Here is a 57,671-nt window from a genome sequence, read left to right on the forward strand (position 1 = left end):
CTTGGAGTGAAAATGTGTCCGCAGGTCTTACAAAGCCACCGCTGCTTGCCCTGTTTAAGACCCTTCTTGATGACCTTGTTTGACCCACAAAAAAAGCAAATTTTTCCCATAAAAGAAAAATTTGCTACAACGCCTTATAAAACAAAGGGTTACGAGAAATTTAGGTACCCAAATGTCATATAGGCCAAAACGCCTGAAAACGGCATAAAATCGGGAAATCCCGAAACAAAAAAGTATCTGAATTTCCTAAAAGTTTTTTCGCTGAAAAAACTGAACACGGGATAACTCAGATGCCAATCAAAAATATAGTCAAAACCATACTCGGTGTCAAGCATACCGCCATCGACAAGCTATCCATGGAAGATGACAACCCCGTCATAGGCGTACAACCGACAAGGTCCTTCCATCACACTATAAATTGTGGAAAAAGTCGAATTTTTCGATATTTTTTATTAGAAAAGGTAAAATTTTTGATTATTTTTAATGGAAAAAGGTAACAAATGCTATACCGTAAGAACGAAATTTTACTAAAAATGGCTAAAAAAATGAAAAAAAAGCTGTTTTGCTGAAATGAATAAATTTGCTTAAAATTCTACTAAGATTCCCCTGTATTTTTGACCAAAAACGGTCGTGGATGCTATGTTGTCTTCGAAATCAAGGCTTACATAGAGTCAGAACTTTATTTTGCTTCTTGTTTGTAATAAAAGACTCGCAATATAACGACTTTTCGCTTGTCATGATCGACATGATAAAACAAGCGGTAATTAGCGATTGGCATAGTGCGTACATTGCGCAAAATCCAAGGCTCGTCTTGGCATAGGGCAAATGCTTCGGGAAAATCAGATAATGTGTTTACCGATTCCTGAAATTTTTTCATTAGATTCTTCGCTGCGATAGGCGAACAAAGCGTTATGCTGATATAGTCAAAGATTTGCTCAATGTCGGCTTGTGCAGCGGAAGAAAAGTAGACTTCAAAATTCATACCTTGTATTTCTTCTTGACATCGGAAAGGACCTTCGCTGCTGGACGGGTTCGACCTTTTAACATGTCATTGTAGCCTTTCTCGAGTTCCGCATCGAGGCGTTCTTTTGACCATTTGGCCGAGTTTTCGGGAGCTTTAGGCAACTTCACGTCGAAGGGGATTCCCTGTTGCAGAATGATCTGTTTATAGAACATATTGATGGCACTGGAAACGGATATGCCGAGGGTTTCCAGGATGTTTTCTGCTTGTTCCTTGACGTCGGGCTCTATGCGAGCGTATAAATTTGCAGTCTTGTTCATGTTATTCAATATACATATTTGTCCGCACAAAAGCAATACATTCGAAAAATGTACAAATGGAAACACTAAAAATTATTACTTTCGCAGCCTCTTGATAAATTCTGGGGTGGAATTTATTTAAACCAATGGTGTGATTTTCGCAAGGTTTATGCGAGTGCGACGTTTTTCCTAAGTTGGGATTTCAGCTTGAGAATGGTGCTTTGTGGGAGCTTTGTAACACGCGAAATCATTTCGACGGAGAGTCCTTCGGCAAGCATAGCTTGGGCGTCATCTATCTTTGCCTGAAGATAAGACCCTTGTTTTTCGTAAAGCATGTCCGTCATTCCGTCAACCTCATTCAGAAGGGTTTCGTCGATTTTCTTTAGATTACAGTTTTCGGATTTCTTCTTCGGAAAGGTGCGTTATTCTAGAGATTTTTTCCACAGAATCGCCTTCAGCGAGCATGTTGCGAGCCATTTCTCGTTCGCGGTCTTGAACGCTCGAAGCCACCTTCGCGTTGATTTCGTCCGCGAATTCTTCGAAAATGCCATCTACCATGGCGTTATGATCATATTCCTTGTGGTACACTTTCTGGTACGCCTCGAATTCTTCTTTTGTCAAATTAGACATTTTGGAACTCTCCGTCAACTGCTCAAATTTGTGTTCGGAGAGTTCGGCAGGAAGCTCCCTGAGCCTATTTAGGTAACGGAAGATGAACAGCCACTTGCTCATGCTGGATGAGTTCGGTTCAATGAACATCGGAACCTTCGAAAGTTCTACTGTCGTGAAATTGTAGGTGTCCACAAACGGCTCTCCCGAATCTAGGTCAAGAACCGCTGCACGATGAACAATGCGGTCGTCGCTAAATACGGAATGACGAGTGAAGGCGACAACGAAAGTTGGCTTCACATCAAAATTCCAACCAATTCCTGTTTCTGCTTGATTCGCGACCATCTCGCTGGCGTAAAAAGCGAGTCGCTTGCGGAAATTTTTCAGCTGACGGATTTGAACTTCTATTTCGATTAGTTCGCCTGCGTCATCTTCGCAGTGAAGGTCAAAAATTGCGGTGCGGGATTCCTTGCTTCCGCTAAGATTCTTTGCGACATTGCGGGTCTTGACATCTACGATAGGTCGCTTGAGTTGCGGCCCCAGCAAGTCATTCAACAAGTTAATGAGGTTTTGGCGGCTGATAGGTTTGTCTGGATCGAATGCCTTCTTGAAGGCCAAATCCACTAGCAAGTTTGCGTATGGGCTTTTTTCGCCCGGTTTTACGAAGCAATCCTTCAATGGTTTGCGTTTAGTCATATAACCTCCATTCGCCTACATGCGTAAAAAGGCGAAAACTTCAAAACTACTCACTTGAGCACTAAAAATATAAATTCCCGAAAGGCGGATGTCAAGAGGTTCTTGAAATTTTTTTGAAGGGGGCTTTTCGCTGGTGTTTACCTAAATCATTTCATTCGATTTCGTTCCATTTCATAAACATTACGCCACGTAATTTTAAGAGATGACTGTTTTGAGTTCAGCTCGTTTCCATCTATCAGTTTAACATTGTTTGCATTTGCGAGTTCTGTTGCTTGTTGCGAAAAAAATGAGTTAGAAACGACTAGTGTTTTGAAACTTTTTAGCTCTATAGACTCGTAATATTTTGCCCCAGCGACGACCTCTTGAACAGCTTCGTTGCCGACATTGTTTTTTCCGTGCTTGCATTGAATTGCATAATTTTCTGTACCATAGGCTAAAATGTCCACGCCTTTATCTCCACTTTTGGGCGTGACTCTACAATTGAATCCCAATTTTGAGAAAAGTGTTGCAACAAAAGATTCAAATAAATATTCATCCATTGTTCTTATCTCTTCTTTAGTGATTGGATTGTTGTTTGTACAACTTGCTTGGCTACTGAAAATTCTACTCTCTAGATCGTCTAACTTTACTTCAATTTGATCTGTTGGATATAGTGAAGCGTTTGCTAAGTTCATTTTTCTTTTTAGAAGTCCATCAAGAACTTTGTCAAAAGAATCGAAGTTTTCTGCAATTGCCATAGGGTAATAGATGAAAACGTCTTTTGTTTGACCTATTCTGTAAACTCTATCTGTTGCTTGGTTTTCCTTAGCTGGGTTCCAATGTCTTGAGTAATGTATTACGTGATTTGCGCCGACTACATTTAAGCCTATTCCGGCAGCAAGCTGAGACATTATGATTATATTGAACCCTTCTTTTTCTTGAAAATTATCAATAGTTTTTTGTCGTGATGGATTGTTTCCTTTTGTTGTCGTGTTGGTTTCTCCATTGATGATACTGATAGCTAAATCATATTTATCAAGAATAATTCTTTGCAACATTCTTTGCATGTCACGACGTTCGGTAAAAATGATGACTTTTTCACCTTTTGATTGAATTTCATCTAAAATTTTAATTGTTGCTATTAATTTTGCGGAAGAATTTATTAGCTCGTTATTCGATAAATCGTCCCAACATTTTTCATCTAAATAGGGGTGATCGCTAATTCGTTTTAACTCTTGAATGCGATGTAAAGCATCACCGGGTTCAGGTTTTCCTCCAATATCTATAGACATTAAATATCGGTTTAATTGTTCCGTTGGCATTAAAATTTCTTTTGAAACCAAATGTTTTGAAGGCAATTCTTTGGCAACATCGCATTTTAACCGTCTTAAAAAATATCCTCCTAATTCTTTGTGTAATTCTTGACCTAGCTTTTCAATATCCGTTGAGGGGTTCCTTAATGGAGCTTGATATTTTTTTGCAAATTCTTTTGCTGTTCCCAAATATCCAGGAACTGCAAAGTCCATAATGCACCATAGATTCATGAATGTATTTTCGACGGGGGTCCCTGTCATAGCGATTTTAAAATCACCTTTTAATGCTTTTACCGCATTTGTCACCATTGTTCCGGGTTCTTTTATTTTTTGTGCTTCATCAATGGCTATAATTGCAAAATCTAGTTTGCCAAAGGCTAGTTGCCCTCTACGCAAACATTCGTAACTCATTAGCATAATGTGTTTGAAAGAATGCTTACTAATGAATTCTTCGTCATTGGGTGCCGGAATTTGACGAATGATATCAAAAGTCATTCCGTTTTCAAAAAATTTTTGATATTCATTCTTCCAATTTTCTAAAAGTGTGACAGGGGCGATTATCAAATATGGCTTATTATCTTTGTTCAAATTTCGGTAATGCCAATCTATAAGATATAGAACTTGTAATGTTTTGCCTAAGCCCATGTCGTCGCCGAGAAGAACTCCTTGTGCATTTTCTAGACAGTACTGTAGCCATGCAATGCCTTCTTCTTGATGTCTTTTGAGCGTTATTCCCTTTTTTAACGCTTCATCTTTTTTCAGTATAGCTGTTTTAGGCAGGGCTATTTGTCCTGTAGATTGGTCGAATCCGATTTTTTCTACATTATCTTCAATAATAAGAACTTGTGTAGTTTCTTTCTTATTTTCGATAGAATTCGGTCCTTTATTTTCTACAGGTTCTTTTTTGGAAAGAACGTCTTTGGCATGGCTTATGATTTTTTCTGCGTTTGGTATTGTTAAATTGATACCGTTGAAATCAAAGTATTCAAGATTGTCTTTTTTGGCGCTATTTAGTGTTTCTTCAAGAGCAGTTAGTTCATTAATAGAATGAATGACGAGGTTCTTTGTTCCGTTAGTCCTGTCTTCAATTTTAAAGGATGGAATCCATTCAGACTTGTATGGAGAAATGAATGGATAAACTTTGGGCTCGTATAGACCAATTCCTATAACACGCTCGCTGTAAAATTCTGATAAATCTGCGCTTTCTGGATCAAAAAATTCTTCTGGATGCTCAATGATTTTCTGTAATTCGGTTGGATTTTTTGTTTTGCGCTGTTTCTTTATTTGTTCCACTACTTTTTTTGTGTTATCATTTAATGTTAAGTAGGAACTTTCGTTATTTCTTCGTGCCGAATATATATTTTTTACAGATAAACCTTCATCAATTTGTTTTTCGAATTCTTCGTTATTTTTTGAGCCAAAATCAGATTGAAGTTCGTTTTGGCTTAGGTGTACTTTTATTTTTTTAGGGTTGACAATTTCTCGGTTTCTTAAAGTTGAATCAAGAATTGCTGTAGCCTCGTTTGCTAAAATTTGAATTTGTGAAAGGCTTTCTAAATTTTTCTGATTGCTTTTTTTATTAACGGAAAGATTGTTAAAATCGTTAATAGATGAAATAAGTTTGTATTGTTCTTTTGTTAAAAGATAATCTATTTCGTCGTCGTCAATTTTGAATTTTACTATGGGTCCATTATACTGTAATTTAGGAAGAATTTTTCCGTTTTGAAATGTCCGGAATGATATTTTATAACAAAAGTTGGGCGTTGTGAGAATACCCTTTCCTTCTATAAGGATTGTGTAGGGGTATATTTCTGGTAATTCTAATAGTGATTGCTCAAAAGAATCAAGTTCATAGATGTTTAAAATGGGAACTATGCACTTGCTGTTTTCTTCTGTTGCAAGATCGTTGTCTAAAAGACGTTTAAGAACCAAGTTTTTAGGGGTGTTCTCGAGATTGTTATATTGAAAAATGATTTTATTGTCAATTATATCAAACATAAATACCTCTATAACTACGGAACCACCAATCTAATTGAGTTTCCCAACCATCGAAGTGACCGAAACGACAATCTCCATTTGCATTGGGGCATTTTGATAATGTTAAGCTTGTGTTCTTTAAATCGATAACGGATGTATAGCGTTTCAATTTGACCAATCGTTCTAGGTCTTGAATTTTTGAATCGTCATGATAAATATATAGGGCATTGTTAATGTCTGAAAATTCCACGAGGCAAAATCCCTTTATTTGCATTACGAATGCGCAAAGATTTTCATTCTTTCTTGTTTGAATATAGTTGTATTCTATTGATTCTCTTAAAGAGTCGATAGAGGCTAACTTAGCTCCGATTGAACGGCATCCTACAACCTTTACGTCCTCAATTACTTCGGCTTTTGCGTATCTTAACCAAAAGTTTCGACGTTTTGGGTCGTTAATGAAGTGTGTGAATATTTCGTCAACAAATGTCTCAATAAGCCATTGATTGATAATCTTTTTTGCGGCTTTGATTTTTTCATCGATTTTGGAATCTTTTCCTGCTGAAACCCACAAACCTGGATTTGATGGATGACCAATAAGATTTAATGCTAAATATTGTAAGGATTTTTTCTGACTTAATAATTGACTACTGCTTTTGGCTTTTATTATTAAATCTGATAGAATTATTTTTTTTGTTTCAAGATCTCCGTGACGAGTTAGTACAGCTTCTAAATCTTTTGGTATTTCCGTTATACCGTAGTAGAATGTTCTGATGACATCGTGGAAATAAGGGGCTGAAAAATATGAATCTGGCAATTTAAGTATTTCTAGCGCTTTTAATGGCGAATCATACTTTTGGCTTCTTAAATATTCGCCTGTTCTCGATGCCCCTTTTTCATCTACAAAAAATTGCTTGTTGTTCTTCCAAAAAATGATTCTATAGTTGTTTCCTTCATAATTATTAAGTTTTTGAGTGAATAACTTGTGCAGATGTCTTGCTTCGTTGCTTTTTGAAGTAACTTTATCCCAGTGGTTTATGACGGATATAAAAAGTCTTCGTAAAAAACTATCTTGCCAATTCTTTTCAAGAATTGTTCGGATCTTAGAATAATAATCTAAATTGCTGCCAACAATTTCTTCTGGATAGAGAGCCATGAAACGGCATTCTTTGAAACTATAATCATTAGAATTTGTAGACAACTTATTTTGAATTACTTTGATTAAGTCGTTATCTATTTGTGGATCTTTTCCGTTCCATAATTGTTTTGAAATGTTTTTTAAGACATCTGCTTTGTTTTGTATGTGTTTTTTTAGGGATAATGATACCGATAACTTTGCCATCTTGACAAAGGTGGATTTTTCATATTTATTTAGAATATCCATCATTGACATAATGGCTAATCCTTGGATTGAAGACTGTCTAAAATTTCTTCCATTTTAGATTCTGCGTTCGTTCTAATTCGGAATTCAACTCTGCGAGATAATTCGAAGTTTTCTGTTGAATCAGAATTTCTTATTAAATGGCTGTATGATAAACCATTTGCTGTTATTCTAAATTTAGCCCATTCTGCAAGAGTTGTTGCCGAATCTAAAGTCGTGTCTGGCATATTGTTGTTTAAACAGTAATTTAAAATAGATCTGGTTCTTCCTTGTGATAGTTCCATATTCGATTCGTAAGAGCCTCTGCTGTCGGTATGTCCTTCTATTCTGATTTCTTCGATATTGTTGCGATATTCTTCTTTGGTAATGAGCTTCATATAACGAGGAAAAAAATCGTCCAAGATTTCTTTAAAATCATTTTTTAATTCAATTTTGCCATAATCAAATAATGCAGATTGCTTTTGAAAGCGTATGCTAAGTTTTGCTGAATCTATTTTAGCATTCCATTTTAAAGTGTCCTTTCCAAATTCTTTTTTTAAATCCACATATATTTCTTGTTTTATTCGATTGTAATCTTTGATTTGATTCTGAGTTTTGTCGTTTTGTCGCTGAATTTGTAACATTAGTGCAGCTAAAAGCAACACGAATATGAACATCAGCCCTGACATTAGGTCGCCCGTAGAGAGTGCGAACGGATTCTGGTCTGATTCTATGGATTCTGGCTTTTTTCTTCTAGACATTTTACGTATTACTTCTTGTTGGGTATTTGTTCAACAACGGAATCCAAATCATCGATTGCAGTTTTTAGGCTTCCAATGGCGTCTGTCATAGGTGTTGTGAAGGAACTCATTATTTGTGCGGTGTTGTCGGAAACAGCCTTCGAATAATCTTGTAGCCCGTTATTCATTTCCTCGAATATGTTTCCTAAATTTTGCTGGACCATTTCAAAATCTTTTTTGAGATTGACGGATTCGTTGACTGTAGCCTTGATATTGTCAAATGTTTTTTGTGTGTCTTCTATGGCTTTGTCAAGCATTCTCTTTATTGCTTCAAATACATTGTTATTCGTTGTTACAAATTTGCTTTGTGCATCGTTAATATTCTTGCTTGCTGATTCAACGCTTGTTGCTGCATTGCGGATCTTCTCAATGGTTGCTGCTGCCTGCTGATGTAATTTTTCAAATTCGGCGAGAGATTTTTTTACTTCCTTTAATATTTCAGTTGTGTCGCTCATCCCATTTTGGAACTTATCCAAAATATCTGCGGATTGTTGGTTTAAGGAAGCTTGTTTGTCTGCGAGATTAGCTCCGACTTGCGCTGTTTCTGTATTTATGTTAGATACCTGTTTTCCCAGTAATTCCATATTATTTTGCATTTTTTCAGAAAGTAGCGCCATTGTTTGTGGGAATGTCTCTAACGATTGAATGGCGTTCCCTAATTGATCGCTAACCTTATCTAGATTTCCTTTTGTTATGGAATTAACGGTTGCTTCCACGGAATTCGCCATTTGGCTTATTGCCGTCTTCAGTTCCTCTACAATGCCGTTTGCCATGTTTGCGGCAGGATTTTGTATTGCGTCTGCCAGTTCTTTAAATTTTTCCCCTAGACCATTGCATATGTTTTCTGCCATAGCATTCAAAACGTCAATTTGGTATTCGTTTGATTGCTTTATATCTCTTAGCATATTTCCAATGGTAAGCTCGTTTGCGTCGTCATCGACTGATTTTATGTCATGAACTATAATAGCGACTTGCTCCAGAAAAAGCTTGTTTTGACGGTTCGTTAGAATTTGTTGTTTTTCTAATTCCGATATAAAATAGAGTTCGTCTAGCTTTTCGCACAATTTAACGCATGTTCTTGTTAAGCGGTTAAGAGCGTCTTTCTCGAGAAATGTGTAAAAAGATGAAAGAATCATACCTACTACAGAAGTGAGAAACGCTGTTTGCATACCTCCAAGTAATGTTCTTATTCCTGGCTTTAGATTTTCCAAATCTATTCCAGCAATGCCTATTGTTAAACCAATAAATGTTCCAAGAACGCCAATGCCAACAAGTATTCCTGCCGCTGCGGACATGGCTTGGCGGTTGATATGCCTTATAGAAAGAATGTTTGCTAAATTGAAATAATCTTCTGCAAATTCGGTTGTTTTTTGTTCGCCTGAATCCAGAGTCAAACTCTTACTGATTTCATAGTTTTTTGCTAAAAATTTTTCTGTCGGTAGATTTGTTTGTATAAAAGATAAAGGATCATTGGTATTGAGTGCTTTTCTTAATTCTTTATTGCATTTGCTAATTTGCCTAACTTTCTGAATGTAATAACCGAATAAAACGAAAAGTAGGATGATTATTGCGGGGGTTGCCGCTTTTCCTAGTATTGAGATGATTATTTTTGCTAGTATTGACAGATCCATTCTTAGGCCTCAGATTAAAAAAGAAATTTTCTTATAAATATACTATTTAAGATGCGATAATTGTCATCTTTTATGAGTTATATGGTTTTTGTTTGGTGTATTAAAAACAGAAAATTGCCCCGGATTTCTCCGAGGCAATTTTAGGTGGTTTTTGAATGAAAATTTAGTTAACTTCCTGGAGTTTGAGCATTTTGCCGAAGAGGCCGCCTTTTGCCTTAAGTTCTGCGGGGGCGCCGGTTTCGACAACTTGACCGTTTTGCAGGACCACAACCTTGTCGGCGTTTGCGATGGTTCGCATGCGGTGGGCGATGATGATGACGGTCTTGTTCTGTACGAGTTTCGAGATGCTCTGTTGAATCTTGGATTCGTTTTCAACGTCGAGACTTGCGGTGGCTTCATCGAGGAGGACGATGGGAGCGTCCTTGAGGATGGCGCGGGCGATGGAGATGCGTTGGCGTTCGCCGCCGGAAAGCGTGTCGCCGTTTTCGCCGATGACGGTGTCGTAGCCTTGTGGGAGCTTTTGGACAAACTCGTCGCAGTTGGCGAGTTTGGCGGCTCGCAAGATTTCTTCGTCGGTGGCGTCGCGTTTGCCGATGCGGATGTTATCGCGGATGGATGTGTTGAACAGCACGACATCCTGGAAGACGATGGAGAAATTCTTGAGGAGTGTTTCGGGGTCGATTCTCGAAATGTCTTGGCCGCCGAGCGTGATTGTGCCGCCTTGGATGTCCCAGAAACGGGCGGCAAGCTTCGCTGCGGTTGTCTTTCCGCTGCCAGATGGCCCGACGAGTGCGGTGATTTCGCCTTGCTTTGCGGTGAATGAGGCTTTTTTCAGGACTTGCTTTTCTTCGTTGTAGTAGAAATCGACGTTCTTAAATTCGATGTCGTAATTGCTCGGATCGAATTTTGTAGAGCCGTGTTGAATTTCCATGTCGTCCATTTCCTTGAAGCGCTTGAGGCGGACATCCAAGAAGAAAAGTTCCGTTATGTTGTTTAGAACGAGATAGATGGGGCTGTAAATCGTCGATGCGCAGACGATGTACACGAGGTAATCAAATACGCTTAATTTATTTTGTGCAAGGAGAATTGAACCGAAAATGAGAACGGAAGCAAGGCCGAACTTCAAGAAAATCTGGGCGCCGTTCAGGATGACTCCTGACATGAATTCGCCTTTGATCTGGGAGTGTTCATAAAATTTGGAGTGTTCATCCAGTGCTTTGCAGACGCTTTCTTCTTCGCAGTAGGATTTGATTTCTTGAATGTTTTCAAGACTTTCCTGAATGTCTTCGGTAATCACGCGTGCGGCATTGTAGGTGTGCTTGAAGTTTTTGAACTGTAATTTGCGGGACAAGTAAATGAGCAATCCTGCAAATGGTGCTACCCACAAAAGTGCAGCAGCCATCAACGGGTTGTAAATGATAAGTGCGACTGCGCAGATAACGAGCATCGCGGCGACTGCGAAAATTTCAGGAACGGCGTGCGCGAAAATCATTTCAAGGGCGTTTACGTCGTTCATGATAGTCGATGTCAAGTCGGAAAGGTCTTTTTTGCCAAAGAAGGCGAGTGGGAGCTTGCGCAACTTTTCGGCGAGCGTGATGCGGCGTTTTTTGCATTCCGAATAGACGGACTCGTACGTGCTATCGTATGAAAGCGCATAGATGAAGTACATGACAAGATAAATGACGACGGCGATTACGATGTATATCCAGAAATTCTGTGGTTCGGCAGACGGATTCTGCATCTTTGCCATGAATTCCTTGAGGAACAGGAATACGAACGAAAGTGGGAGCATTAACGAAAGATAATGCCACGTTGTCCAAAATACACCTTTGATAAATGTTTTTGTGCCTTCGTCAGAGAGAACAAAACGGTTCTTGATCCAATTATACATTTTTGCCTCCGATAGTCCAGCTGACGGACTGCTGATAATCTTTCCACATTTTGGCGAATACGCCGCCTTTTTCGACGAGTTCCTTGTGCGTGCCGCGTTCTACGATTTCGCCGCCTTGCACGACGAGAATCTGGTCGGCATTCACGATGCTTGTGAGTCTGTGTGCAATCATCAAGACTGTTTTGCCCTTAGAAAGTGTTTGCAATGCTTGCTGGATAAGGCTTTCGTTTTCGGGGTCTGCAAATGCGGTCGCTTCGTCAAGAACGACGATCGGTGCGTTCTTGAGAATGGCGCGGGCAAGGACGATTCGCTGCTGCTCGCCACCAGAAAGGTATGTACCCTTGCTGCCGATGATGGTGTTGATGCCTTCGGGCAGGCGGTCAATGATTTCGCGGCATTGGGCGAGATCGAGTGCCTTGTTGACGCTTTCAATGGAAGCCTCAGGAGTTCCGTAACGGACGTTTTCCAAAATACTCTTCTTGAAGAGTCGAGTATTCTGGAAAACGAAGGATGTATTTTTCATGAGGACTTCTTGGGGTATTTCCTTGATGGGCGCACCGCCGACTAAAATTTCGCCTTCGTTTGCGTCGAAGAATCTTGGGACGAGTTTCGCGATGGTGCTCTTGCCGCCGCCGGATGCACCGACGAGTGCGACGGTTTCGCCTTCTTTTATTTTGAACGAAATGTTGTGAAGAACTTGCGTTTCAGTGCCGGGGTAGGTGAAGTTGACTTTCTTGAATTCGATATCGAAATGCTTGACCTCTTGCGGATTCGTCGGTTTTGCAAGTTCAGGATAATCTGTCAATGATTCGATGCTGCCGATGGCGAGTTTTGCTTGGTTCACGGCTTGGCTCAAGTACATGCTACGCATGACGCACTGCGAGAAAACCGGTGTCACGAGGACATAGAGCATCAAATCGACAATTGTTGCGGCGATGTTGCCGGAACTCGTTGCGATAAGGAACGCTGTTGGAACGAGAATGAGGGCGACTCCGTTGATGAGCGTCGTATAAGAACACATGATGAATTTCCAACTGCTGGAATACGCCGTGACCATTTGATGGTAATCATCAATCGTTTTATAGAAGTTCTTGAAGGAGTAAATGGTTTGCTGGAAAACTTTCACTACGGGGATGCCGCGCACGTATTCGACTGCTTCGGTGTTCATGTCTTCGAGGGACTTCATGTATTTTTGCATAAAGTCTTTGCTCTTGTTCATCTTTGAACCGAGCGTGATGATGGCGTAGGCAATCGGAACGAGGGAGGCTATGCCGAGACGCCAATCGAAAATGAACAACAACACGAGCGATGCAATGGGAACAACGATAGTTCCTGCCAAATCCGGAAGCTCGTGTGCCATGAAGGTGTGTGTGACGGCGGCGTTGTCGTCAATGATTTTGCGAATGCGACCAGTAGGATTCTTGTCGAAAAAGCCAAGCGGGAGCTTGAGCAATTTTTTCATGGTGATTCTGCGGATGTTGCCTTCGATGCGGAATGCAACCAAGTGCGAACAGATGAGTGCAGAAAAGTAAAGTGCGACACTTGCTGCCGAGAAAATGACCGCCATTAATGCGTAATGCTTGACCATGTCATATGAAATTTCACCGGTTGCAGTGAATAGTTCACGGACGATGAGCCATACGTATATAAATGGGAAAATCCCAGCGATGGAACTCAATGATGAAAATAAAAGTGCAAACGGATATAAAATTTTTCGCGATTGCATATAAGGTGTTAGTCTTTTGAAAACACTCATAGTTACCTTCTGTTTGTTTTTCGCACCAATTTTAATTTATTGAGTTCTTTTTTTAAAGGCTATATTAGTCATATCTAACTTTTTGGATTGGTTTGAGTCCATTTGGAGTTGAGGGGGACTTTTTGGATTTCTAAAATGCGGTCGAAACTTAAAAGGTGTATAACACTAGGAGACATTTTATGAATAAAAAACTGATTGCACTTACTTTTGCGGCTAGCCTTTTTGCCGCATGCGGTAGCGATTCTTCGTCTTCGTCTTCGGATGACGATGATTACAAGCGTGAATTTGCGACTTCCATTTCGACGGGCGAAACGATGTTTATCGGCACGATGTCCTTGGATCACACGGACGATTTGGGCAAGGATTTTATTGAAGTCGGTACGCGTGCAGGCGTTGTCTATTATGATAACGCGTTGTTTATTTCTGATTTGGAAGTTGGTTCCATCGCTCGCTACAGCTTGGCTGAAAACAACAAGCTTGGCAAAAAGATGGCTGAACTTTCGCTTCCTGGAAAATGGTCAGACCATATTTACTTTGTGAATAAGGAAAAAGCATACGTTGGCGGCATGATGGATTCCCTTCTCATCATCAACCCGAAAACGATGAAGGTCACGGGTGCTATTGACCTTTCCAAGTACAAGAATAAGAATGCTTATGTGGTAACCCCCGGTACGGGCGTGATTGTCGATAATCGCCTTTATGTAGGTCTCATCCAGAACCAAGATGAATACCGCACGGGCAATCAAGCTGAAGTTGCCATTATCGATGTCAAGAAGGACAAAGTCATTGCCGTTGCTACGGACGACCGCGTCGCTGCTGTGGGTTCTTTAGACGACTCGGAAAATCAGTCGTTTACAGTACTTGACGGTTATATTTATTGCTATAGTAACGCTTCTTGGGGTTACGCTCCGGGCCAGGTTGACGGGTACCTCCGCATTAAAGTGGGCGAAACCAAGTTTGACAAGGATTACGCTTGGTTAGTGAGCAAGGAAGTTGCCATTGACGGTATCACCAAGAAAGGTGTTTTCAAATATCTCGCCCCGTCAACTGTTCCGAGCGATGGTTACGTTTACTCTTTCTTGAACGTGATGAAGGACCTGGAAAAGGGTTGGCTTGATGCGGAAAGCTACCACAATCCTACTTGCAAGCCGGTGCAGATTGACCTTGCCAAGAAGAAAATGAAGGCTTTGCCGATTGATTATACTTCGAGCTGGGCAAGCTACGGTAAGTACGTGGAAGATGATGGCAAGATAATCTTTGCGGTTTCTACTGAAAAAGATGGCAACGGCTATTTCCGCTATGATCCGAAGACGAATAAGGCTAAAAAGATTGCCGAGGCGGAACAGATTCCGATGTGGATTGTACCGCTGAAGTAATGAATCGGCTTTGATGAAATGGAAAAGCCGGCCCCGGAGTAAACGCAAATTCAAGAAATAATGGATTCCCTTCGCGTTGCTCCGAGGATGACGAATCCGGGGTGACATTTTGGGTGGGCATGCATTGTAAAAAAGTAGTTCTGGGTTTTAATTGAAAATGAATATTCGTAAGTTTGCTATTGCTTCTTGTGCGGCGTTTGCCGTTGTTTCTGCTTATGCACAGGATGACGAAGTTACTTCGTTCGAAGATTTTGATGAACCGGTTGTGGAAAGTTCTGCAACGAATGGCGATACCAATGCAAACGCATCCGTCTCGAGCGAAAATGCTGCTACGAACGGAGTTGCGAGTGCATCTGCGAGTTCCGAAGATGTGACAAAACTCGATTTGCTTTCGGTCGAGACGGAATCTGAAGCGGAGCAGGCTGCCATTGCAAAACAGGTCGAAACGGTCTCTACGATTGATGCTGCGGAATTGCAAAATACGAGCAAGAGCGTTTCCAAGGCGATTAATTCTGCGTCTGGCGTGAAAGTTCGCAAGTCTGGCGGAATGGGCAGCGAAGGCAAAATCAATATTCGCGGCATGGAAGGTAAGAATATCAAGGTGCTTGTCAACGGCGTTCCTGTTGAAACGCAGGGAAATTTGGGCCTTGACGATATTCCCATTGACCAAATTGCAGATATCGAAGTTTATAAGGGATACATTCCGGCACGTTTTGCAACAGACGGTGCAGGCGGTGCTATTAACATTGTGACCAAGAAACGCAATGCAAATACGATTGATGCTTCGTATAGTTTTTCAAGTTTCAATACGCACAAAGCGTCAGTCAGTGCGAGTCATTTGATAGATAGTATTGCTGGTGCGGCAAGCCTTGAAATTGGCGTGTCCGGCTACTTTAACCATTCCGATAACGATTACGAATTCACTTCGCCGTACATGAAAAGCTCTACGGGCAAGGATACGAGCGTTGTTCGCGACCATGACCATTATACCTCTTACAATGTGCAAGCTTTTGCGAACTTGATGAATGCATGGTTTGACCAGATTTCGCTTGGAGCAAGTTTTGGTGCGTTTGATAAGCAGATTCAGGGAATTGAATATCGCATTAAGGAAACGATATCAGAAGGCTACAATTTCGGTGTTTCACTTGGTCTTGACAAGAAAAATTTTATTGCTAGAAATTTGAATTTAAGTTATCTGCATTCTTTTGGCTTTGCTGAAAATAAAATAATCGATACGAGCCGAGTTCATTGCCGCAACTGGTTTAGCTGCGATGTTGCAAAGAAAAATGTGGGCGAACTTACGTCTATGGGGCTCCCGAAGTTGCGTACGGTGCAGGTGTATGATATCAATGAATTGCTGAATCTTGATTATCAATATGCTAAAGATCAGTTTGTTTATTTGAATACGCTTCTCAGATATCACAAGGAAAATCCTGAAGATGATTTTGGCTCGGAAAAGATGGGTTTCAATACGGCTGGGCTTCCGGGTGAAATGTTATCTGTGACTACTAGCATTTCGCTTGAAAATCGTTTTTGGAATTCTCGAATCCAGAATCTTCTCGGTTTCAAGTTTCATTACATGAAGGCGGAAATCTCGAATATGCCGACGAGCCTTCTGATTGAACCTGCGGTAGAATCGAATGACTACACGGATTTCAGTTATGATGAAAGCTTGATGTTCAAAATTGCAAAACCGATTTTTGTGAAGGCTTCGTATCAACATGCGGTGCGTTTACCGTCTCCTGAAGAGCTTTTTGGTGATGGTCTTCGCGTGAGCGCAGCGATAAACCTCAAGCCTGAAGAGGCGGATAATTTCAACTTTGGAATCTCTGTGGATTTGCAGGAATTGCCGCTTGTGACAAGGCTTCGCTTTGATGGTGATGTATTTTATTCATACTACAAGAATCGAATCCATTACATGAGTTCATCGCAAATGTCGATTCCTTATTTTAACATGAACCCGATTCGCAGCTGGGGCTACGAAGGCGATGTGAAGTTGGATGTAAATGAGTGGGTTTTGTTGGGAACGAATTGGACTTTCCAAGATTTGCGTAATATAAAGTATAATGCAAGACAGGGCATTCCCAAGGATGCTATTGTGCCGAATATTCCACGATTCTTTATGAACTACCTTGTAGAATACCATGTTGGTGACTTGTTCAGTAGTGAAGATTTTTTGAAAGTCTGGTGGTCTGCAAATTATACGGATGAATATTTCTATGGCTGGAAAATCAGCTCTCGCCAGAGCCGTAAAATTAAAGCCTCGTTCACGCAAGATATTGGCGTTGAATATTCCTTGTGGGATAATAAATTCGGTTGGAGCTTTGAAGTCGATAACATCACGGATAGCGAATCGTTCGATAAGTTTGGCGAAAGCAAGCCCGGTAGAAGTTTTGCGACGAAGATTCGCTACAGTTTTAGATAGATGGAGTAGGAAAATGTGTTTGTCTGAAATGAAAGAAAATCAGAAGGGCTTGATTCAAAAGATAAATGGCGATTCTCGCTTTGTTTCTCGCGTTGTGTCAATGGGACTTCCGCCGAGCAGCCCGTTTTTAGTGCTGCAAAATGATGGGCGTTCGCCAGTTCTTTTGTATTCACACGATACGATGATTGCGATTAACCGCAAAGAATGTATGCAAATCGAAGTGGAGATGGCATGAGAACGATTGCTTTGCTCGGTCAGCCGAATTCAGGCAAATCTACGCTTTTTAACGCCTTGACAGGCTCGCATCAGCATGTGGGCAACTGGCCGGGAAAAACGGTGGAACGGGCGGAAGGCTTTTTTACGCAGGGCGAAGAGTTGTATCGCGTTGTCGATTTGCCGGGTAGCTATGGGCTTACGGCGAACTCTGCCGAAGAAATGGTAACGCGTACTTACATTGAACATGGTTATGCTGACCTTGTATGTATCATTGTCGATGCCGCTCAACTTGAACGCAGCCTTTACATACTTGCAGATTTTGCAGGCGTCAAAAGCCCTGTGATGCTTGTGCTGAACATGATGGATGTCGCCGAGCAGCAAGGCAAAAAGATTGATGTTCAGAAAATAGAAGATTTCTTGAAAATTCCAGTACTCGGTTTTATCGCTTCGGATTTGGATGGCTATCCTAAATTCTTTGAAACACTGAAGCATGCGATTGAACAGCCTGCGATGATTTTATCGGATCGCATTCGCAAGTTTGTGGAAGAAAATGCGGATGCAAAGAATGTTTCTGTTATTGAAAAACTGGAATCGCTGATTGAATGCATGAAATTAGGGATTCGCGAAAAGTTTTGGATGGTGTCGAAGCTCTTGGAAAATGATTCTCTTGTCTGTTTTGAAGTTCGAAATGCGGTGGGTAAAGAACGCTGGGACGAAATACAAAAGATTTTAGATGAAATGGGAACTGATGGCGGCCTTTTGACCGGCGAAGCGAAGTACCGCTTTGTTTCTGAAATTCTCAGGGATGCGTCTTCGAGTTGCGAAAAAACTATATCGCTTTCTCGCTTCGACAAAATTGCGACGCACCGCATCTGGGGTAAGTTTGTCGCGTTCTTTATCTTGGTGATTACGCTTGCAGTAAGCATGATGATTGCGGTCCCGATTATTGCAAGTTGCTTTGGACTCCAGAAAGTTGCAGAACCGCTTGTGGTTAAAATGTGCGAATCGCTTGGCTGGTGGCCCTCCGTGGCATCGTTTGTCAATAGCGTTATCATTGGCGGGCTTGCCGTGACTGTCGCCATGATGGGCTTTGTCTTTGCGATTCTCGTGACGTTTGGACTGATGGAAGATACGGGCTATTTGGCTAGGTCTTCGTACGTGTTCGATTCATGGCTTTCACGGCTTGGATTGCACGGCAAGGCGTTTATGCCGCTGCTCTCTGGGCTTGCGTGCACGGGCGGCGCTGTTTGCGGTACTCGTGTTTTGGATACGCGTGGGCAGCGTTTGTTTGCAATGGTGCTTTTGTGGTCGATCCCGTGTGGCTCAAAAGTTGCCGTGGTGCTGTTTTTAGCGTCTGTATTTTTTGGCTCTGCGGCCCCGCTGTTTGGCTTGATTTACGTGGCCATGATTTTTGCGTCGTTCTGGCTTTCGTCTAAACTTTTTGGAAACAAGCTAATGCCAATAAATGAACGCGTGGGCATGATTATGGAACTTCCACCGTACCACAAACCGCATTGGAAAATTTTAATGAAGACGGTTGCCCGCAATGTTTGGGCGGTTTTCAAGAAAGCGATTATGGTCATTTGGCTTGTGTCCTTCATCTTCTGGCTTGTTTCGTATTCGAAAGACGGTAATGTAGAACATAGCGTTCTTTACACGATTGGAAATGCGATTGAGCCGTTTACGCAAATTTTTGGCATGCGTTGGCAGCTGTTTATCTCGTACTTGGGTGGTGTTTTTAGCAAGGAAGCGTCGCTTGGTGTGATGAGCGTTGTTTTTGCAAGTACAAATGATGCGTTCTCGCTTGTTTCTCGCAATGCTGCCGGGGCGAACCTTGGAGAAATGATGTGTGCTGTGGTTTCGCTTCCTGAAGCTCTCGCGTTCATTTTTGCCTCGATGTTCAATATCCCTTGTGTCCTTGCGATGGGTACAACATATCGCGAAACGCATTCTCTCAAATGGCTGCTTACTATTACAGGGTATTACTTTGCGATTTCGCTAGGGCTTGCGTTTATCGTTTATCACATAGCACTTTGGGTGCTTTAAAAATTCTTCGAAAACCCAGACTACAATAGAAGCGGGTATGGCGTGCCGATGGATAACTCCAAAGGTGCGCCATGCTTGTTTTTGTATCTCGTCATGAACGTGTAACGAAAGGATTGGGCAAAATGGAGGCCTATTGTCACCGCTGAATTGAAATTGTATATTTATAGCGGAGGCTTCATTATGACTGAAAACCTAATCAAAGACACGCTGCATGCGATTAAGACGATGGACCATTCTAGGGAGGCTGCGCTACGTCGGCCTCAAAGGGCTGGAATCCTTACAAAGTCCGGCAAAATGACGGCTCTATACCGTAGGTGCATCAAGGCCCAGACTCCTAAGGGGTAACATATTTTACAGAATGATGCCGACGATTTGACTTGCAAGGAACGAAATCTGCGATTATTTTTGTAAACAATGTTCTTGGCTGTGATTAAATTGGCGTTTGCAAGCTTCTTCGCCGTGTTCCTCTCGGTATTTGTTTTTGTTTTGTACTTGTGTAGTGATGATTATCCGCCATTCCGCATACCTGAAGATCCTGTAGAGGCCGCCGCTTACAAAATTCAAATTCTAGGATTTGATGAGGATGGAAACGGTGTAAGAGATGACCTTGATTCTCTTATAGATACTAAGATTCCCGATAATCCTGAACAGCGAGCCGCCTATCGTTACTTGGCAAAAACGATTCAGGATCAATGGGTGGCATTCTGCGAAAATCCTAAAATGACATACGAGGAATTGTTTCCGTACGAAATTTATACTTCTTTAGGAATAGGTTTCATTCATGAAACGCATGCCTCAGAAATATTGGAATTTGAATATTTTGAATCAGCTTTAGTCAACACCAAGGACCGTAAAATACTTGATTATCAACTTGATGGAATCTTTGATGGGCACATTTTACCGGCGGCTGTGAAACACGACAAGAGATACGTCAAGGAAGTTGCCGAAGGTACAAAAATCTATAATGAATTTCTGATAAAAGAAAAAGTAAAGCAGCAAAGATAAGGAACGTGTAAACTTGACTGGATTGGGCTAAAGCCCCGGCTCTTTGGCTCGGTTATGACAACGCAAACGTTGTCGCAACTCTTGCCTGTTGAATCGTCTTCGCTTCGCTCAGAATGATGAATGCAAAAGTTAACCTTGTCTAATTAGATTGTTTGTAACCTAATTAGAGTAGAAAGGCGTTGGGTGCTTAATTTATTTTTGTTCGTCCATGTTGGAATTGGGGCGTTCGAAAATGAAAAAGAAAATTGCGTTCTCCTTTGCATTGTGTTCTGCTTGTGCGTTTGCTCAGACGGATGAAGTTACGTCTTATGACGATGCGTTTTTTGATGAACCTGCAACAGTGAGTGAAGTGCCTGCATCGACTGCTCCGAATTCTGAAAGTGTTTCTGAAACTTCTTCGCGTAATTCCACAAAATCCTCCGATATTACAGTTCTTGACGGCTTGTCTGTCGAAGACGAGAGCGAAGCGGAAATTGCTCCCGTCGATACGAAAACGAAAGCGGAATCTGTCAAGATTTTGGATACAAAGGAATTGCAAGGTTCCAGTGCGACGATTGCCGAAGCGACGAACCGTTCTAGCGGTGTGAAAATCCGCCAATCGGGCGGGATGGGCGGCGAAAGTAAAATCAACATCCGCGGCATGGAAGGCAAGAACGTGAAGGTGCTTGTCGATGGCGTGCCTGTTGATAACGGGAATGGTAGCCTTTCGATCAATGATATTCCTATTGACAAAGTAGATCGGATTGAAGTTTATAAGAGCTACGTGCCGGAGCGTTTTGCGACGGATGGCATGGGTGGTGTTATCAATATTGTGACGCGAAATTTGCCCAAGAGTTCTATTGCAGGGTCTTATTCCTTTGGCAGTTTCAATACGCACAAAGCGTCTTTGGATGCTAAATATGTGTGGCCCGTCGATTCCGCTTCACAACGTTCTGTAGAAACTGGGCTTTCGGCTTATTACAACTATTCCGACAACGATTATGATTTTACCGCGCCGTACATGGATACGACGGTGACGCGTGAACATGACCGCTATTATAGCTATAGCATCGCTCCGTTTGTGAATTTGAACAATTTCTGGTTTGACCGTGTTTCGCTAGGGGCGAACTTTGGCGTTGTGGATAAAGAAATCCAGTCAACGGCTCACCGTGTCGAAGAAGCTTTTGCGGATGCGTTTGGCGTGGGCGTTTCTCTTGCGCTTGAAAAGAGAGACTTGTTTGTGAAGGGCTTGTCGGCATCTCTTTCTGTTGGTTTTAATTACAGCAAAGATCGCGTCGTGGATACGAGCCATGTGTATTTTTATGGCTGGGATAAAGAAAATTTCAAGCAAATGAAAACCTCGCTAGGCGAAATATCTTTGGGCCGCACGACTTATATCGAACGAAAAAATTACACTCTCGTATTGCCTTGGAATGTCGATTATGCATTCAATGCAAACCATGTTTTGACGTGGAGCGGATTGTACCGCTATGAGTCCCAGGAACCTACGGACAAGCGGCCAGTCAAGGGCTCGCGCATCAACAATGCTGGCTTTCCGGGGCGCAACCATTCTGTGATTACTGGGCTTTCTTCAGAAAATAATTTTTGGAGCGGACGCATCCAGAATGTCGTTGGAATCAAGGGATATTTTTATTCGATTTATGCGGATGAAGTCGAAGGGAAAATTTCTAAGCTGACGAATGACGAAGCTTCTTTCAACAATTTCGGATTCAGCGAAAATCTTAGAATCAAGATTTTTGACCCGTTTGTCATCAAGGGCGGATACCAGCACAGCTATAGATTGCCGACGCGTGAAGAAGTTTTTGGCGATGGTATCTATGTTCTCAACGCTCCGGATTTGGAACCTGAAAAATCCGATAACTTTACCGCTGGTGCGGAACTTGATTTGGATAAAATTCCTCTTTTGCTGAAGTTGCATTTGGAATTCAACTGGTTCTATATGCTGATGGATGACCGTATTTATTGGACAAATTATGGTTCTATTCCGCGTCCTTATTACAATAGCGTCGGTACAAAGACGAGCGGATTTGAAATTGATGCTGCTGTTGATGTGAACGAATATATTGCACTTTCTTTCAATTTGACCAAGCAAGATGCAGAAAGTCGTGAAGTCGATATGGCTTACGGTATCGCAAAAGGGCTTACGGTTCCGAACATTCCGACGTTCTATATGAACTTTGGCGTGGAATTCCATGCGGGTGATTTATTCTTCAGGGATGATTTCTTTAAGCTTTATTGGTTTGCTAATTACACCGATGATTACTATTACGGCTGGAAGGTTTCTGATAAGCAGGATCGAATCATTCCTAGCTCGTTCACGCAGGATTTGGGCGTTGAATATTCCATTATGGCCAACATGCTTTCGTGGAGTTTTGAAATCAAGAATTTTACAGATGAACTTGTCTATGACAAGTATGGAGAATCAAAACCGGGCCGGGCTTTTGCGACGAAAGTAAAATTTTCACTTTAAAGGAAATGCCCGCTAAGGTTGGTGAGCCGGCCGAACCACGCGGGCATGACAAGAAGAAAAATTTAACAATAACATAAAAGGAATAAAACATGAAATCCTATAAATCCCTTCTCTTTACTGCTGCGGTCAGCTTGATGTTTGCTGCTTGCGGTGACGATTCTGGTTCCAATGCCTCGACAGACGAACCGTCGAGTTCTTCTGTGGCTAAGGCCAAGAGTTCTTCTTCGAAGGCAAAAAGTTCTTCGTCTGCAAAAGCGAAAAGCTCTTCTTCGACAAAAGCTAAGAGTTCTTCGGCTACAGCCAAGAGTTCCTCTTCTGTCAAGGCTAAAAGCTCTTCTTCTGCAAAGGTTAGCAGCTCTTCTGTGAAGGCGACAAGTTCTTCTGCCAAGGCTGAAGAACAGAAGTACGTTCTTTCTTTCTTGACGGAAACATCTCAGTTCTATGGTGTTACATTGCTTTCTGAAGACCAGACGAAGGCTGTCAAGAATTTTGCAGAAGCTCCGATTTCGGGTTCTGTCGGTTACTTTAACAAGTCTGTCTATACGCTCGCTGCCGATGATGCAGCGAACAGCACTTTGTCCCGTTTTGAATACAAGGATGGCAAGGTTGCAAGCAAAGCCTCAGCAACCGCAAAGTTTACGGGAACGCAGGCAATCGTGATGAAGTTTGTCAACGAAAATAAAATGTATGTCAATCAGGCTTTGGGCGATGCTATTACGGCTCTTGACCCCAAAACGCTCAAGACGACTGCTACTATCGATCTCTCTAAATATATTGATGTAGAAAATGGTGCTTTGGGCACTGTTCCTGGTTCTGCTGTGATTCGTGATGGCAAACTCTATGTTTCGTTGAACCAGTTCGTTGATTTCCAGTATGCTATTGCTGGTCCGCGTGGCTGTGTTGCGATTATTGATATCAGTACCGACAAGGTAGATAAGGTTATCTATACCGATAAGGTGGCTGCTCTTGGTGGCATGGATGACATGAACCAAACCGCATCGTTTGTGGATGAAAAGGGCGATATTTACTTCTATGCAAACGCTTCTTATAGCTTTGTTGAAGGCTATCAGGAAGGTTGGGTGCGTATCAAGAAGGGCGAATCCGAATTTGATAAAAACTGGGTGTTCCGCATGCACGATGCCGCTTACGATGGCAAAACATCTAATAACAACAGCTTGATGGTGGGCGGTACTTATATTGGCAACGGCCAGTTCTTTGGCTTCTTTGGCAATTTTGCTGATCCGAACAACTTCAACAATTACGAATGGAACTTTGTCGTTGTTGACGTTTATAAGAAGACTATCAAGAAGATTGATCTTTCTCCGACGATTCCTTGGTTTGCCCCAAGCATCCACCTCGATGCCGATGGCAAGAGCGTTTTGGTTGGCCATGCTGACAGCAAGGGCGGTGCTATTTACCGTTACGACATCGCTTCGGGCAAGGTCAAAAAGGAAATGGACGTTAAGACGGGAACTGCTTACTACATCGTTCCGATTAAGGACTAATTAAAATCTAGACTCCTCATCTTCTATAACCCAGACTACAATAGAAGAGGGTATGGCGTGCCAATTGTTGATTCAAACGGCACGCCATATTTTTTTTGCCTAAAAAAGAAGCGTCGAGCGATTGCCCGACGCTGTTGTGTATAAGGAGAGGTGGTGGCCCGTAATTTTTTTAGGTAATGCTCCAGCCTGCTGAAGATTGCCTTATATCCAAGAATTTCTTATAGACTCCGTCTACATTGCAGAGCTCGTTATGTGTTCCTCGTTGCACGATATGTCCGTGGTCAATGACGAGAATTTGATCTGCATTTTTGACCGTATTTAATCGGTGGGCGATTGAAATTACGGTCTTGCCTTTAGTGAGTTCTGCAATGGCGGCCATCAATTCACATTCATTTTCTGGATCTACAGAAGATGTGGCCTCGTCGAGAATGACGACAGGTGCATCTTTCAAAAGGGCTCGTGCTATCGAGATTCGTTGCTTTTCGCCGCCAGAAAGGCTGCTTCCGTTTTCGCCGATAATCGTATTGTAGCCGTTCGGCAAAGCTTCGATAAAGTCATGACAACGTGCACGTTTTGCAACTTCTATAATTTGTTCATGCGTGGCGTCTGGGCAACCGAACTTGATGTTGTTTTCTACGGTATCGTTAAACAGGAATACGTTCTGGAAAACCATGGAAAAATGCGAGAGTAGTTCGTCCGGGGCGTAGCTTCTGATGTCCTTGCCGCCAAAAGTAATTGCTCCAGATTGCACGTCCCAAAAGCGGACAATCAAGTTGCACAACGTAGTCTTGCCGCTGCCCGAATAACCGACAATCGCGCATTTGGATTTCGCAGGAATTTTAGCACTGACCTTGTCTAGAATTACGCGAGAGTCGTAGCCGAATGTCACATTTTTGATTTCAATGTCGCTCTTATTTTCGTCAACAGACTGTGTTCCTGTTAGCTTGGGAACATTGTATGTTTCGTCCATCTGGTCCATCGCTGTTTCTATTTGTTCCATAATGAACGCTCCATTGGCGAGGAGTTCCATTTGACCGTAAATGATGAATCCTGAGACGAGGAACATCATGCCATAGGTAAAATCCATAGTCCCGTGATAAGTCATCCATGCTGCGCTCAAGATGATGATGCCGCTGAATACTTCGAGAGTCGCTCTGAAAAATCCATGTGGGACAAGAACCGTTTTTTCCATGGCGATGCTTGTCTTTTCAAAATCGTCAAATGTTTCTTTTAGCTTGGATGCGTTTCCTCGTCCGAAGGAGCGGATCACAGCGATTCCTCGAATGTATTCGATAACGTTATTTGTGACCCTTTCAACTGTGTTGTAACGGGCTAATGATAACGAACCCGATTTCTTTTGGATCATGAAAAGCGAAAACATCGAAATCAAAATTCCAAGAATAGCGATGATGCCGATTTTCCATTCGAAAATCATCAAAAAGATGGAAACGCAGAGGCCTTGCAAAATGCCGCCGACAACGTTATCTACGGCCATCATCGTGAAGTTTTCAAGGGTCGCCATGTTGGTGGTGATGGTGTTGTTGATGCGTCCCAAAGTTTCTTTAGAAAAATAGCCCATGGGTGCGTTTTTCAGTTTGTCGCCAAGTTCAAGTCTCTTGTCTGTAAAAATGTTGTACCCTGCGGCGGTCATGAAGATGTTGGTCAAGAATCGAAGGAGAATCTTGCCGAAAAGTCCAGCGGCTAAAATGCCTACGGTCTGCCAAATGATATGCATCGTAAGCTTGTCGATGTTTTTCAATATCCAAAGAATCGCGAGTACGGAACAGCAGTTGAATACAGAGTTCAGAATGCTGCATGCAAGCCCAAAATAAACTCGCTTCTTGTATTGACCTGAAAGCTTGATAATTCTTTTCAATGTCTTGAGCATTATGCAACCTCCTTGGGTTCAGAACTTGCAATGTGACGTTCCCACATGGATTTGTACAAAGTACATTGCTTTATGAGTTCATCATGCGTGCCGCAGGCCGCTAGTTCGCCATTTTCGATGACCAAAATTTTTTCGGCGTTCTTGATGGTCGAAAGTCTATGCGCAATGACGATGAGTACTTTATGATGAATGAGTCTAGAAAGTGCTTTTTGAATTTCTGCTTCGTTTTCGGGGTCGGCGTAAGCGGTTGCTTCGTCCAAGATGATGACATCTGCGTTTTTCAAAATTGCACGTGCAATCGTAATGCGTTGGCGTTCGCCTCCAGAAAGCCTGTTGCCCGCATCGCCAGCTTTTGTATTGTATCCGTGTTCAAGTGCACTGATGAATTCGTGGCAGCCCGCAGCTTTTGAAGCTTCGTAAACTTCCTTGTCGCTTGCCTCCGGACGGCCCATGCGGATGTTTTCCATGATGGAGACGTTGAACAAGTAGTTGTCCTGTGCCACGTAGCTGATTTTTTGCATTTGTTGCTTGAATGGAATCTTGGACAAGCTGACGCCACCGAGCAATATGTCTCCTTCGCCCACATCCCAGAACCCGGCCATCAATTTTGCAATGGTGGATTTTCCGCTACCCGAGTGCCCGACGATTGCCGTAACGCCAGTTTCTGCCGTTTTGAAAGAGATGTTGTTCAAAACGTTCTTTTCTTTATAGCCAAAAGTCACGTTCTTGAATTCAAAAGAGGAACCATTGAATTGTACGTTTTCATTCGGACGAACTTGATCTTTTTCATTGAGAAAATCATCGATTTGCATAAATGCCTGAAACACCGAGGCGAATGTTTCCGCGTAGGCCATTGCGGCAAGTATCGGCCCTGAAATACCCATGCTGAGCACGGCACAGGTAAGGAATGTCGCAAATTCAATCTTTCCATTCATGAACAAGTAGGCTCCCAGCGGAAGCGTGACGAGCAATGTCGAAGAAAGTGTGCTCAATCCTGCTGCCGAGAAAAACCAGCAACCTCGCCACCATTCGAGAGTCGTGTCGCGGTAGTATTTGCAAGCGTTGGTGAATTTTCCAAAAGAAGATGCACTTTGGTTGAATGCCTTGATGACTTCAATTCCGTTCACGTATTCCACGATGGCATCGTTCATGTCGGCGTTTGCTTTGAAGTAGCGTGCCGACTTTTCTTTGTAACCAATCATTTGCCCCATGGTGACCAAAAAGCCCAAAGGAATGGTCGCGATAGCACCAAGTGCCATGCGCCAATCCATCACAAATAAAACAACAACAATCGTTAAAGGAGTCACGATGTTTGCGGTCATTTCTGGCACCATGTGGGCAAAAGGCTTTTCAATGCGTTCAACTGTATCCACGACGAGCATTTTGTATGTGCCAGATGCTTTGTCCAGCATAACGCCCATGGGAATGCGTTCCATTTTGTCTGTAATCATTGTACGCAATGTTTTTAAAATTGAGAATGCCGCTTCGTGCGATTTCATGGTCGAAACCGTCGATAAAAAAACTTTGATGGCGTATGCGGCTATGGTAATCAATCCGTAAATTAAAATATCGTCTTGCGTTATTGTCTTGTAATAGAACGCAGAGAGCATTTGGGCAACGCAAAAATAGGGGACGATGCCGAAAAATACCCCCAAAATTGCATAAAACGATGCTATTCCCAGTTGAATTTTTTTATTCCCGGCGTACTGCCAAAGTAATTTCATGGGATTGTTTTTGGATTTGTCTGTAGCCATACTTGAAAATTCCTAAAAAAGATAGATTGGGCTAAGAAAATTTAGAACAATGTTTTTCTTTTTTGAAAGATTTTAGACAAAAAAAGACGGATTGGATTTTTGCAAAACTTTTTGGATTGTCTGCGAAATTTGCACAAAAATGCGGTTTCTGTTAAAAATGTTACCCCAGTCTAATTGGATTGTTTTGAACCCTTTTAGAGTGGAAAGTTTGACCCTTTTGGATTTATTTTTTAACGCCCAAATGTGAACGCAAAAGTGAAACGAAAATGACTCGCAAACGGATTTATTCAGCACTGTCTTTCAACAAGGCCTTTTATGTCGGGCTTGTTGTTGCAATACTTATCCATGCTGCAACCTTGCTAAATCCGCTGTTCCAAAAGGAAGAAATACCGGTACACCGTCCAGATTCTCCGGTGCTCCATGCTGAGCAAGTTTATATCGCGCCTCCGCCACCGCCTCCTCCAGAGGCTCCGAAGGTTGAAAAAAAAGTCGTTCGTGCTAAAATTATCCCGAAGGTGGTTGACGAGCCCATAGAAGAAAAAGTCCCGGAACCGGAGCCAGAACCGATTGTAGAGCCGACTCCTGTGGCTGTTGCGGCCCCGGTTGTCGAGGCTCCTCCGGCTCCGCCTGCGCCCCCTGTGGTCAAAGAACCGCCCAAGCCTTCGGCAGATTCCGTGAAAATGGTGACTCGCACGTACTTGCGCTCGCTCAAAAAGCAACTGGAACAGATTAAGGATTACCCTGCGACGGCCAAGCGCCTAAAGCAGGAAGGCACGGTACGTGTGCGGTTCACCATCCTTGCCGATGGCAAGATTGAACAGATTGAAGTCTCGGAATCGAGCCGCTATTCTTCGCTGGATAATAGTGCGATAGAAGCGGTTTCAAAAATGCAAAAATTCGAGCCTATTCCAAAACTTTTAGAAAAAGAACGCTGGAGAATCGAAATTCCAATCCAGTACAAACTTAATGCAGGGAGATCGTAATGAACTTTATTCTTGATTTTGTCAAACAGGGCGGTTATATTGGCTACATCCTGGTTGCACTGAACTTTATCGGTTACGCCATCATTATCTGGAAGGTGATTTCGCTAATTGTCTTTAATAAGACGGTTCAGCCGCGATTGACAGACAAGGTAATTCATCGTGTGGTGACTTGCAATACCGACCATCACATCATTACGGAAAGTATCCGCACTGAAATCGGCCTTGCTTTCTCACCGCTCACGAAGGGCCTTACGACAGTCGAAAATATCGCATCCATTTCTCCAATGCTTGGCCTCCTCGGTACGGTGGTGGGCATTTTCAACGCTTTCACGGTGATAGCGGCCTCTGGCCTTGATGATCCATCCGCTTTTGCGACGGGCATTAAGTTTGCTCTCGTGACAACGGTCCTTGGGCTTGTGGTCGCTATCCCGCACGTGATTGCGTTCAACTACCTGAATGCTCGCATGGAGCAAGAACAGGACGAAGTCGAAAACCAGGTGCTTTTGCACTTGGGCAAGACTTTGCAGGAACGTGACGCAAAGAGAACGGAGTCCCGCAATGGCTAAAAGACGTCGTCGCATATCGCTGGACATGACGCCCTTAATTGACTGCGTGTTTTTGCTGCTTGTCTTTTTCTTGGTGACGTCGGTCTTTAAGCAGGACAAATCCGTCCTCAAGCTTTTATTGCCTGAGACTTCGAGCGAAGTCAAGCAGGAAGTTTCCGAAGGTTTCTTTATAGAACTTTCCGAAACGGAAATCGCCATCAACGGTGAATTGGCGACAGTTGAAATTTTGAAGAACAAGAGCGCTGCCGTGCAAAACAAGAAAGCTCCGGTGGCCTTGAAAATCGACAAAAAGACTCCTTACGAAAAAGTCGCAGAAGTCTTGGATGTTCTCCAGATGGAAAAGATTTACAACATACAATTCGTCAATGAATTAAAAAAGGAGTGAGTATGTCACGGATTCGAATAAATATCGAAAAGGTGAACGAAAAATTTGAAAACTTCGCAAGGTTCCTGATTTCGCACAGGGCCTTGCTTCTTGTTTCATTTATTGCCTTGCTTGCGATTTCTATCGTGGGCATGAAAAAGATTTACGTCGAAGCCTCATGGGATAGTTACTTTATCGAAGGCGACCCGATGCTTGTTGAAACGGACAAGTTCAAGGAAACGTTTGGCAACGACTATTTCGTAGGCGTGATGGTCGAAACGGAACAGTCTGTTTTAACGCCGGAAAATTTGAAGCTCTTGCGCGAACTTTCGAACGAGTTGCGCGATAGCCTCTCGTATTCTGATGGTAAGGCAACATCGATTGTCGATTTGGAATACATGCTCGGTACAGACGAAGGCATGGAAATCGTGCAAATCGTGCCGGAGGAAATCCCGACAGATGCAGCGGGCCTTGCCGAAATTGAAAAGCGACTCGCCGCAAAGCCGGAGCTTGCAAAAAAGCTCATCTCTAAAGACCGCAAGCAGGCCTTTATTAACGTGAAGCTCCGTCCGTTCCCGGAAGATTCTGTGTGGAAGGCTGAAGGCGAAGCTCAGGGCAAAAAGGCCGAAGCTCCAGACATGAAGACGGGCCGTGAAACTTCTGAAATTATCGCCAAGGAAAAGTACGCTCCGCTGCACCCTCTTGCAACGGGTATGCCTTATTTGAGCCATCAGAAGTTGACTTACATTGGCGTGGAAATGAAGCGTATTTTCCTTATTACGATTCTTTGCTCCATCATCGTGATGTTCCTCGTGACGCGTTCGCTCCGCGGAATCGTTTCTCCGCTGATTACCACGTTTGCAGGCGTTATCATGACATTTGGCTTGGTGGGTTATCTCGGGCTTTACATGGATGCGACCAACATCATGGTGCCTGTCATCTTGGCGTTCGCAGTCTCCATTGCGTATAACATTCATATCCATTCTTTCTTCCGCAAGAATATGATGCTTACGGGCAAGCGCAAGGAATCTGTGCTTTACGCCATGAAAGAAACCGGCTGGTCAGTGCTGTTCTCGGGCCTCACGACGATTGTGGCGCTTCTGTCGTTCCTTTCGGTCATGCTCAAGCCTATCCGCTCTGTGGGTATCCTCTCTTCTATCGCTGTCGGGTTTATTCTCCTTGTGGCTCTTACGATTTCGCCGATTCTTTTGAGCTTTGGCAAGGACAAAAAGCCGAATGCCAAGGTGCTCGAAAAGGGCGATACTCGTATGGGCCTCATCCTCAATTCTCTCGGTCAGTTTGTTCTTAATCACGGAAAACCGATTGCAATTGTGTTCGCTGTGATTACGACAATTTCGATTTATGGCGTCACCAAGATGGAACCTGCTTTTGACGTGGAACGTACGATGGGCCGCAAAGTCGAGTATGTGAATAAGATGCTCTATGTTGCCGAATCTGAAATCGGTAGCTTCTACTCTTACGATTTGGTGATTGACTTTGGTGCAAACGACAAGGCTAAGGAAGTCGATAATCTCAAGAAGTTGGAACAGTTGCAGGATCACGCTCAAAAGTATCCGTTGACAAAGCGCTCCACTTCCATTCTCGACATCTTGAAGGATTTGGACCGCACCTTGAATGAAAACCGCCAAGAAATGTACGTCATCCCGGAAACGGAGGAACAAGTGGCTCAGCTCTTGCTCTTGTACGAAAATGCCGGTGGTTCCGAAGCGAGCTACTGGATGGATTACGATTACAAGAAGCTCCGTTTGATGGTCGAAATCTCTAGCTACAACTCCAACGAACTCCAGAAGGAAATCGAGGACTTGCAGAATTTCGCACGCGAACTTTATCCGAACGCGAAGGTGACAGCTGTGGGTAACTTGCCGCAGTTTACCGCTATGCAGCAGTATTTGGAAGTGGGCCAGATGACATCCTTCCTCATCTCTGTCGTGATTGTGGCGGTGCTCTTGATGATTGTCTTCGGCAGCGTCCGCACGGGGCTCATCGGCATGATTCCGAACATCGCTCCGGGTATTTTCGTGGGCGGCTATCTCGGCTTCAGCAACATCCCGCTTGACATGATGACTGCAACGCTTATCCCGATGATTATCGGTCTTTCTGTCGATGATACGATCCACTTCATCAACCATGGCCATGTGGAATTTGACCGTAGCAAAAACTACACGGATTCTATTCTCAAGGTGTTCCGTGCCGCTGGCCCGGCCCTTGTGATGACGACGATTATCATGGTGGCGACATTTGCGGGCTTTACGACATCGCAGGCGACGCAGATGTTCAACTTTGGCTTTGTGGTGTTTGTGGGCCTTGTCTCGGCTTTACTCGCCGACCTGTTCGTGACGCCGCTTTTAATCAAGAAGTTTAAAATTTTCGGAAAATAGGAGGATTTTATGAAAATCTCAAAAATTGCTGCGACGCTCGTAGTCGCTCTCTGCACGATGTCCATGGCTCAGACGAATGCCCGTGACATCATGGTTAAAGTCAAGAACCGCCCGGATGGCGATACGCGTTCTTCTTCGATGGAAATGAAGCTCGTGAACAAGAGCGGTAACACTCGCGTCCGTAAGATTACTTCGTATGCGATGGACGTGGGCGAGGACACGAAAACCATCATGTTCTTCCTTTACCCGAACGACGTGAAAGGCACGGGTTTCTTGACCGTGAACTACGATGACGTCAACAAGGAAGACGACAAGTGGCTCTATCTCCCGGCTTTGAAGAAGACCCGCCGCATTAGCGGAAAGAGTTCCAAGACCGACTACTTCATGGGTTCCGACTTTACGTACGATGATATCGGCAAACGCAACGTCGATGAAGATACGTACAAGCTCTTGCGCGAAGAATCGGCAGACGGTTTCGATTACTACGTCGTCGAATCGACTCCCAAGAAGGAAGGAGAAATCTTCTCCAAGAAGCTCGTCTGGATCCGCAAGGATTGCGATGTCGTCGCCAAGGTCGAATTCTATGACAAGCTCGGCAAGCTCCACCGCCAGATGGTCTCTTCGGACATCAAAAAAGTCGATGGCTTCTGGACCGTTGGCAGGATGGAAATGAAAAACGTTCAAACGGGCCACTCCACGGAACTCCTCTTCCTCGATCCGAAATACAACATCCAGCTCGATTCCAAGATTTTCTCTGTGAACAAGTTGGAAAGAGGATTGTAGTTAGTAGGAAGTAGACGGTAGGAAGTAGACAGTATTGTCCTGTGTCATCCTGAGCGGAGCCCGTAAGGGCGAAGTCGAAGGATCCAGTGAAGGATTGGTTCCCGTGCCTGCCGCTTTGTCATGCCCGCCACCGAGCGGGCATCTCCCTTTAAGGAGGAAAAATGATAAAACACGTCATTGCGAGGAACAAAGTGACGAAGCAATCTATGATTTCATTGGCGTTGTCCGCGGCGTTCGCGTTATCCGCGCACGCTCAGGAAGATGAGCTTTCTTTGCAGCTGAACGGCTTTGTGGATTCGTATCACGCATTGCAACTCGGTAGTCCGTATAAAGTCATGTCTTCGCGGACGCGTCTCCGTCTTGAAATGCGTGCGAACTACGGCGAGGCTTCGCTCTTTTCGAGCGTCAATCTCGCGTACAACAGCCTCATCAAAGAGCAGTCGGGTGCGTTCCTTCGCGAAGCGTATTTCGACTACGCTGGCAAATACCTCGAAGTCAAGGCGGGTCGTCAAATTGTCACGTGGGGCGTTGCCGATGGGCTTCGCATTACCGACCTTATTTCGCCTATGGACTACACCGAATTCATGGCAAACGATTATGACGACATTCGCGTGCCTGTGAATGCGATCAATCTCAAGTATCCTGGCGAAAGTTTCTCCGCCGAACTCGTCTTTGTGCCCGTTCCGGAGTATTTCGTGATGCCCTCGGGTGAAGATAATCCGTGGAGTATGCCTGTGCCCGAAGGGGTTAGCATGGACTTGAGCGGAACCCCCGAAAAGCATATTAAAAACAGCGAAGTCGGTACCCGCTTGCGTTTCTTCCTCGAAAATCTCGATTTTTCGCTTACGGCACTTCGCACTTTCAACAAATCGCCCGTGACGATTGCAGACTATGATCCAGAAACAAAATCCGTTGTGATTCAGGGAATTTACAAGCCCATGTACGTTCTTGGCGGAGATTTTTCGATTCCGGTGAGTGAATTTGTTGTCCGTGGCGAAATGGCAGGCTATTTTGGCGAACCGATTGCTTTGAACGATTCTCGCAGATACCGCTTGCGAAAAACGTTTAATGCTTTGTTTGGCCTCGATTGGTATGCTGGCGACAACTGGACGTTCATGGTGCAGTATATGCACAAAATAATCATGGATTATCGCAAAGAGTTGGGGATGGATCAAAATACATCCATGGTAACAGCGAGAATTTCCAAGGAAGTCCTAAATAATACGCTTAAACTTTCTGTCTATGGAATGTACGATATTGACAATGTGAGTTTTTACATTCGCCCGGCAGCCGATTACTTGCTGAATGACCAAATTACGCTTTCTTTGGGCGCGGATATTCTTGGAGGCCGTCGTGGCACGTTTAAAACTTACGAGGATAATACGCAAATATGGGTAAAAGGTAAGTATTTTTTCTAGTTGCTCTGCTTGACACTTTTTTGAAAATTGCCTAAATTTAGACTTGACTAAGTTAATTGGTTTAATCTAATTAAATTTGATTGGACTAAAATACTTGGTCTAGTCTAATTTAAAGAGAGTGCAATCATGATAACGCCCATAACCGATAAGAATCTGATTCGAATCCAGAATACAGATTTCTTTTCTCATTATATGCTGCAAAATAAAACTGGAACGGGCCATCTTTTATTGTACAACATTTTGCCGGGGTTACAAGTTTTTTATAGTAATTTCCACCTCAAGGAATTTACCTTCAATTTTGAAAATCAAGGAAAAAGTTTAATCGTTTTGCACTGCCATAACGGCAGCGCAGAATGGCTAAATTCAGAATCCTTGTTGAAATCCATGGAAGAGAACGGCTTGCTGCTCTTGGATCAAATGCCAGCTTGCAAAACATACAGTTTCCCAGTTCAGTGCTACCATGGAATTGCTGTTGTTTTCTCGATGGACCGTTGCAAGTCGGAACTCGTCAACATGTTCAAAGCTGTCGGCGTTGACTTTGCAGCTCTTGTCCAAAAAATCCAGCCGCTTACGTTGCCGTTAAAATTACCGTCAAGCGAACATGTAAGCCATATCTTTTCAGAACTCTACAGGCTGCCGAAAAACATCCGACTGCCGTATTTCAAAATCAAAGTGCTCGAACTCATGCTGTTCTTGAGCCGTCTCGATGCCGAAGCTAATTACGAAACGGCGGCTTTGATTCCGAGTGCTTATAAGGCTAAAATGGAACTCTTGCGAGAAATCCTGCGCGAAAACATCGAAGACCATTTGACGTTAGAAGAACTTTCCAAGCAGATTGACATGAGCCCGACGCAGATGAAGAAATATTTCAAGCTAGCGTATGGCGATTCCATTTATTCGTACCTCAAAACGTACCGCATGAAAACAGCATCCCAGCTCTTGCAAGATGGAAAATTTAACATTGCCGAAGTCGCGAGCCGCGTAGGCTATACAAACTCCAGCAAGTTTGCGCAAGCGTTCAAGGAATACACTGGGCGTTCCCCGAAAGAATTCCGCAATAAGTCGTAATAGGTTGTCGTGACGGCTAACCTAAATTTCGCATATATTTAAATATTCGCATAAATAACTATTGCCGCTGCTCCCATTTTTTTCTATCATTTGCGCCCATGAGTTATTTAAAGGGTTTGAAAGATGGTTCCCCGATTGGGCTTGGCTATTTTGCCGTGTCCTTTTCGTTTGGCATTGCGGGGTCGAATTTTCTGTCGTGGCCGCTTGTGACGCTTATTTCTATGACGAACCTCACGTCGGCGGGGCAGTTCGCGGGGCTTCAGATCATGGCAGATGCGGCTGGTACGTTTATCGAAATGGCTCTTGCGACGTTTTTTATCAACCTCCGCTATTCGCTGATGGCAATTTCTCTGTCGCAGAAGGTGTCGCCTGAATTCGGGACGGCAAAGCGCTTGCTTCTGGCGACAGGCATCACCGACGAGATTTTTGCAGTCGCGATGTCGCAAAAAAGTGTAACTCCGATTTATTTCCTCGGGCTTTCGACGCTCCCTTACTTTGGCTGGTCGCTTGGAACGATGGTGGGCGCGATTTGCGGTGAAATTCTCCCTGCGATGGTGACGAACGCCCTTGGTGTCGCACTTTACGGCATGTTTGTGGCCATCGTTGTCCCGCAGATGAAATCTCATGGCCCGACGATTTTTGCCGTTGCAATTGCCGTGGCGCTAAGCTGTGCGTTCAAGTTCTTCCCGCCGCTCAGTGGCGTTTCTGTGGGTTTTGCGATTATCATTTGCGCTTTGGTTGCATCCCTCGTGGCGGCGGCGCTGTTCCCCATGAAGATGGATAATGGTGAAGTCAATGATGCCGAAGGAGTTGCAAAATGAATATTGATTTGCAGACCTATGCAATCTATTTGCTTGTCATGGCGGGCGTTACGCTATTCTTGCGTGCAGTGCCGTTCATTCTGCTCCGTAAAAAACTCAAGAGTGTTTTCTGGAGTTCGTTTTTGGCATATGTGCCTTACACCGTGCTTAGCGCGATGACTGTGCCTGCGATTTTCTTTGCGACGGATAGTCGCATTACGGGCGTTTGTGCACTTTTGGCGGCTGTGGTCGCCTCGCTCCTTGGTGGCGGACTCGTGACGGTTGCAGCAGTCTCGTGCCTCACGGTTCTTGGCGTTGATGGTTTGCTCTTGGTGCTGTAGTTTAACTAAAAACCATGGACCAATGACTAATGACCAATAACCACACACCTTTTATTATTTAAAAAATCTCCAAAACACAAGTTTCTGCGGCCACTAAATTGTATATTCTTGCGTGTAATTATCGTTTTTAGTTATTTTGGAGCTGAAATGGATATTGGTGCCCTTCATTTTCAAAATCCCGAAGCCTTTTGGCTGTTATTGTTTGTTCCGCTGTTGATTGCGCTCTATGTCTATCGCCAACAGCGCCGTAAAAGTACTATCAAGTTCCCGGCGCTCGCGCTTGCAAAAAAGGCGGTGCCGAGCCGTCGCGTCAAGTTTAGGCACATAGTACCTGCACTTCGATTGGCGGCGCTCATTTGCTTTGTGGTGGCGCTTGCCCGCCCGCAGAATGCGATGGAAGTCGAATACACCTCGACGGATGGCGTGGATATTATGCTTGCGCTTGACGTTTCCGGTTCCATGGGCACACTCGACATGCTGACTCGTACGGAACAGGCGAAACTCGGAGTGATGAATGCTGAACGCATTTTGAAGAAAGGTGAATATTGGAAGTACAGCCGCCTCGGTTACGCTCAAGACGTGATTGCAGAATTTATTCAAAAACGCCATAGCGACCGCATCGGGCTTTCGGCTTTTGGTGCCCGTTCGTTCACGCAGTGCCCACTCACGATGGATTACGGCTCGTTGCTTGAAATCCTCAAAGCAAGCGACGATCTTGCCCGCGATACGCTTATCAACAATAGGACTGCTATTGGCGATGGCCTCATGAACGCCCTTGCAAGGCTCAAAATGTCAGATGCCAAGTCCCGCGTGGTGGTGCTTTTGACCGATGGCCGCGACAATGCGAGCGTCGTGCCTCCGATGCGTGCTGCCGAAGTCGCTAAGTCCTTGGGCGTCAAAGTCTATACTGTCGGCGTCGGCAAAAAGAGCGGCAAGATTTTGGCGTTCCAGCAGAACCCGTGGACGGGTGAAATCTCTTGGGGTGAACGCGATATCCAACCCGAAGAAGGCATTGACGAAAGCGTGCTCAAGGATGTCGCCGCAAAGACCGGCGGTCGTTTCTACCGCGCAGAGAACAAGGAAGAACTCGAAAAGATTTACTCTGAAATCGACGAACTCGAAAAGACTGAAATCGAGACGATTGCATACGCCCGCTACGCCGAAAAATTCTACCCGTGGCTTTTGGTCGGCGCTCTTCTCATTTTGCTCGAACTCATTCTTGCAAACACCAGATTCGTACGAATACCGTAGTTTGACAATCGTCGAATCCGTCATCCTGAAGTATGGATCCAGTTATTTCTTGTTTGCTAAAATCAAGACTTAACTGGATTCGGTCACCCCCCCAAAAGGATATAAGAACCATTAGAACAGTATGGAGGGAATAAGCCCAAAGCCTTGCAACGCAAGGCGACCTCAAAGCGAAGCGACCCCATACCTAACATCTTTTTGAATGACTCGTTTCGAGGATGACTGTGGCTTCGCCACTCGCCTTGTATGGTTATCACCTAAGTCTATCGTCTATCGCCTAAACTCACTCCTTCGGCTCAGGAGTTTCCGGCTTGTAGCAGTTCTTCTTTGCTTCGGCGAAAATTTTGGAAATGTTGCTCGAAGACATGTTCGATATTTCGGCATAGTGGAGGCTGAAAGAAATCTTCCAAGAATTCATGTCCGCTTGCATGCTGTCGCGATCGCAATCTCGAATAAGTTTTTGGCAGAACTGTTCTATTTCCGAAATTTCGTCGCACTCCATGATTATTGAAAATTGACTTTCTCCGGTGCGAGCCAAAAATCCACGCTGTTCTCGACACTGTCGCTTGAGGAACGATGCGAGATCTGCAATGACGCGGTCGGACATCTCGTAGCCGAACTTGCGGACGATAGCCCTGAAGTAATCGACTTCTAAGAGTAGAATGAACAGACGTTTGCTTGAATCTTGATGCTGCGTGATGTACTGGAGGTAGTCTATCAAGCGAATTTTGTTGTTAATTCCTGTCAGCGGGTCCGAAGTAATTCTGTATTTCAAAAGAGTGACATAAACATGTAGCAACGTAAGAGCGAAAATGGGATCTGTAAGCGGAATGTTTGGAGTAAAGTATTGTATGATGCAGGCAAAGCTTGGAATAAAGGCGATGATGGACAGATAAAGGGCTTCTTTGCGATTTGTGGAATTTTTTTGTGCGATGGCGTTCTGAATGCCGATAACCATTGTCGCAAAAATGTAGAGCAAGTTAAGCCCGATGAGGAATGGCAGTAGCCTCCTGAACTGGAGCGAAGTCGCATGGCAGTCGTTTGTGAACCCGTAAATGCTGATTCCTATGCAAATAAAAATACCGATGATGCTTGGAGTTGAGAACAGTGGGAACAAGTGCTTGTATGAATAGACACTTTTTCGGACACGCAAGTAGATGAATGAAAACCAGAGCTGTCCAAGCAACAGCGAAGAAATGAGGCTCAATGCGTACATGACCGCATAGACAACGCAAATCTTCTGGTTGCTCCCGTAAAGGTCGTTTTGGACGTGGATGACGTGCAGCATCTTGGTCACCGTGCTTAACACGATGTAAATGATGGTGTCGATGATGGTAAAGCCGAGAATGCGTTCTTCCAAATGCCTGAGAACGCTCTCCCTGAACTGGAGCAGCGTAATCAGCAATATGATTATGCTAATTATATTGATTTCTATTAATGCAGTGTAAGACATTCTCGCAACCTAAACCTTAAGGAAAAATATAAATAATTGCAAGTTTTTTGTATGAAAAAATGTAAAATGTTTGGCGGTCATTGGTCCATGGACAATATTTCTTATAATCGTACCATAGGCACCTGACTTAAACCACTGACTACTGACCACTAACCACTAATCACTAACCACTAATCACTAATCACTAACCACTAATCACTAACCTCTGACCACTAACTTTTGTATATTCTTCTTGCCCAGTTGGAAATAAAGGGCTTGATTTATCGGAGTCTATAATGAGATTTGCTGAACCGAACTTTTTGTGGGGCCTTTTTACACTGCCTCTATTTGCGCTTCTGTTTGTGTATGCGTATCATCGACGTAAAAAACTTGCCGCCCGTTTTGTCTCGCTTTCGATGCTCCCGAAGCTATCGACTAGCGTATCGCCGTGGCGCCGATTGACAAAAGTTCTGTTGTTGCTTTTGGCGATAGCCTTCTTGTTTGTAGCTCTTGCCCGCCCGCAGTGGGGCCGCAAGATGGAACATGTGGAACGCCGTGGTCAAGACCTTGTGTTATTGCAAGATATTTCACTTTCGATGCTTGCCGAAGACGTGAAGCCGAACCGCTTGGTCCGCAGCCGTCACGAGATTTCGTCGTTCCTCGAATCGCTGACTGGCGACCGCGTGGGCTTGGTGGCGTTCAGCGGCGAGGCTCAGGTGATGGTGCCTTTGACGCTCGATTACGGCACGGTGCAGATGGTGCTTCGCGAACTCAATCCGGGGTGGCTCATGCCGGGTACGAATCTAGAAAAAGCAATTCGTAAAGGTATGACTTTGTTCAAAAATTCAGGTGGCCCGAGTATGCATTCCGTGATGATTCTCATGAGCGATGGCGAAGAACTTGAAGCCGCCGCCGTCAATGCCGCGAAAGAAGCCGCCGAGATGGGCATCAAGATTTATACCATCGGCATTGGCTCCCGCGAAGGCGTGCCCATACCGCTCAAGGACAAAAATGGCGGAAGCGTCTATAAGAAGGACATGCAAGGCAACATCGTGACGACCCGCCTAGAAGAAGGAACCTTGCAGGAAATTGCGAACGTGACGGGCGCGCTCTATTTTTACGCAAGCCCAGGTGAGTTCCAACTGCAAAAAGTCTTGACCGAAATCGCGACGCTCGAAAAGAAGGACCAGAGCAGCGACCGCATGGAAAATTACCAGGACCGTTACCAGATTTTCCTCGGACTTGCGGCACTTTTGTTCTTAATCGAGGCTGTAGTCTCGGAACGTGGCCGCCGCCGCAAGCAACTCAACGGACGATTCAGTTGATAGCTTTCCTAACCACTATTAACTAACCACTGTTTACTAAAAAAGGCCCGACGCGCTCGCATCGGGTCTTTTGAAATATATTATACTTTGTAAAAACAGATGGTTACTCCATAAGTAAAATTGAACATGTTCCTTATGGAATATTGCAGGTCTTGTTTCCGCCATACAAGAAGAAAGGAGATTGAAAATGAAAAAAATGGCCATATTACTTTTGTGCCTTTCTGCAATCCTTTGGGCCAAAACATGGGAAACGGAATGGATGGCGTGCAGTGCAAATGAAGGCTTTTGGTTTCCGAACCATAATTGGACGGATAAAGGCGAGCCGTGGATTAAGCCTCTCTTGATTGGAGACTCTTTAGAAAATTATAATGAAACGGGAATTTTCTTTAGTTATCGTCATCCAACAGTAGATTGTTTACTAAATCCAAATCCCGAATTTGATATTGATTTGTGCGAAGAATATAATATGAACAATGATTTTGATGTGAGATATACTCCAACTTCGTCAGATAAAGCGGGTTTGATAAAGGACTCTATTTTTTATTTTATTGGGTGCTCAGGAAAGAAAAATTGTGATAAAGATTTGTCGCCTGATGTTGTGACGGACGCTGTTTTTGTTTCAAATGTTAGAGGATTTGTTAGCTATTTTTTCCCTAAGGGTGATTCAGTAAATTGGGATTTTTTTGTTCCTTATATTCCTCCAAATCCTTATGCTCCTCCAAAAAACGCAGAAACCAAAACCAATAATGTTGTTAATCGGGATTCTATTGGATATACTATTTTAGCATTTGATGATTTTTTTGGGAAAAGATATTCTTCGAAAAATGGTATGTATTTTGTTTATAAAAAAATTAGTGACAAATTTGAATATTACGCTTTGTGTAATTGGAATGTTCTCCTTTCCTCTGGTGAACCTCATCCTTATTTTTTTGATGATGGAATTCGTAGAATCCGTGCTCTCCAATGTGAATTTCAAGATGACGGAACTTTAAATTTTGACAAGATTCCTAATGCAAAGGCTATCCCTGAAAATTTCTGCTCCACGCAATCTATTCCTTCAAATCGCAGATATTATTTTAAGCAAAAGAATGAACTTGCGAATTTCCCATTCTACAAAGTCAACGGCATTCCTGCCACTAAAGCTTCTTCAAACATTGTCATTCAAAATAAACAACCCATGCTTCGACTCAAGGGAAATTAAAAAGGCCCGACGTGCTCGCATCGGGTCTTGTGAAATGTATTATACTTTGTAAAAAAAAACATTACGTTTGAAATTTTTATTGACAAGGTAAAATAATAATTTAATTTTATCTTAAATAAAGGTTGTTTGAATGAGAATGTACCGAATTTTGTTTACCTTGTTAATTCTTTTGGCGAATACTCTTTGGGCGTCCGCATCTCCTGTCCAACTTTGGAGTGAACGCCATCGTACAGAATGGAATTGGGTGAATTATCGTTTGACGTTGAAGAATATTTCGAATTCGCCACTTGTTAATCCGGTAATCCGTTATTTTGCAGAAAATCCGAGAATCCAGTACTGTAAGGCTAACCCGAATGACAATGGCTGTTCTGGGATGCAATATGGTCTTTTCGATGTAGATTCTTCGCTTAGGGCGTATGTGGATACCTATACCAACGTGACTTCCGTAATACCCATGCTTAGCTATGATTCTGAATATACCATAGTTTCTTTTAAAATATTAGGAAGTATCCCCGCTCATGTGGCTGTTGAAATTCATTTTCGTCTTATAAAGTATAATGGTGCCGCATGGGATTGCTCTCATGATTATTCGCACCAAAAAAATGCTGCTATTCAAGAAGAAAACTATAAGATGGTTGTTTATGACAAGGACGGAAATTTGCTGTGGGGGAGTGATCCTATTGCTCTTAGTCATGATTCAACAAATGTCTATTGGCATGATCGTTCTTCGACAGAAGTTGTTTCGCAATATGATGGTTCGGATTCGGCAAAAGTTTTTAATGGACGCTTTTGGTTGCTCAAGGGCAGTCCGCTGTCATTTGAAGAACGGATGTCCTTGGATAGCATGGGTGCGAAACTTTTAGAAACGACTCGATACCAAAATAAAGGGCTGCATCTGTTAAAGGCTTTTGTTCCGATTAGTAAAAAGTCGTTGAATAAAGCTCTTTCGAATTTTTACAATGCGTTTGTTGTCGATGACACCACTCGCCTTTCCCTAAAAATTTCGCCTAAAGATATTTATGAAGAGTCGTATTCTTGCGATGCGAACGATTCGTGTATGACCATTGTTAGTGAACGTTCTGCAATTGATTTGGTTGTAGAATGCTGGCCAGATTTGCCGATGGAATCTTGTAAAAATGTTGTTTTGATTTGTGGTGGCGATAACGCTTATATTGACCGTAGTGTTATTTTGGCGAAAGTTCATAGGGATTCCATACAGTGTTTGGAAAAACACAGGGATGTAAGGTATGTATATGTAAAACGAAAAGCGGAATTGACCAATTATTTGGGGCGTCAGGCTATAAATTTAGCGAACCTTCAAAATGATAGCAGTTGGCAACAGGCGATGCAGGCACCGCAGGTGACGATTGATTGGTTAAAGGGCGTTGATTATACCGGAGAGGGTATTACGGTTGGCGTTTATGATTCTGGTATAGATTTTAGACATCCTGATTTAAACGAAGTTGACTCGTTGGGTAATGAGGTTCCGAGAAAAGCTATGGGATATGATGACTTAAGAACTGTTGGTAATCGGGGCATCCGTTTAGATACTTTTGATGTTCATAATCCTGGTTATCACGGAACGCATGTTGCTGGAATTATTGGTGGTAATGGCCGAATGTCTGAAACAGTTGAAAATGCAATTCCATACCAGTATAGAGGTGTCGCTCCAAAAGTTTTGTTCCATTCTGGTTATAATTGGGCTTATAATCAAAAAGGGAATATCGTAAATCATTCTCATGAATGGACTGAAAACGTTGTAATCGGCAAAGATACGATTGGAAGTTCTTTTTCTTATTATGGAGTAAAAAATTCGGAATTGGACCGAAATATCTTTTTTGACTGGAAACTCCCCTCTGAACATGGTGATTTTGTGACCAAAACGGTTGTTTTTAGTGCTGGTAATACAGCAACTTACTTGGGGTCGACAGGACATGGTTATCATTCTATACGAGTCCATTCAAAAAACGCGATTGTAGTTGGAGCCTTTAATTATTCAAGTAATTTGCGAACATATTTTTCAAGTATGGGACCGACATGGGATGGTCGTATTAAACCTGATGTTATGGCTCCGGGGGATGGAATTCCGGATTCATCGAATTCTAAAGAGCAAGGCGTGGAATCGTGTGCACCATATGGATGGCTTAATCTAAATAAATATTATCGAGTTCAAACAGGAACATCTCAGGCCGCTCCGTTTGTTTCGGGAATTACTGCTCTTATGTATCAAAAGTTTCAAAAAACAACGAGTCTGCCGTTAGATGTTTATTTTATGCGAAATTCCACAGCGAAGGCTTTGTTAATTCATTCTGCAGTAGATATGTTGGATGCGGCTGTTGGCCCGAATTATGAAATAAGCGCAACTGATCATACGCCAGATTTTTTAAGTGAAAGTCCTTATACTTTAGGGCCGGATTACTCGACCGGTTGGGGACGTGTGGATGCTAAAGGGGCTTTGGATTTGATGGACGGTTATGATGCAGAATCAAAAAATTTTGACAAGTTCCGAGAATTCAATATGTATGGTGGAGTTCAAAAGCGTTGGACGATAAATGTGGATGAGTCAAGACCACGCTTAAGGGTGACGCTTGCTTGGGATGATGCTCCTGGAGACCCGAATGTCAATAATTACATGCAACCAAAACTTGTGAATGACTTGGATTTATACCTCATTTCGCCTTCGGGTAAAATTTATTATCCTTGGTTGCTTGATACGTTGCCAACGCAGAACATAAATGATAAAGGTGAAAATGTTGGTGATGAAAGGATAACGGCGAGAAAATGGGGGTATGAAAGAATTTCTATTACGGATGCGAGGAAACCAGCATATACTTGTTCTTCGTTAGACAATTTACCTTTGGATTCGTGCTTTGATAGGCGAAATAATGTGGAAGTTGTTGATGTAGATAATCCTCCTCTTGGCGTATGGCAAGTTGTTGTCAAAGGATATCAAGTTTGGGTTGGTAATAGTTCTGATAGGAGAGCTCAGATAGCTTCTATTGTGAGCGATTTGAAATTGAATGAGCCTACGGATAACGGCAAACATCCATATTTACCGAATATGCAGACTTCTGAGATTATACCATTGGGCGATTATTTGGAGCACTATGTGACTTTCGGACCTGAAACTTTCCTTGGAGCCGGTGACCACATTTACCTTTACGATGGAAGGAATCGTTTGATAGGCAATTATATGGGGAATGAACTGGCAGGGAAAAGAATTCTTGTGAAAACGAGGTTTTTAAAGATTATATTAGATAGTGACAATGACGATAGTCAAGGCTATGGATATTCTATAAGCAAGATAGAACATGTTCCTTATGGAATATTGCAGGTCTTGTTTCCGCCATACAAGAAGAAAGGAGATTGAAAATGAAAAAATGTTTAATTGCTTTATTCTTGCTTTTTAGTACGGTTGCGCTTGCCAAAACGTGGGAAGCAAATTTGCGAAGCTGCGATGGGTATGGTGGTTTTTGGTTTCCGAATCATAATTGGACGGATAAAGGGGAACCTTGGATAAAGCCGTTTATAAATGGAGAATGTCCATTTATGGATGGTGGATGTTTAGAATATTATAAAGAAACGGGTATTTCTTTTAATTATGTTAAGGCTTCTCCTATTTATACGTACTATAATCCTTTTGAAATGTGGTGGACGCCAAATCAATCTAATAAAACGAATAATCCTATAGATTCAGTTTATTTTTTCGTGACGAATTGTGGAGTAGATTCAACTCAGTCGTATGTTTGTGATAAATATTTGTCGTTAGAAAATATATCAATGGATGATTTTTATTTGGTAATATCAAAATCGTATGAGAATGATCTAGATTCACGACATGAATTTAATTTAGATGTTTTTTATAATTATATGACAGGAATGTATTTTATCTATAAAAAATATAGCGATAAATTTGAATACATTGCTTTGTGTAATTTAATAAGGTTTGCTGTGGATTATGGTTATTTTTATGAAATCCAATGTGAATTTCAAGATGACGGAACTTTAAATTTTGACAAGATTCCTAATGCAAAGGCTATCCCTGAAAATTTCTGCTCCACGCAATCTATTCCTTCAAATCGCAGATATTATTTTAAACAAAAGAATGAACTTGCGAATTTTCCGTTTTACAAAGTAAACGGCATTCCCGCCACTAAAAATTCATCAAACATTGTCATTCAAAATAAACAACCCATGCTTCGACTCAAGGGAGGGTACTAACATGAAAAAGATATTTTTTGTAATCCTTGTCTCCGTTGTTTTTTCCTTTGCTGTGGAAAAATGCAACCCAGGCATAACACCAGAAACTACGGATTCGAACCTTGTCGTAGGGCGATGCTATAATGATGGATACGTTTGCCTTGTAACTACAGAGGTTTCAGGTGGTGTTCGTTTTTCTTTAGGGACGGAATCTAGCTGCAAAACTACAAAGATGGAAAGAACTCTTTTCTATACGTTTGAGCAAAGTGCTCTAGGAGGTTTGAATACGAATGATACAATGTGGACGTTAAGGCCTTATCTAGAAGAAGGGGCGATTGATAATGTCAGTGCGTTGGCTGTTGCTGTAAATACGGCTTTTATCATCAATGCGTTTAATGAAAAAATTAAGGTTCGTGTCCAGTATCACCGCGTCAGTGGAGACTATAGTATTAATAGCGTCCGTCTGTTGGGTATAGGCAAGGCTCCGTAATTTTTGATAAAAAAAGGCCCGACGCGCTCGCATCGGGTCTTTTTCATAGGAGGGATTGAAGAAGCCTTCCTGGTGGTGCTGTGTCTCGTCTGGAGATCTGTGCGGAAGCCGGAGGTGCTTGCTACGCGTGTTGTGGCCACTAGGAAGGCTCAAGTATTAATATATCATAAAAAACGGGATGTGGTACAATAAACCTTAAAATCGTTGGTCTATGTTGGAATGTTTCGATTTAGTTTACTATTTTCTAGTTGATGAAAAAGAATTACGTGATTTCTGTTGCTTTGCTTGCGGCTCTGACCGCATGTTCCATGATGCCTAGAAACAACGGATGGAGTAACCGCCGCGGATATGACCCGTATGCGGTGAAGGAATCTGTCGAGGAATCAAGATCCTTGGAATCTGTGCCGGAGCATTATAGCAAGATTGAGTTCCCGGAATACAAGTACGTGGCCCCTTACCCGAAGGATTTCCGTGTGCAGATTGCGGAGGGCATCACTGGCTACATTGTGAGCGACTCGACGCTTCCGCTTGTCGATTTCTCCGTCTATTTTGAAGAAAGCCATGTGCCGCAGGTCTTGAAGGACGAGGCCGCGTTTGAAATGGTCGGTTCCATGATCCGTCGCGGTGCGGGTGGCGGTATTACGCCGCATGTGCTGGAAGATTCCTTGGAATTCGTGAGCGCGTCGATTTCGACGAGTGTCGGGACTTACCTCTCTGCGTTCGACATCAACTGCCTGTCGTCTTACTTTCCGTCGATGCTTGAACTTGCAAGGAAGGTGCTGACGGACCCGGCATTTGACCAGAAACAGCTGGATATCATGAAGGCGAACTTTGTCACTGCCTACGAACGCCGTTTTGAAACTCCTGCCAAGGTGCTTTCGGCTCTCAAGTCGAAGGTGAACTATGTGGAAAATCCGAGGCTCTGGAGCGCAAATGCCGCGGAGTACAAGGAAGTGACCGCAGCCGACGTGAAGCGTTTGGCAAAAGGCGTGTTCTCGTCCAAGCGTATCGTCTTTGCTCTAGCGGGCGATGTCAAGAAGGATTCCGCCGTGGCGATGCTCAAGGAATTCTTTGCTGGCTGGAAGGTTGAGGCTGCAATGGCTGAGAAAGTCGCTCCGCAGCCGCTTTCGTTCGCCCGCAAGCCGGGCGTGTATGTCGTCGATAAGGATATCACGCAGGCGAACATTACGATGAACCAGCCGTTCGTTAAACGCCCGCATCCGGATTACTACCCGACTGCGGTGGCAAGTTTCATCTTGGGCGGTGGAAGTTTTAGCTCTAGGCTCATGAACCGTGTCCGCAGCGACGAAGGGCTTGCCTATAGTGTCTATAGCACGGTCGGCAATGATTACCGCGATACGGCGATGACGACGATTGCGCTTCAGACGAAAGTCGAAACGGTCGATTTTGCTTTGAAGCTCGTCTTTGAAGAGGTGGAAAAGCTGGCGAAGGACGGTCCGACTCCCGAGGAACTGGAACAAGCAAAGAAGTCCCTGGTCGAGAGTTTGCCGAGCCTGTTTGATTCTCCTGCTTCGACGGCTTCCATTTTCGCGAAGGGCGAACTGCTCGGCAAGTCGGACAATCACTACCTCGATTATGTGACGGAAATCAATGCCGCGACCGCAGAACAGGTCAAGGCGATGATCGATAAGTATTTTGACAAGAAGAACATGACGATATCGATTGTCGGTCCTGTCGCCATGTTTGATTCTCTCAAGCCGTTTACGGTGATTCCGCTTGACAGTCTTGAGTTCCGTTAATTAGGTTATGGTTTTTCTACAAGCGAGGCTCCTATGCAGAAACGTGTTTTTCGAACTTCGTTTTTATGCTCGTGCCTGAGCGTCTTGTTTTTGACGCTTGGCGTGTCGCAGTCTTTTGCCGCTAAGAACGTTCCCGCTTCAGAAGTGTCTCGTGAGATGCTTGTGAAGAAATTGCGTGACAATAAAGACGATCTGCGTTCATTCTGTTCGGGCATGCAAAAGTGCCTTGATATCAAGTACGAAGCTTGTACGGAAGACGATATGAAGCCTTGGTCGAAGGTGAAGTACGATGAAGAATTTTGCGGACCGTACAAGGAAGTTGTAAAGCGTGGCTTTTCGACGGATTTCAGAGCACCCATGATGCCAGAAACCTTTGCTCGCTTGGGTCGCCAGTATCGTGTCATTTATGAAAACTCGGGTACGCTCCCGCTTGAAGTGAACGAAATCACGTTCTTGTTTGACAATATGGTGTTTACGGCAGACCTTGTCAATGCATATCTGGAATCGGAATATACACTGAATTACAACAGCAAGGACCGTCGGTATTTTTCTGGAAGCAATGGAAGTGGACTTTCGGGTGATTTTTACTGGGCCCTGCAAGATAGCGCCGGCACAAAACAGGCTCTTAGAAATATGTTCTTTGGATATGGCTATGCGAAAATTCTTCGCTGGTCTTTGAAGGGAACTGCCGTCGCTTATCTGGACATGGATCTTGTCGCACCGAGGAAACTTAAGTACAAACTCACAGCGTATGTGTTCCCCAGCAATTCTGTGCTGAATTCCATTATGCAGATGCGTGTCTTCAAGAGCGTCGTGAACTCCAAGATTGACGGTATCGTGACGGATATCAAGAAGGCGGCGAACATGTATTACGGCGGTAACAGGCGTCCGATTGCGAACAGCAAAAAACTGCATACGCCGGAAAATGCCCGCCATGTCGCGGAGTTTGATAACGTTGTCGCCGGTGGCCCCTGGAAACTTGGGGATGCAATACGTTTAGAAAATGCCCAATTAGAACTTTCGAAGCCAAAGTTTATCAAGTCCGCTGAACCTGTAGATCATAGCATTCATGTGGATTCTGCAGATGTCGCTGATTCTGAAGAACCGGCTGTCGCTATTGAAAACGCTGATTCTACTGCCGCAGTTAAACCTGCCGAACCAGTGGACTCCATTACTATAAAAAAGGATTAGAGAATGAGTGAACCTAAGGATTTGGAAACGCTGCTTGCCCGCGTAACTGAACGTCGTCGTGAACTGCTGACCTCGGTCGTGAATCGTCGCACGAGGCACTTTTGCATGGTGCTCGAAGACCTGTTTGATCCGCACAACATATCGGCTGTCATCCGTACCGCAGAAGTCTTTGGCATTCAGGATGTTCACATCATCGAAGAAGACAATGCTTACAGCGTGAACAAGTCCATCCTCAAGGGTTCTTACAAGTGGATGAGCCTTTATCTGTACAAGAAGCGCATGCTCTGCATGGAAAAGCTCCGTGAAAAAGGTTACAAGATTGCTGTGGCGAGCACGAACACCACGAACTCCGTGCTGGACCTTGACTTGAGCCAGCCGATGGCTTTTTACCTTGGAAGTGAATTCCACGGAAATCACCCGGATACGCTAGCCCATGCCGATTACGAATTCAAGCTCCCGCAGTACGGCATTACGGAGTCCATGAACGTCTCCGTTGCAGGTGGCGTGCTGATGACCTACCTCGACGTGTTCATGCAGAAAGAAGGCCGTGAAAAGTTTACGCTCCCGCAAGCCGACCGCGATGCCCTCTTGCTCGACTGGCTCGACCGTCATGTGAACGGCATCGAGACGAACAGCCCCATCGTGAGAGTGGATGGTTAGACGACAAATGCGTAAGGCGAATGAAGCGGGACCGCTTGCGGGACCATTTCTGAGCCTAGCATTTGGGACTTGAACGAAGTGAAAGGCCAAAGACGAAAGACGAGAGATTAGGAACCAAGGACGAGTTTTTGCAACTCGTCTTTTCTCATTCAGTTACAGTGAAAAATGCAGATTAAAATACGGAGGCTGTGACCCGTATCATAACTACAGTTTTTGTGTGGTCGAATTCACCAAATTTCCCTTTTTTCGAGTTATTTTTTCGGAAAAAAAACTCGAGTATCTGTGAAATATGCTAGATTAGCTGTGAAATGAAAAAGAATACTGCTCTATATTTTTCTGTAGGACTTGTCGTTCTTTTAGCCATTGTCATTTTGATATTTGGCATGTTCTTTTTGAACGAGAAGGATCTGCGAGAAACTTTTGATGTCTATCATTTGCGTTTTACGCAAGTAAGTACGCTTGTGCTGGACGATCCGGTCAAGATTAACGGCGTTAAGCTTGGTCGTGTGGAATCCATTGAACTTTCCGGGCACCGCGTGGTCGTGACCATCAGGCTCAAGTCCAATGTGAAGATTCCGAAGGACTCCGAAATCCGTGTGCAGAATATCGGCATCATGGGTGAACGCCAGATTGGCATGATTCTCGGAGATGCCGAAGAATACTTCGTGCCGGGCGATACCATCACGGGACAGTTCGACGCTGGTATTGCTGAAGCGCTTGGGCTTGCGGGCGAAGTTTGCGATTCGACGAAGGTCTTGCTTGAGGCGGTGAAGGTCGCGTTGAACGGGACTATCGCCAATCCGGATTTCCAGGACCGCTTCAAGACATTGCTCGTGAAGGCTGAAAACCTCGAGGACCGTCTGATGTCGCTTGTAGTGACGACGGATCCGCAGTTGAAGAAAAGCCTCGCCAACTTGAACAAGGTGACTGTCAAGGTTAATGAACTTGTCGATGGAGTCAAGGAGCCGATTAACGGACTCTTTGCCGGAACGGACAAGGTGATGGGGAATGCTAACCAGTTGATTTCTGAACTGGATGGCGTGACCAAGCATTTGGATGGGTTGATTGCCAAGGTGCAGTCAAAGATGGATTCTAAGGATAATACTGTTGGTATCCTGCTGAACGACAGGCAACTGCACGATGATCTGATGAAGACGGTGCGCTCTGCTGATAGCCTGTTCAGGGTTATCTTGCAGGATGGCTTGGACATTAACGTGGATTTCTTCTGAGGGATTGATGATTACAAAGATATTTACTGTTTCCAACAAACTGGGTATTCACGCTCGTCCGGCCGGTATGATAGTTGATATCACGGGCCAGGCAAAGAGCAATGTGTCCATTGAATTTGATGGTTCGAAGGCCAATGCGAAGAGCATCCTTAACGTGATGATGCTTGCTATCCCGGCAGGTTCCGAAGTCAAGTTCGAAATCGATGGCGAAGATGAAGAAGCAGTCGTTCAACAGTTGGAAAAGCTTTTTGATGACCACTTCAACGAAGAACCTTGCTGAGTCTGTGGCGAAGAAATCCAATGGGGCGTCTCGCAAATCGCCGAGGACTGAACTCGTTGGTGTGCCCTCCTCTCCTGGCTTTGCCATGGGGACGGTGTTCCCTGTTGCAAACCGCGAATTTTCCGTAGTTGAAGAGACTCTCCCAGAGAGCCGTCTGGCTGCGGAAGAACAGGTGTTCTTGAAAGCCGTTACCAAGACGGCAAAAGAAATTACCCAGATTAAAGAAATCTCGGAAAGCAGAGCTGGTCTAAAGGACAGCTTGATTTTTGCGACCCACTTGATGATTTTGCAGGATCCCGGTCTTGTCAATGGTGTGCTCGACAAGATAAAGAAGGATCACAAGAATGCGAAGTGGGCGGTTCATGTGGTGTTTGGCGCCTATATCGACAAGTTCGAGGCGATTGATTCTCCGGCGATGCGGGACAAGGCTGCTGATCTCAGGGACTTGTACAATCGTTTGATGTCCGCGATGGACGACTCCGGACCGGTATTGGAGGACGTGGCTGACGAAAAAGGCATTGTTCTCGTAGCACATGAATTTGTTCCAAGTTTTTTGATGACGCTCAAGCCTGGACAGGTGAACGCCATCGTGATGGATACGGGTGGCCGTACAAGCCATGTCGCTATTTTGTCGAGAGCGTTGCAGATTCCTGCGGTATCTGGCCTTAGGAACGTTGCTGCGCTCGTCAAGAACGGCGATACTATTATCGTTGATGGTTCCGGCGGCAAGGTTATCATCAATCCGAACGAAGATGATATCCGTAAGTTCCACGAACGCCAGGAAACGTTTGAGCGCCAGCGCCGCGAACTTTTTACGATGCGCCAGCTGGAACCGATGACTCGCGATGGCAAGTACATTGTGCTGCATGCGAACATCGAAATTCCGACAGAAGCGGACAAAGTAAAAGACTTTGGCGCGACTGGAATCGGCCTTTACCGTTCGGAATTCTTGTTTTTGAAAAAGGATGTCCCGACGCAAGCGGAACAGCAAAATGCGTACAGGCATATCCTTGAAACGATGGCTCCGTGCCCGGTTGTCATCCGTACGCTTGATGCGGGTGGTGACAAGCTTGTGGAAGGCGTTTCGGCGGTGAACGAATCCAATCCGTTTATGGGATGGCGTTCTATCCGCGTGTGCTTGGACCGCGAAGACATTTTCATTACGCAACTGCGTGCTTTGCTGCTTGCGAATACAAAAGGCAACTTGCGTCTTTTGCTCCCGATGATTTCGAGTATGAGCGAATTGCGTCGCGCCAAGGCCTGCATTGCAAAGGCCCGCAAACAGCTTGAAGACGAAGGGCACAAGCCGCCTGTCGTGAAGGTTGGCGTAATGATTGAAGTCCCTGCCGCAGTGATGATTGTGGATAAACTTGCAAAAGAAGTAGATTTCTTTAGCCTTGGAACGAACGACTTGATTCAGTTTACGTTGGCTGTGGATCGTACAAACGAACTCATTACGGACATGTTCCAGCCGCATCACCCATCTGTGCTCAGCATGATTTACCAGACTGTGGTTGCTGCGCACCGCGAAGGTATTTCTGTGGCGGTTTGCGGTGAAATGAGTGCTGATCCCATGAGCGTCCTTTTGCTAGTCGGGCTTGGTGTCGATGAACTTTCCATGACTCCGTGGAGTGTCATGACGACGAAGAAAATCATTCGTTCCATCAACTTCGAAGATGTCCGTGAAACTGCATTGACCGTGTTGCAGATGGACGATGCCGAAGATGTCAACGAATATTTGCATAAGAAGTATGCTCAGACGATTACGGAGCTAGGGATATCTAGTTTTGTGGGGCAAGTTGAAAAATAAACCCGTTGGATAGTAGATGAGATTATTTTGTTCTTTGATGTTTGCTTGTGCAGCTGTCTTGTACGCTCAGATAGACGGCTCGGTATATTCACTTTACAAATCTCCGTTTGCGGAACAGGAAACGGTTGCTCCAGACCAGTTCCAGGATGCTGTGATTCGTGCGGCTCGTGCGAAAAAGACCATGAACGATATTTCTGTTTCGCAGAACCATCGTGATTTTGCGCGTGCAGCTTATTTCTATTACAGCGGCCAGTGGGATAGCGCTTACGCTACCTACAATTTGCTCCGCAATTTAGACCCCAGCTTGACCGGTAGTGTGATTCTCCGCATGGCGCAAGCGAATTTCAAACAGGAAAAGTTCGCCCAGATGCGTGAAACGCTCCGCCTGGAAAAAGGTTTGGAAAATGACAAGGCTTTTCGCGAAGTCGCAGAACGCCTGAGAATCGAGGCCACAATGGCCGATTTTTCGTTGAACGATGTGGCCCGTGCAGATTCCTTAAGAGATTTCCTCGAAGACAATCCGGGTGGAGATGAAATTGTATCGCTGAAGTATCGCTATGCTCGTTACTTGGAAGATTCTTATCAGCTGAAGCAAGCGAAGCGACTTTACATGAAAATTTTGACGAGCCGTACCGCATACAAGGATTCTGCATACGCTTCTATTCGTCGGTTACGCGAAGTGCTTGGCGCTCCTGAATCCCTTGCGGAAAAAGTCGCATACGCAAAGCTTGCATGCACCAAGGACGAAATGAAAAATTGTCTGGATTTGCTGGATTCCATTCAGATTTTGGATGCCCAGCTGGCTCAAAAAAATCCGTCTTTGGTCGTGCCGCTTGAAGACCCTGCTTATGCTCGTATGAAGAAGAGCACGCTGGACTTGAGTACGCGTATCGTTCTGTGGGAAAAACGTGCCGGTGCTTTGCGTGCTTTAAACCGCAGTGAAGGTGCGATTGACCAATATCGTTTCCTGATCGAAAATGTGGAACAGCGCCCGTCTTGGATTCAGGCGATTCTTAAGCTTTACCGCAAGGAATCCCCAGAACTGTTTACTGAAGAAATTCACAGCTACGATTCGTTGTTGCAAGATGTCAGCCAGTTCAGCAATGAAAACGCGAACAACCTTTGGCTGCGCGGCTTTGAATTTGAGCAAAAGCTCATGTATGACAAAGCGATTGAATGCTACAAGAAACTCGTCAATAAACGCTTCAAGAATAACCAGAAACGTCAATGGGCTAGATTCCGCATAGGCTACATCTATTTTAAGCGTGGCATGTGGATTGAGGCTGCGGCCTATTTCCGCGAAGCGATAAAGGAACCGTTCTTGTGGAGCGGTAGCGCATCGAGAATGTTCTTGGGCGATACGTACATGAAAATGGGCGAGGATTCGCTTGCTCGCGAAGCTTACTTGGATTGCATCAAGGATTTCCCGCTTTCGTATTACGCGCACCGCAGCCGCATGAAATTGTCCGAAAACAAGTTGCTGCCGACGGACAAGATTCCGTATGCTCATGGCGTGCAAATGTCGCCTGCGACAACGCTTGAATGGATTCGTTCTGTAAACAAGCTTGGAAAGCCGGATCCGTCGTACAGCAAGGAACGTTACGAACGCATTAAAAAGCTCTTCTTGTACGGCTTTGAAGAAGAAGCGTTTAGGCTCTATGAAGACGTAAAGAAGAAAAACTTCAAGCGCATGGATTTCCTTTACGAGTACGGAAAGCTGTTCTACGAAATGGGTGAAACTGCTGCCGGGTATAGGCTTGCTCGCCAGTTGCAGGCTAAAATGGATAGGCGCTTGTTCATGTCGCCGCCGATTGATGTGCTGCATTACTTGTTCCCAGTTCCGTATGCCGATCCTGTGGTTTACTATTCGGGGACTAGCATTGATCCGTTCTTTGTCTATAGCGTGATGCGTCAGGAATCCATCTTTGATTTCCAGATTACATCTCCTGCGGGCGCTTGCGGCCTTCTGCAGATTATGCCGGCTACGGGCAAGATGCTTGCGGACAAGGAAGAAATATCGAACTTCAATCCGAAACGTTTGTACAATGCGTACTTGAACATCCGCTTGGGCATTCGCTATTTGATTGACCTTAAGGGCGATTACAAGAACGACTATATGTACGTGCTTTGCAATTACAATGCTGGCCCGAAGCCCACAAGACGCTGGCAATCAGAATGCGAAGGACTTCCGTGGGATTTGCGCGTGGAAGAAATTAGCTACTGGGAAACCCGTGATTACGTGAAGCGCGTCATGGGAAACTACTGGATTTACCAGGAAATTTACGACGGAATTGAAGCGGCTGGAAATTAGCCAGCGTAACGTTATTATCTCAATAAAGAGTAACTGATGCCGGAATGAATCCGGCATGACAGACTTTAATCGGATGTTTTTTATTTATAAGTAGGTCTTGTTAGTTTTTGTTGATTTTAACAGCACGCTTGTTCTTGTACATGCTGTCGTCAGCTTTGGTGAACGTATCTGCGATGGTTGTCTCTTTTGCAACCGAGGCTATTGCAACGCCGCTTGCTATGGAAATTTGTTTCCATGGGAACGCTGCGTTCTTGGTTTGATTCTGACTCTCTCTAAGCCGTTTTAAAAGCTCTTGATAGTTGTTTAAATCTTCACCAAGAAGAATTACGATAAATTCATCACCGCCAACTCTAAATACGGGGCTGTGGGCGAAAATTTGACAAATAAGTTTGCACGAATTGATGAGGTAGGCGTTACCGTTTTCGTGCCCGTACGTGTCGTTGATTTCTTTGAGGTTGTTTGTATCGAGAACGACAATGCCGTACGATGTGACTTCGCCATTGTCTATCTTCATTTGCAAATCCGAGCGGTAGTTGTCGTAGGCCATCTTGTTGCCGATGCCTGTGAGCGAATCGCGGAACGCAAGCCCTTGCATTTGCTTCATGTACTGATTGATGTGGAGCTTGGCTGCTGCAAAACTTTTTGCAAGTTCGCCTATTTCGTTTTTTTTCGAAATGTTGAATTCAACATTCATGTCTCCTGTAATCATCTTCTTGGCTTCTTCTGTGAGCGTTTTCAAGGGCTTTGTGATGCTCCTTGCGAAGAATATCGTGATGGCGGTTGTCAATACAAGAAGAATTAGTATGAACAAAATACATTGCAGAATGAGCTTGTTTCTTTGTGCGTTGAGCTCCGACAAGGGAACGACAGCGACAAGAGTCATTCCGTTGAACAATTCTGTAGATAGACGAATTTGATCTTCGCTTGGCTTAAATGAAAGGCCGACTGGGAATGTGGGGTGGTATGTGACAAGCCCTTCTTTATCTTCGAGATAGGTGTAGCCCGTTTTCAAGATGCGAATCTTGGAAATTAACTTTGTCATCAATTCAAAGTCGATGTCAATGCCGGCAACACCGAGTTCCTTGTTTTCGAGGAACATGGGAACAACGTAAGAAATCATATAGACGTCGATGTTCTTGTTGTAATACGGCGTGAGCCACATGGGCTTCCCGGTTTGGATGGGGAGGTAATACCATCCGACATGCTCGACATCGTTCGGGCTGTATTGCGTAATGTTCGTGGGGAGAACCGATGCGAAAGGTGAATCCGAGTTGTTGTCCTTGACAAGGAATAGGCCTGCATCGGGGGCTGTAATACTGGGATTGAACCTTACGTAGATCGTCTTTACACCCGGAATGTTCGCTATAGTCGATGTGATACGGTCTTTAATATTTGCAATATGGGTTGCAAGATTTTTAGTAAAAAAGTCCGCTGAGTCCAATTTTATTTGTGAAAAAATTCCTGCAACGAGCGCTTGTGTGTATTTCTCATGCTCGACAAAGGATACGTTTAGTTTAGACGCTTCTGCACTTAGCTGGTTTTCTATGCTTTGTATAGACGTGCGCTGCGTTATACGGCTGATGAACAGCGCACTGATGGTGCCAAGTGTAAGCGTGCCCAAAAGCGTGCACGACAGTGATAGAATTAAAATTTTTGACTGGATTGAAAATTTCATAATCTATCCTATCGAGGTTTCTATATCCCCTGAATCTCGATGACTTTTTTGTTGTTGGTGGAACCCATGACGACCGAGACGTCGCGTTTGTGTACATGGAAGTGTTCTGCGACAAGTTCGCAAATCGCTTCGTTTGCTGCCCCATCTACCGGCGGGGCTTTGACTTCGATCTTGAAGCTTCCG

The 57,671-nt window shown here is 44.0% G+C and carries 45 protein-coding genes (1 of these 45 running past the window's edge); 30 read left to right on the forward strand and 15 right to left on the reverse strand.

Features of this window, described 5'->3' with window-relative positions; translation table 11 throughout:
- Positions 1-183 (forward strand): hypothetical protein (locus IKG78_RS03660; RefSeq protein WP_290939460.1); only part of this gene is annotated, 183 nt, incomplete at its 5' end.
- Positions 184-679: 496 nt separating this feature from the next.
- Here the strand turns inward: IKG78_RS03660 and IKG78_RS03665 are convergent.
- The 10 genes from IKG78_RS03665 to IKG78_RS03710 form a co-directional block, all read right to left on the reverse strand.
- Positions 680-982, reverse strand: a complete 303-nt coding sequence (locus IKG78_RS03665) for a type II toxin-antitoxin system RelE/ParE family toxin (protein ID WP_290939463.1) — start codon at positions 980-982, stop codon at positions 680-682.
- A complete protein-coding gene (locus IKG78_RS03670; RefSeq protein WP_290939466.1) occupies positions 979-1,281 on the reverse strand; it encodes a type II toxin-antitoxin system RelB/DinJ family antitoxin in 303 nt (100 codons plus the stop codon). The genes IKG78_RS03665 and IKG78_RS03670 overlap by 4 nt, the downstream gene beginning before the upstream one ends.
- Positions 1,282-1,427: 146 nt before the next feature.
- Positions 1,428-1,595, reverse strand: a complete 168-nt coding sequence (locus tag IKG78_RS03675) for a hypothetical protein (RefSeq protein ID WP_290939469.1) — start codon at positions 1,593-1,595, stop codon at positions 1,428-1,430.
- Positions 1,596-1,647: 52 nt separating this feature from the next.
- On the reverse strand, positions 1,648-2,565 hold the full coding sequence (locus IKG78_RS03680; protein WP_290939472.1) for an Rpn family recombination-promoting nuclease/putative transposase: 918 nt from the start codon (positions 2,563-2,565) through the stop codon (positions 1,648-1,650).
- Positions 2,566-2,711: 146 nt separating this feature from the next.
- Positions 2,712-5,855: an SNF2-related protein gene (locus IKG78_RS03685; RefSeq protein WP_290939475.1), complete on the reverse strand. Its 3,144-nt coding sequence runs from the start codon at positions 5,853-5,855 to the stop codon at positions 2,712-2,714.
- A complete protein-coding gene (locus IKG78_RS03690; protein WP_290939478.1) occupies positions 5,848-7,224 on the reverse strand; it encodes an EH signature domain-containing protein in 1,377 nt (458 codons plus the stop codon). Before IKG78_RS03690 ends, IKG78_RS03685 begins: the two co-directional genes overlap by 8 nt.
- Positions 7,225-7,229: 5 nt before the next feature.
- The gene (locus IKG78_RS03695) at positions 7,230-7,952 is read right to left on the reverse strand and encodes an OmpA family protein (RefSeq protein ID WP_290939481.1); all 723 of its coding nucleotides are present in this window, start codon (positions 7,950-7,952) and stop codon (positions 7,230-7,232) included.
- An 8-nt stretch (positions 7,953-7,960) separates the two neighbouring features.
- Positions 7,961-9,622: a hypothetical protein gene (locus tag IKG78_RS03700; RefSeq protein ID WP_290939484.1), complete on the reverse strand. Its 1,662-nt coding sequence runs from the start codon at positions 9,620-9,622 to the stop codon at positions 7,961-7,963.
- Positions 9,623-9,785: 163 nt separating this feature from the next.
- Entirely contained in the window at positions 9,786-11,513 is a 1,728-nt protein-coding gene (locus tag IKG78_RS03705; RefSeq protein WP_290939486.1) for an ABC transporter ATP-binding protein, read from the reverse strand.
- Positions 11,506-13,269 (reverse strand): ABC transporter ATP-binding protein, encoded by a 1,764-nt coding sequence (locus IKG78_RS03710; RefSeq protein ID WP_366074703.1) that lies wholly within the window; start codon positions 13,267-13,269, stop codon positions 11,506-11,508. Before IKG78_RS03710 ends, IKG78_RS03705 begins: the two co-directional genes overlap by 8 nt.
- Positions 13,270-13,448: 179 nt before the next feature.
- On the opposite strand from IKG78_RS03710, the gene IKG78_RS03715 reads away from it, so the two are divergent.
- The 7 genes from IKG78_RS03715 (at position 13,449) to IKG78_RS03745 (ending at position 24,312) form a co-directional block, all read left to right on the forward strand.
- Positions 13,449-14,645: a hypothetical protein gene (locus IKG78_RS03715; protein ID WP_290939492.1), complete on the forward strand. Its 1,197-nt coding sequence runs from the start codon at positions 13,449-13,451 to the stop codon at positions 14,643-14,645.
- Between the two features lie 157 nt (positions 14,646-14,802).
- Positions 14,803-17,070, forward strand: coding sequence for a TonB-dependent receptor (locus tag IKG78_RS03720; protein WP_290939495.1), 2,268 nt, complete (start codon positions 14,803-14,805; stop codon positions 17,068-17,070).
- Between the two features lie 13 nt (positions 17,071-17,083).
- The gene (locus IKG78_RS03725; protein ID WP_173800775.1) at positions 17,084-17,305 is read left to right on the forward strand and encodes a FeoA family protein; all 222 of its coding nucleotides are present in this window, start codon (positions 17,084-17,086) and stop codon (positions 17,303-17,305) included.
- Positions 17,302-19,332, forward strand: coding sequence for a ferrous iron transport protein B (gene feoB / locus IKG78_RS03730; protein ID WP_290939502.1), 2,031 nt, complete (start codon positions 17,302-17,304; stop codon positions 19,330-19,332). The genes IKG78_RS03725 and feoB overlap by 4 nt, the downstream gene beginning before the upstream one ends.
- 420 nt (positions 19,333-19,752) lie before the next feature.
- On the forward strand, positions 19,753-20,337 hold the full coding sequence (locus tag IKG78_RS03735; protein WP_290939504.1) for a hypothetical protein: 585 nt from the start codon (positions 19,753-19,755) through the stop codon (positions 20,335-20,337).
- 232 nt (positions 20,338-20,569) lie between these two features.
- Complete coding sequence (locus IKG78_RS03740) at positions 20,570-22,807, forward strand: TonB-dependent receptor plug domain-containing protein (RefSeq protein ID WP_290939507.1); 2,238 nt, start codon at positions 20,570-20,572, stop codon at positions 22,805-22,807.
- An 89-nt stretch (positions 22,808-22,896) separates the two neighbouring features.
- Positions 22,897-24,312, forward strand: coding sequence for a hypothetical protein (locus IKG78_RS03745; RefSeq protein ID WP_290939510.1), 1,416 nt, complete (start codon positions 22,897-22,899; stop codon positions 24,310-24,312).
- A 169-nt stretch (positions 24,313-24,481) separates the two neighbouring features.
- Here the strand turns inward: IKG78_RS03745 and IKG78_RS03750 are convergent, their stop codons facing one another.
- Together IKG78_RS03750 and IKG78_RS03755 are read right to left on the reverse strand one after the other, a co-directional pair.
- A complete protein-coding gene (locus IKG78_RS03750) occupies positions 24,482-26,200 on the reverse strand; it encodes an ABC transporter ATP-binding protein (protein ID WP_290939513.1) in 1,719 nt (572 codons plus the stop codon).
- Positions 26,200-27,954 carry an ABC transporter ATP-binding protein gene (locus IKG78_RS03755; protein WP_290939516.1) on the reverse strand — a complete coding sequence of 585 codons (1,755 nt, stop codon included), beginning with the start codon at positions 27,952-27,954 and terminating at the stop codon, positions 26,200-26,202. The genes IKG78_RS03750 and IKG78_RS03755 overlap by 1 nt, the downstream gene beginning before the upstream one ends.
- 266 nt (positions 27,955-28,220) lie before the next feature.
- Here IKG78_RS03755 and IKG78_RS03760 point away from each other — a divergent pair, with 266 nt between their 5' ends.
- The 10 genes from IKG78_RS03760 (at position 28,221) to IKG78_RS03805 (ending at position 37,927) form a co-directional block, all read left to right on the forward strand.
- Positions 28,221-28,937 carry an energy transducer TonB gene (locus IKG78_RS03760; protein WP_290939518.1) on the forward strand — a complete coding sequence of 239 codons (717 nt, stop codon included), beginning with the start codon at positions 28,221-28,223 and terminating at the stop codon, positions 28,935-28,937.
- Positions 28,937-29,503, forward strand: a complete 567-nt coding sequence (locus IKG78_RS03765; protein WP_014546407.1) for a MotA/TolQ/ExbB proton channel family protein — start codon at positions 28,937-28,939, stop codon at positions 29,501-29,503. The genes IKG78_RS03760 and IKG78_RS03765 overlap by 1 nt, the downstream gene beginning before the upstream one ends.
- Entirely contained in the window at positions 29,496-29,888 is a 393-nt protein-coding gene (locus IKG78_RS03770; RefSeq protein ID WP_014546408.1) for a biopolymer transporter ExbD, read from the forward strand. Before IKG78_RS03765 ends, IKG78_RS03770 begins: the two co-directional genes overlap by 8 nt.
- A gap of 2 nt (positions 29,889-29,890) precedes the next feature.
- Positions 29,891-32,266: an MMPL family transporter gene (locus IKG78_RS03775; protein WP_290939522.1), complete on the forward strand. Its 2,376-nt coding sequence runs from the start codon at positions 29,891-29,893 to the stop codon at positions 32,264-32,266.
- 9 nt (positions 32,267-32,275) lie between these two features.
- Positions 32,276-33,049: an outer membrane lipoprotein-sorting protein gene (locus tag IKG78_RS03780; protein ID WP_290939525.1), complete on the forward strand. Its 774-nt coding sequence runs from the start codon at positions 32,276-32,278 to the stop codon at positions 33,047-33,049.
- Positions 33,050-33,210: 161 nt separating this feature from the next.
- The gene (locus IKG78_RS03785; RefSeq protein ID WP_290939528.1) at positions 33,211-34,467 is read left to right on the forward strand and encodes a DUF1302 family protein; all 1,257 of its coding nucleotides are present in this window, start codon (positions 33,211-33,213) and stop codon (positions 34,465-34,467) included.
- Positions 34,468-34,593: 126 nt separating this feature from the next.
- Positions 34,594-35,535, forward strand: coding sequence for an AraC family transcriptional regulator (locus tag IKG78_RS03790; protein WP_290939531.1), 942 nt, complete (start codon positions 34,594-34,596; stop codon positions 35,533-35,535).
- 98 nt (positions 35,536-35,633) lie between these two features.
- Positions 35,634-36,356, forward strand: a complete 723-nt coding sequence (locus IKG78_RS03795) for an AzlC family ABC transporter permease (RefSeq protein WP_290939535.1) — start codon at positions 35,634-35,636, stop codon at positions 36,354-36,356.
- A complete protein-coding gene (locus IKG78_RS03800) occupies positions 36,353-36,676 on the forward strand; it encodes an AzlD domain-containing protein (RefSeq protein WP_290939539.1) in 324 nt (107 codons plus the stop codon). Before IKG78_RS03795 ends, IKG78_RS03800 begins: the two co-directional genes overlap by 4 nt.
- Before the next feature lie 147 nt (positions 36,677-36,823).
- Positions 36,824-37,927: a VWA domain-containing protein gene (locus IKG78_RS03805; protein ID WP_290939543.1), complete on the forward strand. Its 1,104-nt coding sequence runs from the start codon at positions 36,824-36,826 to the stop codon at positions 37,925-37,927.
- 280 nt (positions 37,928-38,207) lie between these two features.
- On the opposite strand, the gene IKG78_RS03810 is transcribed toward IKG78_RS03805, so the two are convergent.
- On the reverse strand, positions 38,208-39,377 hold the full coding sequence (locus IKG78_RS03810) for a GGDEF domain-containing protein (protein WP_290939546.1): 1,170 nt from the start codon (positions 39,375-39,377) through the stop codon (positions 38,208-38,210).
- Positions 39,378-39,652: 275 nt separating this feature from the next.
- Between IKG78_RS03810 and IKG78_RS03815 the strand changes: the two genes are divergently transcribed.
- From IKG78_RS03815 to IKG78_RS03870, 12 genes are all read left to right on the forward strand, one after another.
- Positions 39,653-40,681 (forward strand): VWA domain-containing protein, encoded by a 1,029-nt coding sequence (locus IKG78_RS03815; protein ID WP_290939550.1) that lies wholly within the window; start codon positions 39,653-39,655, stop codon positions 40,679-40,681.
- A gap of 187 nt (positions 40,682-40,868) precedes the next feature.
- Complete coding sequence (locus IKG78_RS03820; RefSeq protein ID WP_290939554.1) at positions 40,869-41,882, forward strand: hypothetical protein; 1,014 nt, start codon at positions 40,869-40,871, stop codon at positions 41,880-41,882.
- 136 nt (positions 41,883-42,018) lie between these two features.
- Entirely contained in the window at positions 42,019-45,252 is a 3,234-nt protein-coding gene (locus IKG78_RS03825; RefSeq protein ID WP_290939557.1) for a S8 family serine peptidase, read from the forward strand.
- A 2-nt stretch (positions 45,253-45,254) separates the two neighbouring features.
- Positions 45,255-46,103, forward strand: a complete 849-nt coding sequence (locus tag IKG78_RS03830; protein WP_290939560.1) for a hypothetical protein — start codon at positions 45,255-45,257, stop codon at positions 46,101-46,103.
- A 1-nt stretch (position 46,104) separates the two neighbouring features.
- Complete coding sequence (locus IKG78_RS03835) at positions 46,105-46,572, forward strand: hypothetical protein (protein ID WP_290939565.1); 468 nt, start codon at positions 46,105-46,107, stop codon at positions 46,570-46,572.
- 251 nt (positions 46,573-46,823) lie between these two features.
- A complete protein-coding gene (locus tag IKG78_RS03840; protein WP_290939568.1) occupies positions 46,824-48,332 on the forward strand; it encodes a pitrilysin family protein in 1,509 nt (502 codons plus the stop codon).
- A 33-nt stretch (positions 48,333-48,365) separates the two neighbouring features.
- Positions 48,366-49,523, forward strand: coding sequence for a hypothetical protein (locus IKG78_RS03845; RefSeq protein WP_290939572.1), 1,158 nt, complete (start codon positions 48,366-48,368; stop codon positions 49,521-49,523).
- Between the two features lie 3 nt (positions 49,524-49,526).
- Entirely contained in the window at positions 49,527-50,183 is a 657-nt protein-coding gene (locus IKG78_RS03850; RefSeq protein WP_290939577.1) for an RNA methyltransferase, read from the forward strand.
- Between the two features lie 308 nt (positions 50,184-50,491).
- Positions 50,492-51,412 (forward strand): MlaD family protein, encoded by a 921-nt coding sequence (locus IKG78_RS03855; RefSeq protein ID WP_290939581.1) that lies wholly within the window; start codon positions 50,492-50,494, stop codon positions 51,410-51,412.
- A gap of 7 nt (positions 51,413-51,419) precedes the next feature.
- Positions 51,420-51,692 (forward strand): HPr family phosphocarrier protein, encoded by a 273-nt coding sequence (locus IKG78_RS03860; RefSeq protein ID WP_290939585.1) that lies wholly within the window; start codon positions 51,420-51,422, stop codon positions 51,690-51,692.
- Positions 51,664-53,502, forward strand: coding sequence for a phosphoenolpyruvate--protein phosphotransferase (gene ptsP / locus IKG78_RS03865; RefSeq protein ID WP_290939589.1), 1,839 nt, complete (start codon positions 51,664-51,666; stop codon positions 53,500-53,502). Before IKG78_RS03860 ends, ptsP begins: the two co-directional genes overlap by 29 nt.
- Positions 53,503-53,518: 16 nt before the next feature.
- Positions 53,519-55,813 carry a lytic transglycosylase domain-containing protein gene (locus IKG78_RS03870; protein ID WP_290939594.1) on the forward strand — a complete coding sequence of 765 codons (2,295 nt, stop codon included), beginning with the start codon at positions 53,519-53,521 and terminating at the stop codon, positions 55,811-55,813.
- 100 nt (positions 55,814-55,913) lie between these two features.
- Here the strand turns inward: IKG78_RS03870 and IKG78_RS03875 are convergent, their stop codons facing one another.
- Together IKG78_RS03875 and IKG78_RS03880 are read right to left on the reverse strand one after the other, a co-directional pair.
- Positions 55,914-57,488 carry a diguanylate cyclase gene (locus tag IKG78_RS03875; RefSeq protein ID WP_290939597.1) on the reverse strand — a complete coding sequence of 525 codons (1,575 nt, stop codon included), beginning with the start codon at positions 57,486-57,488 and terminating at the stop codon, positions 55,914-55,916.
- 20 nt (positions 57,489-57,508) lie between these two features.
- Positions 57,509-57,671: the 3' portion of a DUF167 domain-containing protein gene (locus IKG78_RS03880; protein WP_290939600.1), read on the reverse strand. It continues 62 nt past the right edge of the window; 163 of the gene's 225 nt are visible here — the last part of the coding sequence; its start codon lies beyond the right edge, outside the window; its stop codon occupies positions 57,509-57,511.

Source organism: Fibrobacter sp. (genome assembly GCF_017545445.1).
GTDB lineage: Bacteria > Fibrobacterota > Fibrobacteria > Fibrobacterales > Fibrobacteraceae > Fibrobacter.

Coding starts and splice junctions, on each gene's coding strand:
- IKG78_RS03710 (WP_366074703.1), bottom strand. CDS start 13,269: ATGAGTGTTTTCAAAAGACTAACACCTTATATGCAATCGCGAAAAATT.
- IKG78_RS03855 (WP_290939581.1), top strand. CDS start 50,492: ATGAAAAAGAATACTGCTCTATATTTTTCTGTAGGACTTGTCGTTCTT.
- IKG78_RS03665 (WP_290939463.1), bottom strand. CDS start 982: ATGAATTTTGAAGTCTACTTTTCTTCCGCTGCACAAGCCGACATTGAG.
- IKG78_RS03830 (WP_290939560.1), top strand. CDS start 45,255: ATGAAAAAATGTTTAATTGCTTTATTCTTGCTTTTTAGTACGGTTGCG.
- IKG78_RS03680 (WP_290939472.1), bottom strand. CDS start 2,565: ATGACTAAACGCAAACCATTGAAGGATTGCTTCGTAAAACCGGGCGAA.
- IKG78_RS03800 (WP_290939539.1), top strand. CDS start 36,353: ATGAATATTGATTTGCAGACCTATGCAATCTATTTGCTTGTCATGGCG.
- IKG78_RS03840 (WP_290939568.1), top strand. CDS start 46,824: ATGAAAAAGAATTACGTGATTTCTGTTGCTTTGCTTGCGGCTCTGACC.
- IKG78_RS03845 (WP_290939572.1), top strand. CDS start 48,366: ATGCAGAAACGTGTTTTTCGAACTTCGTTTTTATGCTCGTGCCTGAGC.
- IKG78_RS03695 (WP_290939481.1), bottom strand. CDS start 7,952: ATGTCTAGAAGAAAAAAGCCAGAATCCATAGAATCAGACCAGAATCCG.
- IKG78_RS03700 (WP_290939484.1), bottom strand. CDS start 9,622: ATGGATCTGTCAATACTAGCAAAAATAATCATCTCAATACTAGGAAAA.
- IKG78_RS03725 (WP_173800775.1), top strand. CDS start 17,084: ATGTGTTTGTCTGAAATGAAAGAAAATCAGAAGGGCTTGATTCAAAAG.
- IKG78_RS03870 (WP_290939594.1), top strand. CDS start 53,519: ATGAGATTATTTTGTTCTTTGATGTTTGCTTGTGCAGCTGTCTTGTAC.
- IKG78_RS03765 (WP_014546407.1), top strand. CDS start 28,937: ATGAACTTTATTCTTGATTTTGTCAAACAGGGCGGTTATATTGGCTAC.
- IKG78_RS03705 (WP_290939486.1), bottom strand. CDS start 11,513: ATGTATAATTGGATCAAGAACCGTTTTGTTCTCTCTGACGAAGGCACA.
- IKG78_RS03860 (WP_290939585.1), top strand. CDS start 51,420: ATGATTACAAAGATATTTACTGTTTCCAACAAACTGGGTATTCACGCT.
- IKG78_RS03875 (WP_290939597.1), bottom strand. CDS start 57,488: ATGAAATTTTCAATCCAGTCAAAAATTTTAATTCTATCACTGTCGTGC.
- IKG78_RS03775 (WP_290939522.1), top strand. CDS start 29,891: ATGTCACGGATTCGAATAAATATCGAAAAGGTGAACGAAAAATTTGAA.
- IKG78_RS03785 (WP_290939528.1), top strand. CDS start 33,211: ATGATAAAACACGTCATTGCGAGGAACAAAGTGACGAAGCAATCTATG.
- IKG78_RS03790 (WP_290939531.1), top strand. CDS start 34,594: ATGATAACGCCCATAACCGATAAGAATCTGATTCGAATCCAGAATACA.
- IKG78_RS03795 (WP_290939535.1), top strand. CDS start 35,634: ATGAGTTATTTAAAGGGTTTGAAAGATGGTTCCCCGATTGGGCTTGGC.
- IKG78_RS03685 (WP_290939475.1), bottom strand. CDS start 5,855: ATGTTTGATATAATTGACAATAAAATCATTTTTCAATATAACAATCTC.
- IKG78_RS03810 (WP_290939546.1), bottom strand. CDS start 39,377: ATGTCTTACACTGCATTAATAGAAATCAATATAATTAGCATAATCATA.
- IKG78_RS03780 (WP_290939525.1), top strand. CDS start 32,276: ATGAAAATCTCAAAAATTGCTGCGACGCTCGTAGTCGCTCTCTGCACG.
- IKG78_RS03820 (WP_290939554.1), top strand. CDS start 40,869: ATGAAAAAAATGGCCATATTACTTTTGTGCCTTTCTGCAATCCTTTGG.
- IKG78_RS03690 (WP_290939478.1), bottom strand. CDS start 7,224: ATGTCAATGATGGATATTCTAAATAAATATGAAAAATCCACCTTTGTC.
- IKG78_RS03670 (WP_290939466.1), bottom strand. CDS start 1,281: ATGAACAAGACTGCAAATTTATACGCTCGCATAGAGCCCGACGTCAAG.
- IKG78_RS03750 (WP_290939513.1), bottom strand. CDS start 26,200: ATGCTCAAGACATTGAAAAGAATTATCAAGCTTTCAGGTCAATACAAG.
- IKG78_RS03720 (WP_290939495.1), top strand. CDS start 14,803: ATGAATATTCGTAAGTTTGCTATTGCTTCTTGTGCGGCGTTTGCCGTT.
- ptsP (WP_290939589.1), top strand. CDS start 51,664: ATGACCACTTCAACGAAGAACCTTGCTGAGTCTGTGGCGAAGAAATCC.
- feoB (WP_290939502.1), top strand. CDS start 17,302: ATGAGAACGATTGCTTTGCTCGGTCAGCCGAATTCAGGCAAATCTACG.
- IKG78_RS03715 (WP_290939492.1), top strand. CDS start 13,449: ATGAATAAAAAACTGATTGCACTTACTTTTGCGGCTAGCCTTTTTGCC.
- IKG78_RS03850 (WP_290939577.1), top strand. CDS start 49,527: ATGAGTGAACCTAAGGATTTGGAAACGCTGCTTGCCCGCGTAACTGAA.
- IKG78_RS03805 (WP_290939543.1), top strand. CDS start 36,824: ATGGATATTGGTGCCCTTCATTTTCAAAATCCCGAAGCCTTTTGGCTG.
- IKG78_RS03760 (WP_290939518.1), top strand. CDS start 28,221: ATGACTCGCAAACGGATTTATTCAGCACTGTCTTTCAACAAGGCCTTT.
- IKG78_RS03740 (WP_290939507.1), top strand. CDS start 20,570: ATGAAAAAGAAAATTGCGTTCTCCTTTGCATTGTGTTCTGCTTGTGCG.
- IKG78_RS03745 (WP_290939510.1), top strand. CDS start 22,897: ATGAAATCCTATAAATCCCTTCTCTTTACTGCTGCGGTCAGCTTGATG.
- IKG78_RS03815 (WP_290939550.1), top strand. CDS start 39,653: ATGAGATTTGCTGAACCGAACTTTTTGTGGGGCCTTTTTACACTGCCT.
- IKG78_RS03835 (WP_290939565.1), top strand. CDS start 46,105: ATGAAAAAGATATTTTTTGTAATCCTTGTCTCCGTTGTTTTTTCCTTT.
- IKG78_RS03770 (WP_014546408.1), top strand. CDS start 29,496: ATGGCTAAAAGACGTCGTCGCATATCGCTGGACATGACGCCCTTAATT.
- IKG78_RS03755 (WP_290939516.1), bottom strand. CDS start 27,954: ATGGCTACAGACAAATCCAAAAACAATCCCATGAAATTACTTTGGCAG.
- IKG78_RS03675 (WP_290939469.1), bottom strand. CDS start 1,595: ATGCTTTACGAAAAACAAGGGTCTTATCTTCAGGCAAAGATAGATGAC.
- IKG78_RS03825 (WP_290939557.1), top strand. CDS start 42,019: ATGTACCGAATTTTGTTTACCTTGTTAATTCTTTTGGCGAATACTCTT.